Annotated in this window: 51 protein-coding genes, 4 tRNA genes and 1 riboswitch; of the genes, 40 read left to right on the forward strand and 15 right to left on the reverse strand. The window is 54.7% G+C overall.

The window, feature by feature from the left end:
* On the forward strand, positions 1 to 328 hold a 328-nt coding region (locus tag G565_RS24235; protein WP_037339376.1), incomplete at its 5' end, for a transposase.
* A 196-nt stretch (positions 329 to 524) separates the two neighbouring features.
* Positions 525 to 1019 carry a hypothetical protein gene (locus tag G565_RS0114020; protein ID WP_028671477.1) on the forward strand — a complete coding sequence of 165 codons (495 nt, stop codon included), beginning with the start codon at positions 525 to 527 and terminating at the stop codon, positions 1017 to 1019.
* Between the two features lie 32 nt (positions 1020 to 1051).
* Here the strand turns inward: G565_RS0114020 and aceK are convergent, their stop codons facing one another.
* Both aceK and G565_RS0114030 read right to left on the reverse strand, forming a co-directional pair.
* Positions 1052 to 2776 carry a bifunctional isocitrate dehydrogenase kinase/phosphatase gene (gene aceK / locus G565_RS0114025; RefSeq protein WP_028671478.1) on the reverse strand — a complete coding sequence of 575 codons (1725 nt, stop codon included), beginning with the start codon at positions 2774 to 2776 and terminating at the stop codon, positions 1052 to 1054.
* Positions 2763 to 3548 carry a hypothetical protein gene (locus G565_RS0114030; RefSeq protein WP_028671479.1) on the reverse strand — a complete coding sequence of 262 codons (786 nt, stop codon included), beginning with the start codon at positions 3546 to 3548 and terminating at the stop codon, positions 2763 to 2765. The genes aceK and G565_RS0114030 overlap by 14 nt, the downstream gene beginning before the upstream one ends.
* Positions 3549 to 3706: 158 nt before the next feature.
* Between G565_RS0114030 and G565_RS0114035 the strand changes: the two genes are divergently transcribed.
* The 7 genes from G565_RS0114035 to fbp all read left to right on the forward strand — a co-directional run bounded on the left by G565_RS0114035 (position 3707) and on the right by fbp (position 10317).
* Positions 3707 to 3782 (forward strand) — tRNA-Glu (locus G565_RS0114035).
* 284 nt (positions 3783 to 4066) lie between these two features.
* Positions 4067 to 4990, forward strand: coding sequence for a carbohydrate kinase family protein (locus G565_RS0114040; RefSeq protein ID WP_028671480.1), 924 nt, complete (start codon positions 4067 to 4069; stop codon positions 4988 to 4990).
* Between the two features lie 175 nt (positions 4991 to 5165).
* Positions 5166 to 5876 (forward strand): DUF3581 family protein, encoded by a 711-nt coding sequence (locus tag G565_RS0114050; protein WP_028671481.1) that lies wholly within the window; start codon positions 5166 to 5168, stop codon positions 5874 to 5876.
* A gap of 319 nt (positions 5877 to 6195) precedes the next feature.
* Positions 6196 to 7068, forward strand: a complete 873-nt coding sequence (locus G565_RS24240) for a hypothetical protein (RefSeq protein WP_051207937.1) — start codon at positions 6196 to 6198, stop codon at positions 7066 to 7068.
* A complete protein-coding gene (locus tag G565_RS0114060) occupies positions 7065 to 7859 on the forward strand; it encodes an HAD-IIB family hydrolase (protein ID WP_028671482.1) in 795 nt (264 codons plus the stop codon). The genes G565_RS24240 and G565_RS0114060 overlap by 4 nt, the downstream gene beginning before the upstream one ends.
* Positions 7852 to 9072 carry a glycosyltransferase family protein gene (locus G565_RS0114065; protein WP_028671483.1) on the forward strand — a complete coding sequence of 407 codons (1221 nt, stop codon included), beginning with the start codon at positions 7852 to 7854 and terminating at the stop codon, positions 9070 to 9072. Before G565_RS0114060 ends, G565_RS0114065 begins: the two co-directional genes overlap by 8 nt.
* 219 nt (positions 9073 to 9291) lie before the next feature.
* On the forward strand, positions 9292 to 10317 hold the full coding sequence (gene fbp / locus G565_RS0114070; protein ID WP_245584187.1) for a class 1 fructose-bisphosphatase: 1026 nt from the start codon (positions 9292 to 9294) through the stop codon (positions 10315 to 10317).
* A 167-nt stretch (positions 10318 to 10484) separates the two neighbouring features.
* On the opposite strand, the gene G565_RS0114075 is transcribed toward fbp, so the two are convergent.
* The 5 genes from G565_RS0114075 to G565_RS0114095 form a co-directional block, all read right to left on the reverse strand.
* Positions 10485 to 11519, reverse strand: a complete 1035-nt coding sequence (locus tag G565_RS0114075) for a polysaccharide deacetylase family protein (RefSeq protein WP_028671485.1) — start codon at positions 11517 to 11519, stop codon at positions 10485 to 10487.
* Positions 11516 to 12382 (reverse strand): sulfurtransferase, encoded by an 867-nt coding sequence (locus tag G565_RS0114080; RefSeq protein ID WP_028671486.1) that lies wholly within the window; start codon positions 12380 to 12382, stop codon positions 11516 to 11518. Before G565_RS0114080 ends, G565_RS0114075 begins: the two co-directional genes overlap by 4 nt.
* 114 nt (positions 12383 to 12496) lie before the next feature.
* Positions 12497 to 12571: transfer RNA gene (locus G565_RS0114085), tRNA-Gln, on the reverse strand.
* A 61-nt stretch (positions 12572 to 12632) separates the two neighbouring features.
* Positions 12633 to 12707 (reverse strand) — tRNA-Gln (locus G565_RS0114090).
* Between the two features lie 9 nt (positions 12708 to 12716).
* Positions 12717 to 12793: transfer RNA gene (locus G565_RS0114095), tRNA-Met, on the reverse strand.
* 410 nt (positions 12794 to 13203) lie between these two features.
* Between G565_RS0114095 and G565_RS0114105 the strand changes: the two genes are divergently transcribed.
* The 23 genes from G565_RS0114105 (at position 13204) to moaE (ending at position 38161) form a co-directional block, all read left to right on the forward strand.
* Positions 13204 to 13800, forward strand: coding sequence for a LemA family protein (locus G565_RS0114105; protein WP_211227183.1), 597 nt, complete (start codon positions 13204 to 13206; stop codon positions 13798 to 13800).
* A 14-nt stretch (positions 13801 to 13814) separates the two neighbouring features.
* Positions 13815 to 15731, forward strand: coding sequence for a M48 family metallopeptidase (locus tag G565_RS0114110; RefSeq protein ID WP_028671488.1), 1917 nt, complete (start codon positions 13815 to 13817; stop codon positions 15729 to 15731).
* A 208-nt stretch (positions 15732 to 15939) separates the two neighbouring features.
* Positions 15940 to 16362, forward strand: a complete 423-nt coding sequence (rpsF, locus tag G565_RS0114115) for a 30S ribosomal protein S6 (protein ID WP_028671489.1) — start codon at positions 15940 to 15942, stop codon at positions 16360 to 16362.
* Positions 16363 to 16379: 17 nt separating this feature from the next.
* On the forward strand, positions 16380 to 16607 hold the full coding sequence (gene rpsR, locus G565_RS0114120; protein ID WP_028671490.1) for a 30S ribosomal protein S18: 228 nt from the start codon (positions 16380 to 16382) through the stop codon (positions 16605 to 16607).
* Between the two features lie 25 nt (positions 16608 to 16632).
* The gene (locus G565_RS0114125; protein ID WP_028671491.1) at positions 16633 to 17487 is read left to right on the forward strand and encodes a hypothetical protein; all 855 of its coding nucleotides are present in this window, start codon (positions 16633 to 16635) and stop codon (positions 17485 to 17487) included.
* 10 nt (positions 17488 to 17497) lie between these two features.
* On the forward strand, positions 17498 to 17947 hold the full coding sequence (gene rplI / locus G565_RS0114130; RefSeq protein WP_028671492.1) for a 50S ribosomal protein L9: 450 nt from the start codon (positions 17498 to 17500) through the stop codon (positions 17945 to 17947).
* Positions 17948 to 18338: 391 nt separating this feature from the next.
* Complete coding sequence (gene dnaB / locus G565_RS0114135) at positions 18339 to 19742, forward strand: replicative DNA helicase (RefSeq protein WP_037339387.1); 1404 nt, start codon at positions 18339 to 18341, stop codon at positions 19740 to 19742.
* A complete protein-coding gene (gene alr / locus G565_RS0114140) occupies positions 19739 to 20824 on the forward strand; it encodes an alanine racemase (protein ID WP_028671494.1) in 1086 nt (361 codons plus the stop codon). Before dnaB ends, alr begins: the two co-directional genes overlap by 4 nt.
* 535 nt (positions 20825 to 21359) lie before the next feature.
* Positions 21360 to 23441, forward strand: coding sequence for a cyanophycinase (locus G565_RS0114150; RefSeq protein ID WP_157600091.1), 2082 nt, complete (start codon positions 21360 to 21362; stop codon positions 23439 to 23441).
* Between the two features lie 378 nt (positions 23442 to 23819).
* Positions 23820 to 25304, forward strand: a complete 1485-nt coding sequence (mqo, locus tag G565_RS0114155) for a malate dehydrogenase (quinone) (RefSeq protein WP_028671497.1) — start codon at positions 23820 to 23822, stop codon at positions 25302 to 25304.
* A gap of 280 nt (positions 25305 to 25584) precedes the next feature.
* Positions 25585 to 26874 carry an NCS2 family permease gene (locus G565_RS0114165; RefSeq protein WP_028671498.1) on the forward strand — a complete coding sequence of 430 codons (1290 nt, stop codon included), beginning with the start codon at positions 25585 to 25587 and terminating at the stop codon, positions 26872 to 26874.
* Between the two features lie 86 nt (positions 26875 to 26960).
* Complete coding sequence (locus G565_RS0114170; protein ID WP_157600092.1) at positions 26961 to 27524, forward strand: adenine phosphoribosyltransferase; 564 nt, start codon at positions 26961 to 26963, stop codon at positions 27522 to 27524.
* A 185-nt stretch (positions 27525 to 27709) separates the two neighbouring features.
* Positions 27710 to 28705 (forward strand): acrylyl-CoA reductase family protein, encoded by a 996-nt coding sequence (locus G565_RS0114175; RefSeq protein ID WP_028671500.1) that lies wholly within the window; start codon positions 27710 to 27712, stop codon positions 28703 to 28705.
* A gap of 7 nt (positions 28706 to 28712) precedes the next feature.
* Complete coding sequence (gene ung, locus G565_RS0114180) at positions 28713 to 29426, forward strand: uracil-DNA glycosylase (protein ID WP_084649400.1); 714 nt, start codon at positions 28713 to 28715, stop codon at positions 29424 to 29426.
* A gap of 359 nt (positions 29427 to 29785) precedes the next feature.
* On the forward strand, positions 29786 to 31708 hold the full coding sequence (locus G565_RS0114185) for a PrkA family serine protein kinase (protein ID WP_028671502.1): 1923 nt from the start codon (positions 29786 to 29788) through the stop codon (positions 31706 to 31708).
* An 85-nt stretch (positions 31709 to 31793) separates the two neighbouring features.
* Entirely contained in the window at positions 31794 to 33080 is a 1287-nt protein-coding gene (locus G565_RS0114190; RefSeq protein ID WP_028671503.1) for a YeaH/YhbH family protein, read from the forward strand.
* On the forward strand, positions 33077 to 34615 hold the full coding sequence (locus tag G565_RS0114195; protein ID WP_028671504.1) for a SpoVR family protein: 1539 nt from the start codon (positions 33077 to 33079) through the stop codon (positions 34613 to 34615). Before G565_RS0114190 ends, G565_RS0114195 begins: the two co-directional genes overlap by 4 nt.
* A 94-nt stretch (positions 34616 to 34709) precedes the next feature.
* Positions 34710 to 34856: riboswitch (molybdenum cofactor riboswitch) on the forward strand.
* Positions 34845 to 35813: a GTP 3',8-cyclase MoaA gene (gene moaA, locus G565_RS0114200; protein ID WP_028671505.1), complete on the forward strand. Its 969-nt coding sequence runs from the start codon at positions 34845 to 34847 to the stop codon at positions 35811 to 35813. It overlaps the preceding riboswitch by 12 nt.
* Positions 35814 to 35828: 15 nt before the next feature.
* Positions 35829 to 36425, forward strand: coding sequence for a molybdenum cofactor guanylyltransferase (mobA, locus tag G565_RS0114205; protein ID WP_028671506.1), 597 nt, complete (start codon positions 35829 to 35831; stop codon positions 36423 to 36425).
* Entirely contained in the window at positions 36418 to 36954 is a 537-nt protein-coding gene (gene moaB, locus G565_RS0114210) for a molybdenum cofactor biosynthesis protein B (protein ID WP_037339393.1), read from the forward strand. The genes mobA and moaB overlap by 8 nt, the downstream gene beginning before the upstream one ends.
* A complete protein-coding gene (gene moaC, locus G565_RS0114215) occupies positions 36951 to 37439 on the forward strand; it encodes a cyclic pyranopterin monophosphate synthase MoaC (protein WP_028671508.1) in 489 nt (162 codons plus the stop codon). The genes moaB and moaC overlap by 4 nt, the downstream gene beginning before the upstream one ends.
* Entirely contained in the window at positions 37436 to 37690 is a 255-nt protein-coding gene (locus G565_RS0114220; RefSeq protein ID WP_028671509.1) for a MoaD/ThiS family protein, read from the forward strand. Before moaC ends, G565_RS0114220 begins: the two co-directional genes overlap by 4 nt.
* 3 nt (positions 37691 to 37693) lie before the next feature.
* Positions 37694 to 38161 (forward strand): molybdopterin synthase catalytic subunit MoaE, encoded by a 468-nt coding sequence (gene moaE / locus G565_RS0114225; protein WP_211227184.1) that lies wholly within the window; start codon positions 37694 to 37696, stop codon positions 38159 to 38161.
* Between the two features lie 14 nt (positions 38162 to 38175).
* Here moaE and G565_RS0114230 read toward each other — a convergent pair whose 3' ends face one another.
* The 5 genes from G565_RS0114230 to G565_RS0114250 all read right to left on the reverse strand — a co-directional run bounded on the left by G565_RS0114230 (position 38176) and on the right by G565_RS0114250 (position 43014).
* Positions 38176 to 39081, reverse strand: a complete 906-nt coding sequence (locus G565_RS0114230; RefSeq protein ID WP_028671511.1) for an acyltransferase — start codon at positions 39079 to 39081, stop codon at positions 38176 to 38178.
* An 80-nt stretch (positions 39082 to 39161) separates the two neighbouring features.
* Positions 39162 to 39908 (reverse strand): response regulator transcription factor, encoded by a 747-nt coding sequence (locus tag G565_RS0114235; protein ID WP_084649401.1) that lies wholly within the window; start codon positions 39906 to 39908, stop codon positions 39162 to 39164.
* Between the two features lie 10 nt (positions 39909 to 39918).
* Entirely contained in the window at positions 39919 to 41025 is a 1107-nt protein-coding gene (locus tag G565_RS0114240) for a tetratricopeptide repeat protein (protein ID WP_169579658.1), read from the reverse strand.
* The gene (locus tag G565_RS27235) at positions 40979 to 41476 is read right to left on the reverse strand and encodes a hypothetical protein (protein WP_211227185.1); all 498 of its coding nucleotides are present in this window, start codon (positions 41474 to 41476) and stop codon (positions 40979 to 40981) included. Before G565_RS27235 ends, G565_RS0114240 begins: the two co-directional genes overlap by 47 nt.
* Positions 41473 to 43014, reverse strand: a complete 1542-nt coding sequence (locus tag G565_RS0114250) for an ATP-binding protein (protein WP_028671514.1) — start codon at positions 43012 to 43014, stop codon at positions 41473 to 41475. Before G565_RS0114250 ends, G565_RS27235 begins: the two co-directional genes overlap by 4 nt.
* A gap of 182 nt (positions 43015 to 43196) precedes the next feature.
* On the opposite strand from G565_RS0114250, the gene G565_RS26815 reads away from it, so the two are divergent.
* Entirely contained in the window at positions 43197 to 44213 is a 1017-nt protein-coding gene (locus G565_RS26815) for a hypothetical protein (RefSeq protein WP_051207941.1), read from the forward strand.
* A gap of 67 nt (positions 44214 to 44280) precedes the next feature.
* Here the strand turns inward: G565_RS26815 and G565_RS0114260 are convergent, their stop codons facing one another.
* Complete coding sequence (locus G565_RS0114260; RefSeq protein ID WP_028671515.1) at positions 44281 to 45600, reverse strand: peptidoglycan-binding protein; 1320 nt, start codon at positions 45598 to 45600, stop codon at positions 44281 to 44283.
* Positions 45601 to 45614: 14 nt separating this feature from the next.
* Positions 45615 to 46448 (reverse strand): hypothetical protein, encoded by an 834-nt coding sequence (locus G565_RS0114265; RefSeq protein ID WP_028671516.1) that lies wholly within the window; start codon positions 46446 to 46448, stop codon positions 45615 to 45617.
* A gap of 406 nt (positions 46449 to 46854) precedes the next feature.
* Here G565_RS0114265 and glpK point away from each other — a divergent pair, with 406 nt between their 5' ends.
* Positions 46855 to 48339: a glycerol kinase GlpK gene (gene glpK / locus G565_RS0114270; protein WP_028671517.1), complete on the forward strand. Its 1485-nt coding sequence runs from the start codon at positions 46855 to 46857 to the stop codon at positions 48337 to 48339.
* Between the two features lie 27 nt (positions 48340 to 48366).
* On the opposite strand, the gene G565_RS24255 is transcribed toward glpK, so the two are convergent.
* Positions 48367 to 50418: a sigma-54-dependent Fis family transcriptional regulator gene (locus G565_RS24255; protein WP_051207942.1), complete on the reverse strand. Its 2052-nt coding sequence runs from the start codon at positions 50416 to 50418 to the stop codon at positions 48367 to 48369.
* A 572-nt stretch (positions 50419 to 50990) separates the two neighbouring features.
* Between G565_RS24255 and G565_RS0114285 the strand changes: the two genes are divergently transcribed.
* The 6 genes from G565_RS0114285 to G565_RS0114310 all read left to right on the forward strand — a co-directional run bounded on the left by G565_RS0114285 (position 50991) and on the right by G565_RS0114310 (position 57047).
* Positions 50991 to 52079, forward strand: a complete 1089-nt coding sequence (locus G565_RS0114285) for an ABC transporter ATP-binding protein (protein ID WP_028671518.1) — start codon at positions 50991 to 50993, stop codon at positions 52077 to 52079.
* 2 nt (positions 52080 to 52081) lie between these two features.
* Positions 52082 to 53182, forward strand: a complete 1101-nt coding sequence (locus G565_RS0114290) for an ABC transporter ATP-binding protein (protein WP_028671519.1) — start codon at positions 52082 to 52084, stop codon at positions 53180 to 53182.
* Positions 53175 to 54062, forward strand: coding sequence for a carbohydrate ABC transporter permease (locus G565_RS0114295; RefSeq protein WP_028671520.1), 888 nt, complete (start codon positions 53175 to 53177; stop codon positions 54060 to 54062). The genes G565_RS0114290 and G565_RS0114295 overlap by 8 nt, the downstream gene beginning before the upstream one ends.
* Before the next feature lie 5 nt (positions 54063 to 54067).
* A complete protein-coding gene (locus G565_RS0114300) occupies positions 54068 to 54955 on the forward strand; it encodes a carbohydrate ABC transporter permease (RefSeq protein WP_084649402.1) in 888 nt (295 codons plus the stop codon).
* A 14-nt stretch (positions 54956 to 54969) separates the two neighbouring features.
* The gene (locus G565_RS0114305) at positions 54970 to 55242 is read left to right on the forward strand and encodes a DUF2160 domain-containing protein (RefSeq protein WP_028671522.1); all 273 of its coding nucleotides are present in this window, start codon (positions 54970 to 54972) and stop codon (positions 55240 to 55242) included.
* Between the two features lie 71 nt (positions 55243 to 55313).
* Entirely contained in the window at positions 55314 to 57047 is a 1734-nt protein-coding gene (locus tag G565_RS0114310; protein ID WP_028671523.1) for an ABC transporter substrate-binding protein, read from the forward strand.
* The last annotated feature ends 90 nt before the right edge of the window (positions 57048 to 57137 follow it).

Below are 57137 nucleotides of genomic sequence, written 5' to 3' on the forward strand. Positions count from 1 at the left end.
CAAAGTGGCACGCTCATGGGCTATCAAAGAACATTTCCGACCCTTTTGGGACTACCACAGTAAAGGTTGGGCGAAACGCTATTTTGAGAAGTGGTACAGCTGGGCTATTCGTTGCCGTTTGGAGCCCATCAAGAAAGTGGCCAGAATGCTAAAAGCGCATAAAAATGGCTTGTTGAATTACTTCGATCACCGGATCAGCAATGCCGTCGCCGAGGGATTAAACTCAAAGATTCAGACGGTAAAGTCCAACGCTCGAGGTTATCGTTCTTTCGAAGGCTTTAGAACGAGCATACTGTTTCACTGTGGGAAGCTGGATATGCTGCCATAGGGTTCCACAGAGTTTTACGAAGAGCCATCAATAGAAAGAGCATCAGTTTTTTGTACATTAGGCTGTGCCATGCTGGAAAGGTGCGTTTCATTGTGTACTGAATCTTTTCGCGTTGGCAAGGCATGTGGTCTGCCCGCTGCCTCTGATTCTGGTAAACTGGCCGGGTTTTTATCGGTTTACTGACTTGAGGATGAGCATGAAAACTCCTTTTGGAATATCACTCGGGTGTTCTGTGGCTGTGTTGATGTCGCTAATGGCAGGCTCGGCGATCGCGGAAATGGACGAGTCTGCAAGTGCGACGATCTCCCTCTCTGAAGCAGCAACGCTGCAACTGGTACCCTTGATGGATCAGACGCTGACTGAATCGGGTACAGTAACGGTTCAGCCCGGTGACGCCGGCAGCCCCCAAGGGGCTCTGAGTGAGGCGTTGCCAGGGCACTGTCTGATGTCTGTCCAGGTGACGCTCGGTGGTGAACAGATTGGGCTTGAGGCAGGCAAAATGGTGTGTGTAACGGACGACCGTCGCATTCTTGAGCTGATACCAGAGGCGACGATAGCCGGGTTGGGTGAGTGCCAGCCCTCGGGTGGAGCAGCTTGCGGTCGCTTTGTGATCAGTGTTGATCAACCGGGGACTCTGTCAATGCAGAGTGCGGGTCGACTCGCGCCCCAGCCGCGGAACGATCAAAACTGACGACTCGGGGCGCTGCCCTGTGCTGTCGGCAGTCAGGGGCGGATCAGGCGAATGTGCTCCGGATAGGGAAAAATATCAGCGACCACGCCAGCGTTCAGTTCATCCTGCACGCCACGCCAGTAATCTGCATCAAGCAGGGCGGCGTGGTAGGCAACAAAGTAGCGTTCTAGCCGGGCTTCATTGAACAGAAAGGTTGCAAACTCTTCCGGAAAAATGTCGTTCGGCGCGACGCTGTACCAGGGTTCACTGGCCAACTCGTCTTCTGGGTAGCGTGGTGGCGGAATCCGCCGGAAATGGCAATTGGTGACCCAGTCAATCTCATCGTAGTCGTAGAAAATGACCCGTCCGTGGCGTGTCACCCCGAAGTTTTTCAATAACATGTCGCCGGGGAATATATTGGCGGCGGCCAATTCTCGAATGGCTTGTCCATACTCTTTTAACACGGCTTCCTGCTGCCCTTCACGGGCCGGGTCCTCCAGATAGAGGTTCAGCGGGATCATCCGGCGCTCGATGTAACAGTGGCTAATAACCAGTTGGTTGTTTTCTATACGGATGCTGGATTCGGCTACCCGGGTCAGCTCTTGCTGAAGTTCTTCCGATACACGTTCTATCGGCAGGGCAACCTTTGAGAACTCCCAGGTATCAGCCATGCGACCAACGCGGTCGTGTTGTTTTACCCGATGATACTGGTTTTTGACATGCTGACGGGTCATGTCTTTCTGTGGGGCAAACTTGTCTTTTATGATTTTGAACACGTAGGGGTAGGAGGGCAGGGTAAACACCGTCATAACCATGCCCTTGATACCCGGTGCAATTTCGAACTGATCGTCGCTAACGGCCATGTGCTGCAGCAATTCGCGGTAAAATTGGGTTTTGCCCTGTTTGTGCAGACCTATGGACGAATAGAGCTCTGCCCGGGTTTTAGTCGGCATGAGCTTGCGCAGAAAATTAACTATGGCCATGGGGCAGCCGGTATCTACAAAGAAATAGGCCCGGGCGAAGCCGAAGACGATGGCCATGGCGTTGCTATCGAGCAATAAGGTATCGGCGTACAGAAAGCCGTCTTCATTGTTCAGAACCGGCACAATAAAGGGCAGCGTGCGGTTAGCCAGATTCAACCGGCCAATCAGGTAGCAGGCTTTGTTGCGAAAAAATGGGGTGGTGATCAGATCAATGCTGTATTTGGAGGCTGTTTTTGCCAGCTCCGGTTCCTGATCCCGAAACCGTTGAATCAGGTGGCGAACATCCCGGTGTGCGTTTTCGAACGGCAGGCCAATGTCCATGTCTCTGAGCAGCTGCAATATGGTGGCTTCCAGATTGCCATCAACGGTATAGCGGCGCACCAGGTCTTCGTCGGTTTCGTAGTGGCGCCATAGGGCGTCAGATTCGACGAATATGTATTCATTGTTGTAATAGCGTCTGTCAAACAGCCGACAAAATACCGAGTTAAAGAAGGTTTCCGCCAGGTCGGGCTGTGGGTGCTGTTTCAGTTGTTCGCTGAGTAAGTGTTTGACCCCCTGCCAGTTCTTCGGGTCCAGTCCTCCATCAAAGTCCCGCAGCGACTGAACGCACAAGTCGACCTGGGCGTCATAGAGATCAACCCGGTCTCGGTGAATGGCCTGCAGTTCCTGCCATTGGGCATTGAGATATCCCTGATGGGCTCGCTCGCAGTAGGACCGGAAAATCTGATAGTGCTGATCGAAGCCCGCGAGAATGCGCTCAGCCAGGCGAATGGATGGTGCGTCAGTCGTAGACATTCTTTTTCTTCCAGCTTTCCTGGTCATCTATCAGACCTTCCATATCGGCCGCCAGCCGCTCGGCCTGACCGCTGGATTGTACTTTGCGGTCGTCGCGCCAGGCTTCGACGATTTGTTGTAGCCGGTTCCGAAGCTCAATCTCCTCCTGTTTGAACAATTGAGCCTGGCGAGACGTCGCGATGGTATCAATGGCTTTCTGGTAGGCAACCCGTGCTTCCCGGAAGTGCTTGGTCGTCATTGCCTGATCAGCCCGGCTTTTGAAATAATCCAGCGCCGTTTCAACCAGCTTGTACTCCACCTGGCTCATTAGCTTGTCGGCGTCGGGCTTGGTCAGTCGGCCACTGTCATAGTTGCGTTTTATGAACAGAAACAGCGATTTCAGAGTCTGGCGGTGAAGGTTGGTTTCTTCGGAATTGAGGCGAGGCGCCGCCACTGAGGGCGGGTTTTTGCGCAAGCGGGCGCGTTCTTTCGCCAGCTCCTGAAAGTCCTCTTCCAGTAATTTGGCTTTGTCCGCCGACAGCGGGATTTGTGCCTTAATGTTTTGCAGCAGTGCCTGATAGATAAAGTCGCGCAATTCGGGTGACAGAAAAGAGGAGGGCAACCCTCGCAACACATTGTTCAGCTTGCGTTGCTGATTGAGCAGGTTCTGCAACAGTTCTTTATTGGCAGCACGGGCTTTGTGCCGACCCTGGGCGATGAGCATGCCGATGACCATCAGGCTGATGATGGTGACTGCGATAACACCAAGCAATGTCGTAGTAGACGCGCCCATGTGGCCTCTCATGTTCATTCAGCAGACGGCTCAACCCGGATGGTCGGCGGCTGAATGTGGGTTTATAGTCAGCAGTGTAATCTAAAAAAACGTATAAAAACAAAGATTTGCTTGACAGTATTCAGACTCGACCTTAGAGTTCCCACCGCTTTTGACGTGTCCCGTTCGTCTAGTGGCCTAGGACACCGCCCTTTCACGGCGGTAACAGGGGTTCGAGTCCCCTACGGGATACCAATTAAGCGCCACCATCTCGTTAGCCTCGGCTGCTTTGTCTGAGTATTCCCCGTCGATAGCCTTCAACAGTGTTTCCACACTGGATTATAGACTTTTTCATGCAATCCGGTTTTATCAGCCATTATACGGCCGGGCTCCTATTGTTCAGGCTCCTTATCTGCAACAGGCTTGCTGACCAATTGTGTAGCAGACCCGGGGCCAGGGTGGCTTTCCAACCGTGACAGCCCTCTGCGGAAGTGACACACTTCGAGTATTACGCAACAGCCCAAGTGAGTGAATAGTTCATGAAGCCGGTTTATGCCTTTGGTGAAGTGCTGGTCGATGCACTGCAAAACGGGACCGTGACTGAACAAGGCCTGGCCATGCCCCAGGCGGTGTTCTATCCGGGTGGTGCCCCGGCGAATGCCGCCGTTGCTGCGGCGCGCCTTGGAGCGCGCTCCTTGTTTATTGGTCAGGTTGGCCGGGACGGTTTTGGGCAGTACCTGAAAACCGCGCTGAATCATTATGGTGTCGATACCCGCTATCTGCGTTCAACCGATGCCCCTACGCCCATGGCGATGGTCACGCTCGACGATCGCGGTGAGCGCAGCTTCCAGTTCTATCGCCAGGGTACGGCGGACGTGATGCTGGCCGCTCACAAATTGCCGAACCCGGCTGAATTCGTGACCGGTGTCGTACACGCTTGTTCCAACACCCTGACTGAGCCTGGTATACGGCGGGTCCACATTGGGTTTATCGATCGATGCCGGGCCGCGGGAAATCTGATCAGCTTCGACGTCAACCTGCGCAAGAATCTGTGGCCCGATCAGACCAACTATCGCGAGCCAATACAATCGATGCTCAAGCGTGCCGATGTGATCAAAGTCAGTCGCGAAGAGTTGGTCGACCTGTGGGATGGCGATGCCGAAACCGAACTGGTTAACTGGGTGTTTGCCCATGAAGGTAAAGCTGTGTTCATTACTGATGGCGCCAACCCGGTTACCCTGATAACGCCAACGGCGCGACATCAAATGCCGGTTCCTGCGGTTAATGTGGTTGATACCACCGGAGCAGGGGACGCCTTTTCAGGTGCCATTCTGTTCAGTCTTTGCCAGAGCGAGGATCCAGATTGGGAATCAGTACTGGCATTGGCCGTCAAGTGTGGTGCCTGGGCCGTTGGTCGGGCGGGAGCCTTTCCCTCATTTCCAGCGTTCGCCGATGTTCAGTGATCCTTATTCACAGATCTTTTTGTTGAAGGCCGCTGAATCATCAGTGGCTTTGGTTGACAATGGATGATTGCGTGTCAGTGATGGTGTCTGCCAGTTCCGCCATGGTTACTGACCGGATAATCAGATCCATAACAGCACTACTGTAATCTACCGCTGCAATAAATAGGGGAGCCCTGTGTTTCTAGACGCCTTTCACACTCAGCACACCGACAATACCATCAGCATCAGTGCTGAGCAGGGCAGTGCCTTTGCCAAGGAAATCGCTGGCGATTTCAACCCCATTCACAATGTCGGGGCCAAGCGTTTTGTTGTACCAGGTGATCTGCTCTTCGCGCTGGTGTTGAATCGGTACGGTTTGAGTAAGTCCATGTCGGTCCGCTTTTCGGGTATGGTCGGGCCCGATCGCAGGCTGATACTGCCGGAAGTGGACAAGGGCACCATAGATATTGTCGATGCCGAAGGAAAAGCGTATCTGCATCTGGAGCACAGTGGCGAAACCAGCCACGACGCATCGCTCATCGAAGACCTGACGCGCAGCTATGTGGCTTTTTCCGGGCAGAATTTTCCGTTCATCATGGTGCCTTTGCTGGAAAAGCATCAGGTTATGTTCAACCCGCGCCGGCCACTGGTGATTTACGAGAGTATGGCGTTTGAACTGTCCAGCCTCGACATCAGCAAACCATCGCTCGAGCTGGCGAATACCTCACTGAATGTGAACGGTAAGCGTGGCGATGCTCTGTTTGAGTTCAACATCATGGCCGGTGGCGTGCGTGTAGGCACTGGCATCAAAAAACTCATCGTCAGTGGGTTGCAACCTTTTGATGCTGAGTTGATGGACGGTGTCATTGCTGAATTTGATCAACTGCGGGCGAGCTACGGCCGCTGAGGGCTTGCTGGCAGCGAGGCTGACTAAGGTTGGTTGGGCCACGCTGCGGTCCTCAAATAAACCCATTCTCATGAAGCTGCTGGTGTTTTGACGCCGGTTACAGCGCGTCGTTTGGCAACGGCGAGCGCCCACGCCCTTGAATGGTGCTCCATCCCGGTAAAAATGGGGCGATGCCCTCGGATTGCACTATTTTTGTGCAATCAGTGCCTCCTATCCGCCGCCAGTCCTGGCCGGTATCTTGCTGTGTCCTATCCTGAAGTGTCTCTTACGTTATTCATGTTAGGGCTTAACGCCCTAACGGCAGGACAGGATACAAATAATGGACCCGTCATTCGCAGATTTCATTCGCACAGCCGGTTTACCTCAGGCCTTGCTGTCTCACCAAAGCACTTTATATCAGCCGCTGGCCGATTGGGTGGTTGCCAACCGGTTTAGGTTGGTGGGTATTCAGGGGACTCAGGGGTCTGGTAAATCCACGCTGGCTGAGGTCTTGAAATGGCATTTGGAATTGGCCGGATTCAGAGTTGAGGTGTTGTCGATCGATGATCTGTACCTGAGTCGGGCCAATCGACAGGCGCTGGCCCAAGGCACTCATCCTTTGCTGGCTACTCGGGGTGTCCCCGGTACGCACGATGTCTCAATGGGGCGGGATATTTTTTCCTGGGTTCAGTCCGGCTCCGGTTCTCACTCGCTGCCCCGATTCGACAAAGCGCAGGATGACCGTGCGCCTCGCGTTGACTGGCACCATTGTGAGGCACCGCCTGATGTCCTCTTGTTCGAGGGATGGTGTGTTGGTCTGGCGGGGCAAGCGGAGCCCGAGCTGGAAACACCGGTGAATCAGTTGGAAGCCCGGGAAGATACCGCGGGTGACTGGCGCCGGTACGTGAATGATCAGTTGAAACAGTTTTACGAGCCCTGGTTTGCGCAGCTGGATGCCCTTGTCGTGCTTCAGGCACCGGGGTTCGAGCAAGTATTTGCCTGGCGCAAGAAGCAGGAAGAGGCTTTGCGAGCTCGCAAGCAAGGGCAGGGGGTGATGGATGAGGTGGCGTTGCGCCGGTTCATCTCTCATTACGAACGACTGACGCGCCATGCGCTGGCGACTCTGCCGGGCAAGGCGGATGTGGTGATACCGCTGGACGCCGACCAGCAACCCGGTGCGGTGCAGTGGCTTAGCCAGGGGCCAGCCCAATGACGGCCTGGATGGTGTTAACGGATCTGGACGGCACCCTGCTGGATCATGACAGTTACGACTGGCATCCGGCCGAGCCGGCTCTTCAGGCGTTGCAGACGCGGGGCATTCCCGTGATCGCTGTAACCAGCAAAACTCCTGCGGAACTGGCCTCGCTGCGACTCGAGATCCCTTACCTGGCGCCTTTGATGGCCTGTGAAAACGGGGCGGTTGTCATTGACGACCGCGCCGGGTTGCAGACCCGTGAAGTCCTCGGTGAGGCGACCGACACGTTGATTGACTGGTTTGAACACGCCTGTCGGGAAACCGGTGCCCGCTGCATCGGCTTTCATCAGGCCAGCGACCAACAAGTGGCTGAGTGGACCGGGTTGACGCTGGCAGACGCTGGCCTGGCCCGTGACCGGGAGGCTTCGTTACCCGTCTATTACCCGGCGCAGTGGCCCAATCGAACCGCTTTTATCGAGGCGGTCGAAGCTCAGGGCGGGCGAGTGCTCGAGGGCGGGCGGTTTCTGCATTTGGCAGGGCATGCCGATAAAGGCACCGCGCTGAAGTGGATGATCGACCGTCTGCACATTGAGCGTACCGTGGCGCTTGGGGATGGCGGAAATGACGATGCCATGCTCGCCCTTGCCACCATAGCGATACGAATTCCCACCGCCGGCACTGACCGGCCTGAATCCCTGACCTCCATTCAACGTGCGAGCCAACCGGGACCTGCCGGCTGGAATGAGGCGATGCTGTCGTTGATGGGTCAGGGGCTGTTCGATGGAACCCGAGGAGAACGAAATGAGTGATTTTTTCCAGAATGGCGTGATCGCCAACCTGCATAATCTGGTGGATCGTCCACTGGCGTCCATGGAAAAGGAACTGGTCGGTTTTTCCCATCAGAATCCGATGGCACTGGTATTGCCGTCTTTGTATTCCGAACTGGAACAGCCCGCGCTTGAGAACATCGTTCAGGAGCTGATACCGGTGCCGTATCTGAACGATATTGTGGTGGGGCTGGATCGGGCCAATCGCGATGAGTTCAAACACGCTCAGACCTATTTCAGCCGGCTACCCCAGCAGGTCCGAATTCTCTGGAATGACGGTCCGCGCTTACAGGCTATTGACCGCTTGCTGGCCAGCAAAGGCCTGGCCCCGGCCGAGATGGGTAAGGGGCGCAACGTCTGGTATTGCTATGGGTACATCCTGGCAGCCAACCGGGCCAAGGCAGTTGCCATGCACGACTGCGACATCAAAACCTACGATCGCAGCATGCTGGCCCGGCTGATCTACCCGGTGGCCAACCCCGGATACCGCTACCAGTTCTGCAAGGGTTACTACGCTCGCATTGCCGATAACAAGATGAACGGACGCGTCTGCAGGCTGCTGGTGTCACCTTTGATTCGAGCGCTGAAGATGGTTAAGGGTGAAAACGAGTTTCTCGAGTACATGAGTTCCTTCCGCTACGCCTTGTCCGGTGAGTTCAGCTTGCGAACCGATGTGCTGCGAAACATCCGAATCCCGAGTGACTGGGGCCTTGAGGTAGGCGTGCTGGCTGAGTTGCACCGCAACTACAGCCCGCGAAGCATCTGCCAGGTGAACGTGGCCGATGTTTATGATCACAAACACCAGCCGCTAAGCCCCGAAGACGCGCGCCAGGGTCTGTCAAAAATGTCCCGGGATATCAGTAAGGCGTTTTTTCGCAAGCTGGCGACTCAGGGGCAGGTGTTTACCGAAGAGCACTTTCGTACCATCAAGGCCACTTACTACCGGGTCGCTCTCGACTACATTGAGACTTACTACAACGATGCGGTCTTCAATGGCTTGACACTCGATCGCCACGCCGAAGAGGAAGCCGTGGAGCTGTTTGCACGCAATGTGATGTCAGCAGGTCAGGAGTTTCTGGAGAACCCGATGGCAACGCCCTTTATGCCCAGTTGGAGCCGGGTACAGTCGGCCATTCCCGACATTCTCGAGCAAATTTTCGATGCGGTGGAACTCGATAATCAGGAAATGGGCTAAGACAGGGCTCGCCACCGGGCGCTGTACGATCAATAATACCCACCTGAGCGACGTCATGTTGCTCAACCCGAGCCTGCCAGGCCGCTGAGATTTACCCGGTTTCTTCGGCCTGTCCGCTCACCTAATAATGAGGTCGCCCCAGAGGCGACCCGATAAGCAATAAACCATCAACCTGATAATCAACCCGACTATTAACCCAAATAACACCAGGGAAGCACCATGAAACCGCACTTTATGCAAACGCTGGGCGAGTTTATCGTCGCCAATCAGAAAGACTACCCCAACGCCTCGGGCGAGTTCTCCGCCTTGTTTTCCGCCATTCGACTGGCCGCAAAAGTCATACACCGCGAAATCAACAAGGCGGGCCTGGCTGATCTTGCCGGTTTGGCCGGGGGCGACAATATTCAGGGCGAAGCACAACGCAAGCTGGATGTGCTGGCCAACGACACCTTCAAGGCGGCGCTGGCGGCACGCGGCGTGGTATGTGGCATTGCCTCTGAAGAGGAAGATCACTACATCCTGCTCGATGATGGCCTTAACACTGACAGCAAGTACATTGTGTTGATGGACCCTTTGGATGGATCGTCCAATATCGATGTGAACGTATCGGTCGGTACGATTTTTTCGGTTTACAAACGTCGATCGCCGGTAGGAACCAAGGTCACCGACGCAGACTTCTACCAGCGCGGGAATGAGCAGGTAGCCGCCGGCTATGTGATTTACGGCTCGTCCACGATGATGGTTTACACCACCGGCCAGGGGGTAAACGGGTTTACCTTTGATCCGACCCTGGGTGTGTTCTCTTTGTCGCATCCGGATATGAAGACCCCGGAGCTGGGTCAGATTTATTCGGTCAACGAAGGCAACTACGTACATTTCCCGGATGGGGTAAAGCGTTACATCAAGTACTGTCAGGTGGAAGACGCGGCGACATCGCGCCCCTATACCAGCCGCTATATTGGTTCACTGGTGTCTGATATTCACCGCAACCTGATCTATGGGGGGATTTTCCTGTACCCGTCTTCATCGCCTTACCCGGAGGGCAAGTTGCGCTTGTTGTATGAGTGCAACCCCATCGCTTTTCTCGTTGAGCAGGCAGGTGGTCGTGCGATCAGTGGCTCAGGCCAGCGGATTATGGATATTCAGCCTGAATCGCTTCATGAACGAGTACCTTTCTTTGCCGGTTCCCGACGCATGATAGAAGATCTGGAAGTGTGCCTGGATGAGTTTGGTGGAAAAGGCTGATTGGGCAGCAACCGGACGCGCAATGCGTCCGGTTGCTGCTATGCGGTGATAAAAACCCGGGGACCAGACCCCCTGTTGCCTGGTATTTTAGTCACAGGCCTGCTCGGCAACCTACGGGCAGGCGATGGATGAATGCCCGTGTGTGTCGCGACTGCGACAATCGGTCACTACCGGTCAGTCTGCACCAGCCAGGGTTGCGAGAACCAGTAGAAAAAAGCCCCGCTGCGTGCCTGTGACGTGCAATTGAACCGGTGACGTCCGTCACTCAGTGCCTCCGGTGCGGTAACCTTGAACCGGGCCTCACCCAGCCATTCAGCATCAACCCAGCTGCTGTCGACAAAACAGTTGAGTGCCTGACCCATGTCGGACGGGTCGGTCAGCTCGACGGTCACACTGGGGCGGGTTTCAGGCGTCAGCATATCGGGCAGAGCGGTCTGGTTCACAGGCATTGGGCGGCTGTTGAGCTTGGTGATCAGTGTTTCGGGGTTGGCATAGACACCGGCGGCTGCAAAGCGCGGTAGCGCCCCCCAGTCGCTGTCGGCGCGTATGCCGCCTGAATGTTGTGCAAAGGCAACATAGCCTTCATCCCGCAGGGCTTGTTTGAGCGTCTCGTTGTATTCACCGTAAGGATAGGCGAACCAGCGCGGAACGTCGGCGCCCAGTTCGTCAGTCAGTCGTTGCTGGGCATGATTGACGTTGTCGACCATAGCTTGCAGCCAGGCGTCATCGAGCGGCGAATGCCGGACCATGTAGTCGTGGTCGCGACTGTGGTTGGTCACGGTGGCGCCCCAGTCCTGTAAGTCTCTGAGCTGATCCCAACTCATCATGTTCTGAAAGTTCTGGTCGATCGGATCGGTGGCCGCAAAGACGGTAAAGGGCGCCTCAAATTCCCTGAGCAACGGGAAGGCGTTGGTATGGATGTTTTCATAAGCATCATCAAAGGTGATGGCCACGGCCTTCTCGGGCAGTTCAATGCTTGTATCGCCGCGCAGTGCTGCCACTGCGTCGGTCAGGGATACAACCGTAAAGTCGTTGTCACGCAATAGCTGCAGGTGTTCCCGAAAGCCCGCAGGGCTGATGGTGGTGCTGGCCGGAGTGTCGTTGGCGACATGGTGATAGACCAGAATATTGACGCTATCGGCAGCGTGTACGGTGATGCTGAGCAGCAGCGCACCCAGACTCAGAATCAGGCGCTTGGTCATAAAATAGGCTCCTTGGGTGGAATGGTTTCGATGGGGCGTAGTGGGTCAGTGATCCACTCGCTCCAGGATCCGGCATAAAGACGGGGTTGCGGATAACCGGCCAACGTCAGGGCCAGAATGTTATGGCAGGCGGTCACGCCGGAACCGCAATAACTCACCAGGTGCGGGCTGTTGCCCACGCGATCAAACCGTTTGGCGAGGGCCTCGGGCGCCAGAAAATGACCGCTGGCATCAAGGTTGCCGCTAAAATCAGCGCAAAGGGCACCGGGAATGTGACCGGCTTTGGCGTCCATCGGTTCCTCTTCGCCCAGAAAGCGTGGCAGGGCCCTGGCATCCAGTAGCGTCAGGTCAGGCTGCGCTTGCGCCAATTGTTTTGCGGATATCACCCAGTCGGGTGGGCAGGTAACAGTGATGTTCCCGGCGCGATGCGGGTGATGGTCGGGCCCCGTCTGCATGGGGCCGTGCCAGGCGTTCATTCCGCCATTGAGCACCTGGACCCGGGAGGCGCCCGCCCAACGTAACAACCACCAAGCACGCGCTGCGAACATGGCATTATTCTGATCGTATACGACGATGGCCGTATCGTCATTGACGCCCCAGTCACGCAAGCAGACCTGCCAGTCTTCAGGGTGGGGCAGCGGGTGACGACCGGTTTGACCGGGAATCCGTGTACCGGAAAGATCCCGATCAAGATGGCCATAGACAGCCCCGGGCAAGTGCTCCTGCTGATAGTCTTGTTCCCCGGCAGTTGGGTCGGCCAGGTTGAAGCGGCAATCGAGCAGTAACGGAGGTGTGATGTCGGGGTTGGCCAGCCAGTCTGCTAGCTGGTCGACCTCGATCAGCGGGTGGTAAGCAATCGACATGCGCCGGGTTCCTTTCATTGAACGGACTGCTGGCCACAATAACGATAATCAATGCCATAGAGAAGCGCAGGAGCTGTCATGAAAGCGTAAGAGGAGGAGGGTAACGCTGTGAAATGGCTGGGCCGGCAGGACTCGAACCTGCGAATGACGGGATCAAAACCCGTTGCCTTACCACTTGGCGACGGCCCAACAAAACGTACGGAACTGTACCGTCTACAGAGAAGATAAGATACCACTGAAGGCGGGAAGATGGCTGGGCCGGCAGGACTCGAACCTGCGAATGACGGGATCAAAACCCGTTGCCTTACCACTTGGCGACGGCCCAATAAGAAGTTGGTGGCTATGGCTGGACTTGAACCAGCGACCCCAGCATTATGAATGCTGTGCTCTAACCAGCTGAGCTACATAGCCTCCGTAACGGCTGCGTATTATGCGAATTTTTTCCAGTGTGTCAATATGAACATCTTGTTTTTTTCAAAAAATTCAAGGGGTTAGAACCTCGAATCAGTTGATCAAACCCGGTTCAGCAGCCACCGCAGAATCATTGCACTTTACCACCGTCTGCTTGCAAGCAAACAGGGCGGCGATTTTCGCAGGATTGACCAAAAAAACAAGTCACCTGTGGATACTGGTGTCGAAATGACGGCTGATGACGCGCCGTTTTGGCGATCGTGAACGAAAACGTGAACACGGTTCTACAGTTTTATGCGAAGCCTCGCTAAACTGCCAGCTGCAGCGCAATGGCAGTTGACCGGAGTGGGTTGCAGGCCAATTATTACATTACAGGTACCCGGGTGGGTGCCGTACAAAAGGAGCTAATCATGGAATCCTGGATCGGAACGGTTGTTACCTGGGGCATCCCCCTATTCATCGTCATCTTTGGTGTGGTGATCTACAACCGACTGGTGGCTTTGCGCAACCGCTTCAAAAATGCCTTCTCTCAAATAGATGTTCAGCTACAACGCCGGCACGACCTTATTCCCAATCTGGTAGAGACCGCCAAGAAGTACATGGCGCATGAACGGGAAACGCTGGAAAACGTGATTGCTGCCCGCAATCAGGCGGTCGCGGCGCAGAAAACAGCGGCTGCGGACCCAACCAACGGCCCCATGGTAGACATGCTGAGCAAGGCTGAAGGCATGTTGTCCGGAGCGCTGGGGCGTTTGTTTGCCGTCTCCGAAGCCTACCCGGACCTCAAAGCCGATGGCACCATGCGGGATTTGATGGAGAGTCTGGAGTCGACTGAAAACAAGGTGGCCTTTTCCCGTCAGGCGTATAACGATGCGGTTATGAACTATCAGACTTATAAGGAATCTTTTCCCAATAACGTATTGGCCGGCGTCACCGGGTTCAAAGATGCCGCCTTGTTCGAGCTTGAAAACCCCGAGGCACGCGAGGCACCCCAGGTACAATTCTGAGCGGATACTGACGCATGGATTTTTTTGATCATCAGGATCAGGCCCGGCGCAAGACCGGTCAGCTAGTGTTTGCGTTTGTCTTGGGTGTACTGGTCACCGCGGTGCTGGTCAATTTGCTGGGCTTTGGTATCTGGCTGCTGCTTCAGGGTTACAGCGGTTCGGGCTGGTCCGGAAGCCTGTGGACAATGCTGCAAGACTGGCTGTTCAGTCCTTTTGCCTGGCAATTGGCTCTGGGCACCTTATTGGTCATCGGCGCTGGTTCGCTGGCTGCCTACTGGCAGCTGAGGCAGGGCGGCGGCGAGGTAGTGGCACGCTGGTCTGGTGCGCGACCGGTCGACTATGAGCAAAACGGGCCAGCGGTTCAGCAGTTTATTAATGTTAGCGAGGAAATGGCCATCGCGGCCGGTACACCGGTCCCCAGCCTGTATGTGATGGAGCATGAAGGCGCGATTAACGCTTTTGTTGCAGGCTACCTTGCTGATCAGGCCGTGCTGGTGGTCTCACGTGGCGCACTGGATACATTGAGCCGGGATGAGCTGCAGGGAGTGATTGGCCACGAATTCAGCCACATTCTCAATGGGGACATGCGCCTTAATATCCGCCTGATGGCGGTGCTGGCCGGCCTGGTCCAGATCGGCCAGGCAGGCCGCTGGATGTGGGGCTTTATGCGGGTCGGCTACCGGTCAAGTCGCCGGGGTCGATCCGATGCCGCATTAGCCATACTGGGTTTGGCGCTTATGGTGGTCGGCTATGTGGGGGTGCTGACGGCGCGGGTGATCAAGGCGGGGGTATCCCGCCAGCGTGAGTACCTGGCTGATGCGAGTTCCGTGCAGTTTACCCGCAACCCGGACGGCATTGCCGGGGCGCTCTACAAAATTCGCGAACACGCGCAAGGCAGCCAGTTACTGCATCGCCATGCTGAAGACATGTCGCATTTCTGTTTTGGTGAGAGTGTGGCGTTGTCCAGCATGATGGCAACGCATCCGCCTCTGGGTGATCGAATTCGTCGGGTCAACCCGAGCTTTATGGCGCGCGCCCGGCATCGTGGCCGGGCCAGTGAGCCGGCAGATAGTGCGGTAGCCCGAACTGCACCGGATGCGTTCGATCAGGTTATGGGTGTAGCAACACTGGGCGCTCTGGCGGGTACGGTGCGTCCTGATCATATCGAGTATGCCCGCCAGTTGTATAAGAACATTCCGGAGCAAGTGCGTCATTCAGTGCATCAGTCGGCCGGAGCCCGGGCTTTTTGTTACAGTCAGATTATGCTGGCGAGCCCCGGCCATGAACAGGCATTGCTTAACCTGATCAAACAGGAAGATGCCCCTGTTGTTGATGTTTTGCGTCGATTCTGGTCGTTCTATCAAAAGCTTGACGTTCAATTGCGCTTGCCGCTGCTCGATATGGCCATTCCTGTCCTCAAGCGTCTGAGCGAGCGGGAGCGACTGGTATTTCTGGACCGCTTGGATCGGATGGCCAATCTGGACGAGACGCTGGCTTTGCGTGAGTGGGTGTTGTTGGCACAGGTTCGCCATCATCTATCGGAGCGTGGGGCGCCCTGGTCGCAACACACCCGTCCGTTTAAGGAATGCACTCATGATCTGCAGGTTGTGTTGTCAGCCCTGGTGCATATAAACCGTCAGCCGTTGCTGGCCAGGGCCGCTTACGAGCAGGCAATGCAACCCTTTGACGTGGCTGACAAGTCTCTGCTGGAGCCCGAAAAGGCGGGCTTTGCAGCCGTAACGGGCGCTTTGGAGCACCTGGGTGAGATAGCCTACTTTTGGCGGAGGGCTGTGTTGCAGGCGTGTATCGATGTAGTCCGCGCCGATGGTGCCCTCGCACAGCAGGAGTACGAGTTGGTGCGTACGGTGGCTGACTGTCTGGGCTGTCCCATGCCCCCAATGGTCGAGCATGAGTGGCGTCCGGGCGGTTGAAGTACCGTGTTTTTCTTGATTCTGCCGCCAGCATTCTATACTATCCGCGCCCTTCCAGCCTGTCTCAGGCCGGGAGGTTTGTGCCTTTTGTATGGTCAGCGCCGGGCGGTAACACGTTTTGGAACGGGCCATAACCAGGGCTGAAGAGTCACTCCTTACCTTACTGCGGCCGCACCGCAGGAGGTTGCCAAAACCGCAAGGAGATTTTATGCGTCATTATGAAATCGTTCTGCTGGTCCATCCTGACCAGTCAGAGCAAGTACCGGCCATGATCGAGCGTTACACCTCTGTTGTAACCGAGAAAGGTGGCAAGGTACATCGCCATGAAGATTGGGGCCGTCGTCAACTGGCTTACCCGATCCTCAATGCTCACAAGGCTCACTATGTTCTGCTGAACATCGAGGCTGACAACGACACCGTCGAAGATCTGAAGAGCACTTTCCGGTTTAACGACGCCATCATCCGTAACATGATCATGCGTCGCAAAGATGCCGATACTGAAGCGTCCCCGATGATGAAGAGCGTCGAAGCCAAGAAGGCAAAAGATGAAGCTCAGGCAGCCGTTGCTCGCAACCGTGCTGAAGAAACTGAGTCTGAGCCTGAAAACGACGAAGAGTCTGAAGAAGCCTAATAACGAGGAGCATTCACATGGCACGTTTTTTCCGCCGCCGCAAATTCTGCCGGTTTACTGCAGAAGGCATCAAAGAAATCGATTACAAAGATGTAGATCTGTTGAAGGGCTACGTTACTGAAACCGGCAAGATCGTACCTAGCCGGATCACCGGTACCCGTGCACGTTACCAGCGCCAGTTGTCTTCGGCCATCAAGCGTGCTCGCTACCTTGCCTTGCTGCCCTACACCGACAGTCATCAATAAGTCGGTCTAGAGGGAGGACCCGGGCATGATGGGCTTGGCTCGCTTTGCGATGAAAAGCCAACTGAACGCTGGGGTTCTTGCTGCAGGTTTTGCTGCGCTGCCGTTGCTATATGCACTCGGCGCGGCCCTGGTGGCACTGGTTACGCTCCGGCGTGGCGCCACCGAAGGCACCAAGGTGCTGTTGTGGAGTTTGGCAGGGGGGCTTATTTCCTGGCAATGGACCGGAATGGTTCTGCCTCTGCTGGTATTGCCGGTCACCGCGCTGTTGGCGATGGTGATGCGATCGGTGCAGAACTGGCCGGTGCTTTTGTCGGTTGCAGCCCTGATGGGTATTGCGCTGGCATTAGCCGCCCAGGGCTTGCTTAACGATCGTTTTGAAGCGGTGATTACCCAGGTACAACTGGGGGTTGCCGGTACCGATACCACTCAGCCTTTATGGCAGATGCTGGAGTCGGTGAAGCCCAACGCGGCTTTTCTGGTGATGACCGTAGAACTCCTTGAAGCGCTGTTGTGTTTGGTGTTGGCGCGTTACTGGCAAGCCGGGTTGTATAACCCGGGTGGGTTTCGACAGGAATTCCACACGCTGAGAATCAGCGGCCGCTTGTTGATAGCGCTGGTGTTACTGGCTGGCCTGGCTTACGCAGTGAAGCCTGCAGCCATGCTGTTGTTGCTGTTGCCCTTGTTATTCGCCGGTGTGGCGTTGGTGCATGGGGTAATCGCGAAAACGAATATGGGTGGGCAGTGGTTGATCGCATTTTATGTCGGTGGCCTGCTGCTCAATCAGTTCATTTTACCATTACTGGTGCTGGGTGCTGTTGTAGACGGCGTGTTCGATATACGAACACGACTACGCAAAGCTCCGGACCGGAATGACGAATGAGGTAAGCGAGATGGAAGTTATCCTGCTTGAGAAAGTTGGCAAGATGGGTGTTCTGGGCGACACCGTTAACGTAAAAAACGGTTACGCACGTAACTACCTGGTCCCGCAAGGCAAGGCTGTTCCTGCCAGCAAGGACAACGTTAAAGTATTTGAAGAGCGTCGTGCCGAGCTCGAAAAGGCGGAAGCCGAAAAACTGGCCGCTGCTCACGAGCGTGCCGAGAAGTTGGCTGAAATCGAACTGACCGTTCAAGCGAACGCCGGTGACGAAGGCAAACTGTTCGGTTCGATCGGTCCGCGCGATGTGGCTGATCTGGTCGCAGCTGCTGGCGTTGAAATCAGCAAAGCTGAAGTCAAAATGCCTGCTGGTCCGATCCGTAACACCGGTGAGTTCAACATCACCATCCAGGTTCATCCGGATGTTGAAGCCTCGGTTCACATCATCGTGGTACCGGAAGCCTGATTTAGCCGTCATTCACGGCTGATACGGTTCTGACACAGAACGGGAGACAGGAGCGCACTTGGTGCGCCCCCTGCCTCCCGTTTTTTTGTGCCCGGAATTCGTGTCAGGCACTGGGTATGCTCTGTGCCAGGAGCCCGTGTCATGCACCGGGTAACCCTATCTGGGGTCGGGCGGGATGCCGCCCACTCAACCAATCCCTGGGGCCTAGACCGCAGCATCCATGCTGCGGACTTCCCCAGATAGGGTTACCCGGCACCTGACACTCGGTTGGGTGCCAATTCCGGAGCAAGACACCATCCCCTGGCACCTCCGGCTCTCCCAATTAGTGACTCAAACCGATACCATAGTCGGCCCTGTTCTCTGTGCTGAAGGTCCCGATGAGTTACGCGCTATGACCGATACCCTCGAAGACGATCTGTTTTCCCACAACGACGAGTTGGCCGGACTCAAGGTGCCGCCGCACTCGCTGGAGGCGGAGCAGTCGGTGCTGGGTGCGCTGATGATCGATAATAGCCAGTGGGATAACGTCGCTGAGATCCTGTTGCCCGACGATTTCTACCGCAATGAGCACCGGCAGGTGTATCGGATGATGATCCGGCTGGCAGAGCAGACTCAGCCGCTCGACGTTATTACCCTGGGTGAGGCACTCGATAACGAGAAGCAGCTCGATGCCGTTGGCGGTATGGAGTACCTGAACGATCTGGCTGAGAACACGCCCTCGATTGGTAACCTGGTTGCCTACGCCAAAATTGTTCAGGAGCGGTCGGTCCTGCGGCGGTTGATTGCCGTTGCCAATGACATCGCCAGCAAAGCCTATGACCCCCGGGGTATGGACGCAGAGTCCATACTGGACGACGCCGAGCGACAGGTTTTTCAGATTGCCGAGGAGAGGGCTGATCAGGATGGTGGCCTGGTTCACGTCAACCCATTGGTCGACAGGGCCATTCAGCGTATTGATGAACTGTTCCACTCCGACAGCGACATCACCGGTGTGTCTACAGGCTTTACCGACCTCGATAAGATGACCACCGGTATGCAAGCCGGGGATCTGATGATCCTTGCGGCGCGCCCCTCCATGGGTAAAACCACACTTGCCATGAACCTGGTTGAAGAGGCGACGCTGAACCAGGAGAAACCGGTGGTGGTGTTCAGTCTGGAAATGCCGGCAGATCAGATCATCACCCGGTCCATTGCGTCACTGGGGCGCATTGATATGGGTCGGGTGAAGACGGGCAAGCTGCATGAGGACGATTTCCCCAAGCTGACCAAGGCGGTTAACCTGCTTAAAGACCGCAAACTCTTTATTGATGATACCCCCGGTATCAGCCCGAATGAGATGCGCAGTCGGTTGCGGCGCCTGGTGCGAGAGCATGGCGACATAGGCCTGATCATGATCGATTACCTTCAGTTGATGAAGATTAAGGGCTTTACCGAAGGCCGTACTGGCGAGATTTCCGAGATTTCCCGGTCGCTGAAAGCTCTGGCTAAAGAATTTAACTGCCCCATGGTGGCACTGTCCCAGTTGAACCGAAGCCTTGAACAGCGACCCAATAAACGACCGGTGAATTCGGATCTTCGAGAATCCGGTGCGATCGAGCAGGATGCCGATATCATCATGTTCATCTACCGCGACGAGGTCTATAACGAAGACTCCAGTGACAAAGGCATCGCTGAGCTGATCATCGGTAAGCAACGAAACGGTCCTATTGGCACTTGTCGGGTCGCCTTCCTGGGGCAATACAGCCGATTCGAAAACCTGGCGCCGGAGCAATACGGCGACTGGCAAAACGAATGAGTCGCGGTACCTGTGCAACCATGGACCCCTCTGCTCTGCAATACAATTTGCAGCGGGTCAAAGCGCTGGCGCCCAAAGCCCGAATCTGGGCAGTGGTTAAAGCCGATGGCTACGGCCATGGTGCCGTTCAGGCAGCGCAAGCGCTGCATCAGGCTGATGGCTTCGCCGTCGCGTCGCTGGCAGAAGCGCAAACGCTTAGAGACGCCGGAATCGAGGCATCGATTCTATTACTGGAAGGGACGCTGGGCCCACTGCAAGCGCTGGATGCCGTGCGCCTGGGTTGCGATACGGCTGTGCACCAAACCGAACAACTGGCGGTTCTGGAGGCTATGGCCGACCGGATCGAACGTCAGGTTATCTGGTTGAAGGTCGATACCGGCATGCACCGTTTGGGCGTTAATCCGGAGCAAGTCCCTGACTTCGTTCGCCGGATTCAGGCGATTCAACCGGGTCAGGCTGTTAACCTGATGACGCATTTCGCCAGCGCAGACCAACCTGAAACCTCCTATACGGCACTGCAGATAGACCGCTTCAATCAATTGGCGCAGGCAGTGCCGGGCGTGCAGCTGTGCCTGGCGAACTCCGCCGGCGTCATGGCCTGGCCGGACAGCCATGCCGACTGGGTACGACCTGGGATCATGTTGTATGGGGCTTCACCGGGCTTTGCTAAAACCGGCCTGGAATTGGGCCTGAGGCCGGTCATGCAGCTAACCGCACCGGTGATCGCACTTCGGACTGTGCCAGCCGGAGACTGGGTCGGTTATGGTGCTCGCTGGCAAGCCAGCAGGCCAAGCCGGATAGCCACGCTCGCGATTGGCTACGGTGACGGATACCCGCGCCACGCACCGGACAACACGCCAGTCTGGTTAGGTGGGCAGCGGGTTCCTCTGGTGGGAAAGGTGTCGATGGATATGATAACGGTCGATGTGACCGACATCGCCAATGTTCAACTGGGTGACTCAGCTGAACTGTGGGGCGAACACCTCAGCGTCGATGAAGTCGCTTCACATATCGGCACGGTAGGCTATGAATTGTTAACCCGGGTGTCGCCCCGTGTAGACAAAAAATGGCCCGACGCCTGATTCAAACCCGGTTAGAATTACAGGAATGCGACCTGGTATTAATTTTTAGCGATTTCCCGGCAAAGATACTTGTCATCGACCCCCGAATAGTCCTACATTGGATGTGCTTTTTGCGCAGATAAAAAGTCATGTACAGGCAAAAAAAACGGGATGGATGTTGGTGACGCTGCAGTCCGTTCACGTTAAATGATAAAAACAAAAGCCATCAACACGAGGGTAAAGGCATACGGAAACGGTGCCGTAGTCCATTATGATGACCAATGTAAGAGGCCACTATCGGGCCTTCCCCTGCAAAGCTTTCTACCTCAGCGAGTGGTTTGACGAATAGCCACTGCCTGTCCTTTGAGTAATATCCGGCCTCCGTTTTATTCGACAGTCTGATCGTTCACGTTCCGTGAATTCGCGTGCCGTTTTCGCCTGGTTCGCGTGTGCATGACGATTGACTTAGTCGTTTGATTCACCCCGGCCTGATTCTGAATAATCCTCAATTTTTTTCGTGATGAACTCGCGCAGTTCGTCGTGGACAGGTGATTCTATGAAGTCGAAAAATACTCTTAACTCCCTGGTGCTTACGTTGGCTGCAGCCGCAGTGCTCACCGGCTGTAACGCCAGTTCGAACAATGATTCTTCCAACGATAACGATACTGATACCGAAACAGAGACGTCGATTTCCATGCGTTCACAGCTTGTCGGTGGTGCGGCCAGTGTTTGCTCGAGCGTACAGCCGGGTTACTGTGAAGACTGGGATGCCTACTGGGCAGAGCAGGGTGATCCGGATGCCACTGTTGCCGTCGCTTTGACCGAGCCGGTTGAACTGAGCCAGGTGAAAATTGATGCCCTTGTGGCCGACCCTTCCTGGGAAACGGATCCGGACTTTAAAACCGGTGTTGAGTTGATTCTGAACTATCTTCAGGATCAGCTGGGAGCGGATCTCGAATACGCAGACTGGCAAGACTTTAGAGCCGACTTCATCAACATTACAGACGTTGAAGTTCCCGGTTTACCCGAGGGTGTCGATGGCGACAGTATCTGGTTTGACAGTTCCTCAGCGCAGTACGCCACGTTTGAAGGATTGAAAAAAGCGGATCAACGCCTGAATTACACGGTTACCGCTGCCAAGTCCGCTGCGGTGAATGCCATGGTGGATGCGCTGGCAGCTGAAGTATTGTCAGACGACCAGGTTGTGATTAAGACAGTTGTTGGTGAACTGATCAGTGTCGAGACGCGCAAGCAGGATCAATTGCTTTTGGCTTTAAAAGAAACCAGCGTTGATGGTTATGAAAATGGCCTTGATCTCTGGAACGACTTGCCCGGCGTTGTTCGTTACAAGATTCTTGAGCTATTGATTGATGAGCTGGTCGATTTTGAGCGTGCCGTTGAATATGTGGGTCTGTCGGATTCTACGGATGCCGATGCAGTAGGCATCTATGAAGCCTTTGTTGAACAGGCGCGCGAAGCCAGTGGCAATGAAACCCCAACGGTGCTGGTAATGACGTCTTCGTCGGCGAACAGTTATGCTGCGGCCGATTATTACGTTGGGTTGTTTGAACAGGCCGGTGCCGATGCACAATGGTTACCATTGGATCGCGCTTATCGTCGCGCACATGATGAAGGGCGTTGCGATTGGCTCTCGGCCTACCACAGCGATTATGCATCTGCAGCGCATCTGGACATGCTCTATCCCGATTACTTCGACGCCCATATGGCCGCCTGTGATCAGGGTCTTCAGGGCGTCATTGATTCAGCAGATGGCCTGTTTATCAACGGCGGTGACCAGGTACGTACCTTTGATGCACTGGTTGCGTTTGAGGGCGACGTCCGTCACGACAGTGCTGAGCTTGAGCGCATAGTAGAGCGTCAGCAAAGCGGTCAACTGGTGATTGGCGGAACCTCAGCCGGTGCTGCAGTACAAAGTGGTGGTCAGTTGACCGTTGCCGCACCCACAAACCCCATGATTACTGCAGGCTCCGCTCACGATGCACTGGTGAATGGTTACGATGCCAGTAATCATGAAATCACCGGGGGTATGGGCTCCTTTCCCTGGGGCGTAACGGACACGCACTTCTCAGAGCGTGCCCGCGAAACCCGTTTGATTAGACTGGTTGAACAAGCCGGAGTGCGTTTTGGGTTTGGCGTGGATGAGACCACAGCATTGTCCGTTGCCGAGCATGAAGAAGACGGCAAGGTGCAGGTCGTTATGGCGGTTTCCGGGGCTGGTGGTGTCTACATTGTCGATACGGCTGATCTGGTTGCTACAGCCGACACGCCCTTTGAAGCCAGTGGCGTTATTACTCACTACCTGACGGAGGGTGATCGATTCATCTGGTATCCGGTGACAGAAACGGTCGGGATTGAGTTTGCCGACGGTGGTACGGCCCTGACGCTGGATCAGGCCCCGGCAGTCAGCCCGACAGAAGACGATGTTCTGTATGAAGATCATTACCGTGCCTGGGTTCGCAATACCCTGGTGGCGGGCGAAACCGGCGCAACAGGTACCTCTTATGAGGACGATCCTGAATACTCGCTGACGCTGACGGCCGATTCGAGGACCCGTGCCCTGCAGAAAGGTGATCAGGTTTCGTACAAGTACCTGATGTTGGACATCACACACGACTGAACGGGTTGCATACTCATTGAAAAGCCGGGATATCCCGGCTTTTTTTATGGTTCATGAAAAACAAATCCATACCCGGGTAAACTGGAAAACGACCCGGGTCGTAACGTCTATACGCCAAATGGATGATCGCTGTTCTGCGCTTTGTTCAAGACATTTGTTACAGAATCCGTATAATTCGCTGCGATTGGCTTTACTGTTGGCGATGCGGGTTAGCAAACACTCGCTTTAATCCGCCGCCATGGTGGGCTTTCAAGATTTCAGGAACCGGTCTGACCTCGACTGATGCTTGTATAAACCGATGCCGACGACGCTTTCGCGCATCGAAAAAGTGTCCAGTACCCGTTCCCAATGCTTACTTTTCTGCGGGCGAAGATCCTAATGACTGCAATCACTACAGATGTTGTGTTAGTTGGTGCCGGTGCCATGAGCGCCACCCTGGGGATGATGTTGAAACAGCTGGATCCCACTTTCGAGATCCTGATGCTGGAGAAGCAAAGCAGCGTTGCCCAGGAAAGCAGTGACGGCTGGAACAATGCCGGTACTGGCCATGCCGCCTATTGTGAACTCAATTACACGCCGGTGAAGGACGATGGCAGCATCGATACCACCAAAGCTTTTGCCATCAATTCAGCTTTTGAAGTGAGTCTTCAGTTCTGGTCCTATCTGGTCGAGCAGGGTGCATTGCCTGAGCCAGGCCGGTTCATCAACACGGCCCCGCACAAGAGTTTCGTCTGGGGCGACGACAATGTGGCTTTCCTGAAGAAGCGTTTTGAAACCCTGAAAGCCCACCATTTGTTCAAAGACATGGAGTTCACTGACGATCCTGAGGTGTTGCGCCAGTGGATGCCGTTGATCATGAAAGATCGCGATCCGCACCAAAAAGTGGCGGGAACCCGGGTTCGCTATGGTTCTGATGTCGATTTTGGGGCACTGACGCGTCATTTGGTCACCCATCTTGAGCAGCAAGAAGGCTTTGAACTGAAGCTATCGCATGAGGTTGTTGACCTGAACCAGAAAGACAACGGTCGCTGGGCTATCACTCTGAAAGATACCCAAACCGGTCAGATACAAGCGGTAGATGCTCGCTTTGTCTTTCTGGGCGCCGGTGGCGGTGCTCTGCCTTTGTTGCAGAAATCAGGTGCAGCCGAAGGGGATGGCTATGGTGGCTTCCCGGTCAGTGGCCAGTGGCTGGTGTGCCGCACGCCTGAGATTGTTGAACAGCATCATGCGAAGGTTTATGGCAAAGCGCCTCTGGGTGCCCCGCCGATGTCGGTCCCCCATCTGGATACGCGCATTATCGACGGCAAGAAAGCGCTGCTGTTTGGTCCTTTTGCCGGTTTTACCACCAAGTTCCTGAAGCAGGGCTCCTTCTTTGACCTGGTCAAATCGGTTCGGCCCAATAACCTCAAACCCATGCTGATCGCGGGGCTGGGCAACATGGACCTGACCCGGTATCTGATCAGTGAAGTCATGCAATCGCACAAATCCCGCGTCGATGCTCTGCGCAAGTTCTACCCCAATGCCCGAGACGAAGACTGGGAACTGGCGATCGCCGGGCAACGGGTGCAGATCATCAAGAAAGACCCGGACGTCGGTGGCAAGCTGGAGTTCGGAACTGAGGTTATTTCTACGGCCGATGGCAGCCTGGCTGCGCTGTTGGGGGCCTCGCCCGGCGCGTCGACGGCGGCACAGACCATGATCAACATCATAGAAACCTGCTTTGCCGAGCGCATGAACAATGCAGCCTGGCAGCAAAAGATGAAGACCATGGTGCCCTCGTACGGTCAGTCTCTGGTCAAGGATGCCGATTTGCTGGACCAGGTACGCCAACGAACCCTGGCGACACTGAAACTGCATCCTTAGTAATCTCTGCTAGCCGGCTTGCGCATCGCAAGCCGGTTCCTGTCGCTTCATTTTGATGATTTCCTCCCTTCTGGCACAACACCTGCTAACGTAAAAGCTGACCAAGCGGTCCAGAGGTGCTTGCGGGTGTAAAGTCTGCGAAAATCGCCGCTGTTACAAAAAACCACAGCTGTAACACAACATCACAGCTGTAACGAAAAAAACCACAAAAAAAAGGTGGCTGACAATCAGGCCGTGTTCGATAGAACGCCCTGTTGGGTTGCCTACAATAGGAATCATCATGCTGGAACAATTCTTCAAGCTGAAAGAACTCGGAACCGATGTTCGCACCGAAGTGCTTGCGGGTATTTCTACCTTCCTGACCATGGCGTACATCATCGCCGTGAATCCGGGCATTCTGTCCGCGACAGGCATGCCTTTTGATGCTGTATTTGTGGCTACCTGTATTGCTGCCGCCCTGGGGACCGGCATCATGGGTCTGCTGGCCAATTATCCGGTAGCGCTGGCACCGGGTATGGGTCTCAATGCATTCTTCACCTTTGGTGTCGTGATGGGCATGGGCGTCAGTTGGGAAGTTGCCCTGGGCTGTGTGTTCTGGTCGGGTATTTTGTTTGTACTGCTCAGCGCGTTCAAAGTGCGTGAGTGGATTATTAACGCCATTCCGGCGTCGATGAAAACCGGTATCGCCGTCGGCATCGGTTTGTTTCTGGCCATTATCGGGCTGCAAGGCGCGGGCATTGTTGTGAACAATGACGCGACTCTGGTCGGCCCGGGTGACATGAGCTCTCCGCAGGTGGTTTTGGCCTTTCTGGGCTTCGCACTGATCACCGCTTTGCACCACCGTGGCGTTACCGGCAGCGTCATTATCGGCATTCTTGCCACGACAGTGGCGGGTTTCTTCTTTGGCCTGGTTGAATACAACGGCGTTGTGTCCATGCCGTCTGGCCTGAGCGCTACCTTCTTCAAGCTGGACATTTTCGGTGCACTGGAACTGGGTTTGATTGCGGTTATCCTGGCGTTTCTGTTCGTTGACGTCTTCGATACTTCGGGCACCCTGGTTGCGGTCGCCAAAGAAGGTAACCTGCTCGATAAAGACGGCAAGCTGCCGCGCCTGGGCAAGGCGCTGATGGCCGACAGTACAGCCTCTGTTGCCGGTTCAATACTGGGTACTTCCACCACGACCAGCTACATCGAAAGTGGTGCTGGTATCGCGGCGGGTGGTCGCTCGGGGCTGACCGCACTGACTGTGTCGGTTTTGTTCCTGTTGGCGCTGTTCTTTTCGCCACTGGCGCAAATGATACCGCCTTACGCTACCGCATCGGCGTTGCTGTTCGTGGCTGTGCTGATGATCTCGTCGATTTCCAGTGTTGACTGGAAAGACCTGACTGAATCGGCGCCTGTGGTTGTAACGGCCGTCATGATGCCGCTGACTTACTCAATTGCAGAAGGCATTGCGGCCGGTTTCATTACCTATGCGGTAGTCAAGGTATTGGCTGGCAAGGCGAAAGACGTCAACATCAGCGTGTACATCATCGCTGCTGCGGCGCTGCTGCATTACATTTTCTTGTAATAGCGGGCTGGCCGTTGCAACGGTCGTCATCGCGAAATCGAAACGGGGCCGCTACAATGGCCCCGTTTTTTATTCAGAGTGAACTCATGTCAGTGCAAAAAAACGACCCTCTTATGGGTGTCTTCGACCCAAAGGCTCATATCCGCACCGTACCGGACTGGCCCAAGCCCGGTGTTCAGTTTCGCGACATCACCACGCTGTTGTCCGACGCGCGGGTGTTTCGCCAGTTGATTGATGCCTTCGTACATCGTTACTTTGATTATCATATCGATGCCGTTGTCGGTATTGATGCCCGTGGTTTTATATTGGGTGCTCCGCTGGCGTACCAGTTGAACACAGCGTTCGTGCCCGTGCGCAAGCAAGGAAAGTTGCCGTTCGACACCCTGGAAGAAGCCTACGAACTTGAATACGGCCAGGCGGTGTTGCAGATCCACGCCGATGCGCTCAAATCGGGTCAGCGAGTGCTGGTGATTGACGACCTGATCGCCACCGGAGGCACTCTGGTAGCGGCTTGTTCCCTGGTGCAGCGTCTCGGTGCGGAGGTGGTTGAGTGCACGGCCATTGTTGATCTGCCTGATCTGGGGGGTAGCCAGACTCTGGCTCATGCGGGTTATACCGTTCGCGCCCTGTGTGAGTTTGAAGGCGACTAAAGCGGTATAACCGCTTTGGTTAACATTGGATAGACTGATAGCACCCGTTCAGTGGGGGTGGGCTCAGGCCCCGCTGAACGGTTGGTGCGATTCGACTTCAAACCCGTATTTCAATGGCAGCAATTCATTCGCAACAATTCAGCGACATCAGTCGAGTAACCACAGTCGAGTGACAAGGGGCGATCATGACCACCTATCGAGCGTTACGTATACACCTGACCGATCAGGGGGTGACTCGCACCCTTGAAGACCGGGCTATCACCGAATTGCCCGATCATGATGTGCTGATTCGGGTGCACTGGTCATCGTTGAACTATAAGGATGCGCTCTCTGCCAATGGCCACAAGGGTGTTAGCCGATACTACCCTCACACACCAGGCATTGATGCCGCCGGTGTCGTTGAGCGAGACCATTCCGGCCGATTTCAACCCGGAACGCAGGTCGCGGTGATCGGGTTCGACCTGGGTATGAACACTCAGGGTGGCTTTGCCGATTACGTCTGTGTGCCGGCAGATTGGGTGGTGACACTGCCCACAGGCCTGACGATGGCCGATAGCATGCGCCTGGGCACCGCCGGGGTAACGGCAGCCTATTGCCTGGAAAAACTGATCGAAACGGGTGTGCGCGCTGATGAAGGGCCGGTGCTGGTAACCGGTGCCACCGGAGGGGTAGGCAGCCTGGCCGTCCATTTGCTGGCAACATTGGGCTATAAGGTCACCGCCGTCACGGGTAAGGTCGATGCCCATGACTGGCTAAGACAGTTGGGGGCAACAGATATTCTGCCCCGTGAGGCCTTGAGCGAGCCGGAGCCGAAAGCGCTGCGACCGGCCCTGTTTGCCGGAGCCATCGATACCATTGGCGATCATACACTGGTCAATATTCTCAAAAGTCTGCGCTATGGCGGCTCAGTGGCTGCCTGCGGCATCGTTGGTGGCACGGCGATTCCAGCCGACATTTTCCCGTTCATTCTGCGCGGGGTAAACCTGCTCGGTATTGCCAGTGCCGATGCACCTGTGGACGCCAGAACCCGGGTTCTGGCCAAGTATGCCGGTCTCTGGAAACTACCGATGCTCAGTGCCCTGAGCGATACGCTGACACTGGACCAGCTGGGACCACGGATTGATGCCATGCTGGCCGGCAATGTTCAGCGGCGTGCGCTGATTCAGGTATGTGAGGATTGAGCCTGTGATGCACCCAACGCCAACTGACACACGCTGGTCACTGGATCCGGATCTCGCCCTGACCGGCCCGGGTTGGCGAATGGCACTGTCATCGGTACTGGCAAGGCCACAACAATGCGCGCTGATTCAATGGCTTAATCAGCGTGCGGGCGAGGGTGTGCAGATCTATCCGCCTGCGGAGTTGGTGTTCAGGGCGTTAAATGCAACGCCGGTCGGGAAGGTCAAGGTCGTTATATTGGGGCAGGATCCCTATCATGGGCCGGGCCAGGCCCAGGGTCTGAGTTTCTCGGTCCCTGCGGGGCTTACATTCCCGCCCAGTTTGCGCAACATCTTCAAGGAATTAAGCAACGATGTAGCGTTCAATCCACCCGAAAGCGGTGATCTCACGCCCTGGACCAATCAGGGTGTACTGCTGTTGAACGCAGTGCTGACGGTTGAGCAGGCCCAGGCTAATGCGCACCGTGGAAAAGGTTGGGAGACGGTAACCGATGCGGTGATCGAACACATCAATCAGAGCCGGGATAACGTTGTCTTTATGCTGTGGGGCAGCTACGCCCAAAAGAAAGGTCAAATGATTGACCGTCAGCGTCATTGCGTTCTGACGGCCCCGCACCCATCGCCGTTGTCGGCGCATCGTGGCTGGTTTGGGTCGGGTCATTTTTCTGCAGCAAATGCCTACTTGCGCAGTACGGGTCAAACGCCGGTTGACTGGCAGCTCTAGAGTCGGCACCTATCATCAGCCGGAACGACTGCCGAGTCAGTTCGGTGCTTGTTATCCAACTGTAAATTGTCAAAAAAATCCCCTATTTGCCTGCCATTGCACGGCGTCTGGACTAACCTTAAGGCTGTAAGAGAACTGGAAATTCCAGGTTGAAGTGCTTTCAGCCAGGGTTCATCTTTCAACGCCTATACTTTGAAAAAAGGAGTTCGCCGGGTGGCCGGCACCTCACCTTACCTGACTGGTTTTATACGCTGGCGCGCTCTTTGCAAAAAATAAAGCCAGTGAATTGATAGACACTGAAGCATGATAGACATCGCTCATGGAAGGAGCCTGCTTGATAGCTTTTTAGGGGGTCGTTCATGGATATTTTCAAGCATTTTCAGTCACGTTACGAAGCCAGACTGCTCGAGGAGTATTCCCTGGAGGAATACCTCAGCCTGTGCAAAGAGGATCCGATGGCCTATTCCTCGGCCCCCGAGCGCATGCTCGCGGCAATTGGTGAACCTCAGGTTATCGATACTGCCAAAGACTCCAGGTTGAGCCGTATTTTTTCCAATAAAATCATCCGGCGCTACCCGGCTTTTGAAGAATTTTATGGCATGGAAGAGCCGATCGAACAGATCGTTTCCTATTTTCGCCACGCTGCCCAGGGGTTGGAAGAGAAGAAGCAGATCCTGTATTTGCTGGGCCCGGTCGGGGGTGGTAAATCATCCCTGGCTGAGCGGTTGAAGCAATTGATTGAAACGGTGCCTTTTTATGCGATTAAGGGATCGCCCGTTTATGAAAGTCCGCTGAGCCTGTTTGATCCGGATGAAGACAGCGCCATTCTTGAAGAGCGGTATGGAATCCCGGCCCGTTACTTGCGTTCAATCATGTCGCCCTGGGCGGTTAAGCGATTGCACGAGTATGGTGGCGACATCAGTCAGTTCCGTGTAGTGAAACTCTTTCCCTCCATCACCGATCAGGTTGCGGTCGCAAAAACCGAACCTGGCGATGAGAACAATCAGGACATATCAGCGCTGGTGGGCAAGGTCGATATCCGCATGCTTGAGGACTTCCCCCAGAACGATCCGGATGCTTACAGCTTCTCTGGCGCTTTGTGTAAAGCGAACCAGGGTCTGATGGAATTTGTCGAAATGTTCAAGGCACCGATCAAGGTGCTGCACCCTCTGCTGACCGCTACTCAGGAAGGGAACTACAACGCGACAGAAGGCATGAGTGCGATTCCGTTCTCCGGCACGGTTTTGGCGCACAGTAACGAATCCGAGTGGAAGGCGTTTCGCAATAACAAAAACAACGAAGCGTTTCTGGATCGGGTGTTTATCGTCAAGGTGCCTTATTGCAGTCGGGTAACTGAAGAGATCAACATCTACCGAAAACTGATCGAAAACAGTTCTCTGGCCGAATCTCCCTGTGCACCGGACACCCTGAAGATGCTGGCGCAGTTTTCGGTACTCTCAAGGCTCAAAGAACCGGAAAATTCGAACGTCTATTCGAAGATGCGTGTCTACGATGGCGAAAATCTGAAAGACACTGACCCCAAAGCCAAAACCATTCAGGAATACAAGGATTCCGCCGGTGTCGACGAGGGGATGGATGGGTTATCAACTCGCTTCGCGTTCAAGATACTGTCAAAGGTATTCAATTTCGATGCGACGGAAGTCGCCGCCAATCCGGTGCATCTGCTCTACGTGCTTGAAGATCAGATCGAGCAACAGCAGTTTCCCCAGGAGGTCCATGATCGGTACCTGGCGCACCTCAAAGAGTACCTCGCGCCCCGTTATGTAGACTTTATCGGCAAGGAAATTCAGACCGCTTACCTCGAAAGCTATTCCGAGTACGGCCAGAATATTTTTGACCGCTATGTTACCTATGCCGACTTCTGGATACAGGATCAGGAATTCAGGGACCCGGAAACCGGTGAGATACTGGATCGGGCGGCACTGAACGAGGAGCTGGAAAAGATCGAGAAGCCTGCGGGTATCTCCAACCCCAAAGATTTCCGCAACGAGATCGTCAACTTTGTACTGCGCGCCCGGGCAAACAATGAAGGTCGCAACCCGAGCTGGCAGAGCTATGAAAAACTGCGTGCCGTCATTGAGAAAAAAATGTTCTCGAACACAGAGGACCTGTTGCCGGTTATTTCCTATTCCGCCAAGTCGTCTAACGATGATGAAAAGAAACATCAGGACTTTGTGCGGCGCATGGTTAACCGGGGTTACACAGAGAAGCAGGTGCGCCTGCTGAGTGAATGGTATCTGAGAGTGCGCAAGTCGTCCTGATCAGTCGTGAAGTACCGGGCTATCTGGTTATTCAAATACCCGATAGCCCCGGTTGCTGATCAGCCCGACACATTGAGGTCACAGTATGATGAATTCCTACGTGATTGACCGTCGGTTAAATGGAAAGAACAAGAGTGCGGTTAATCGTCGGCGATTCCTGGAGCGGTATCGCAAGCACATCAAAAAGGCGGTGAACGAGGCGGTGAACAAACGCTCGATTACCGATATGGAACACGGCGAATCCATCTCCATTCCGTCTGAAGACATCTCTGAACCGGTTTTCGGTCATGGCCGGGGCGGTCAGCGTAATATCATCAACCCGGGTAATAAGGAATTTCGTTCCGGCGACCGCATTCGCAAACCGCAAGGGGGCGGCGGTGGCAAGGGGCAGGGCAGTGGTGATGCGTCTGACAGCGGTGAGGGTCTGGATGATTTTACCTTCAACATTACCCAGGACGAGTTTCTGGAGTTTCTGTTCGAGGATCTGGAATTGCCCAACCTGGTGCGCAAAGAACTCAAGGAGATGAGCGATCATGTCTACCGTCACGCCGGTTTTAGCAGCCAGGGTGTGCCAAACCGAATCAACATCGTTCGTTCATTGCGCAATGCCCATGCCCGGCGAATTGCCCTCAGTGGTAAGTCACGGCGCCGGTTGAAACAATTAAAAGTCCTGGTAGAACAGGAGCATGAAAAAGATGAAGCATTACGCGATGCCCACTCCCTGTTGGCCTGGCGGGAAGAAATTGAGCGGCTTGATCAAAAGATCCGGCGGATGCCCTTCATCGACGATTTCGACCTGCGTTTCAATCGCAATGAACGCGTACCTGTGCCCAGCAATGCCGCGGTTATGTTTTGCCTGATGGACGTTTCCGGGTCCATGACTCAGAACACCAAGGATATGGCCAAGCGGTTTTTTCTGCTGCTGTATCTGTTTTTGCGGCGCAATTACGAAAAGATTGAAGTGGTTTTCATCCGCCACCACACCAGTGCCAAAGAGGTTGACGAAGAGGAGTTCTTTTACTCCCGGGAAACCGGTGGCACCATCGTTTCCAGTGCCTTGAAAATGATGGGTGACGTCATAAGCGAGCGCTACCCGGCCAATGCCTGGAACATCTATGCGGCCCAGGCATCGGATGGCGACAACTGGAACGACGATTCGCCCCAGTGCCGGGAATTACTGGCCAAGGCGATCATGCCACTGGTGCAATACTATTCCTATATCGAAATCACGCCGCGTGATCACCAGGCACTCTGGCACGCTTATGAAGATGTTCAGTCTGCGTTTCCGGAGCAGTTTGCGATGGAACAGATCATTGACCCGTCTGATATTTATCCGGTCTTCCGTCAATTGTTTCAGAGGAAAACCACATGACACAAAAGCCCATCTCGACCGGCAGTGAATGGACATTCCCGCTGATTCAGGAGTACGACCGGGTTATCAGTCAGATTGCCCAGGAGTACCGGCTGGATACCTACCCCAACCAGATCGAGATAATCAGCTCCGAGCAGATGATGGACGCCTATTCATCCATTGGTATGCCGCTGGGGTACCATCACTGGTCCTATGGCAAGCAATTTCTGCAAACCCAGCAGAACTATCAGCGAGGGTTTATGGGCCTTGCCTATGAGATTGTCATCAACTCAAGCCCGTGTATCGCCTATCTGATGGAAGAGAACACCATGCCCATGCAGGCGCTGGTAATCGCTCATGCCTGCTATGGACACAATTCATTTTTCAAAAACAACTACCTGTTCAAAACCTGGACTGACGCCACGGCTATCATTGATTACCTGGTGTTTGCCAAGCAATACGTCACCCAATGCGAAGAACGCTATGGCGTGCGTGAGGTGGAGCGGATACTGGACTCCTGCCATGCATTGCAAAACTATGGCGTTGACCGCTACAAGCGGCCTTCGCCCATTTCGGCCGCGGAAGAACTCTCCCGGCAAGAAGAGCGTGAGGCCTATCAACAACAGCAGGTGAACTTGCTGTGGCGCACAATCCCTGTGGCCGAGGGCAAGGAAACCCAGCAGGAACGCCGAACTTTCCCTTCCGAGCCTCAGGAGAATATTCTCTATTTTATCGAAAAAAACGCCCCGTTGCTGGAGCCCTGGCAGCGTGAACTGGTCCGTATTGTGCGCAAGCTGGCGCAGTATTTTTACCCACAGCGCCAGACCCAGGTGATGAACGAAGGCTGGGCCAGCTTCTGGCATTACACCCTGATGAACGAGATGTACAACCGTGGCTATATTACGGAAGGTTTTATGATGGAGTTCCTGGCCAGCCATTCCGCCGTGGTGTACCAGCCGCCGTACGACTCGAAGTTCTATTCCGGGCTTAACCCTTATGCTCTGGGCTTTAACATCTACCGGGACGTAAAGCGTATCTGTGAGCACCCGACGGACGAAGACCGCGAGTGGTTTCCGGATCTGGCGGGTAAAGACTGGCTCGATACCCTCCATTTCGCGATGGAGAATTTCAAGGACGAAAGCTTTATTCAGCAATTCCTGTCACCCAAGGTCATGCGTGACATGCACCTGTTTGCGGTGTACGACGACGAAGACGAAAGTGAGTATGAGATCAGCGCCATTCATGATGAACAGGGCTATCGCAAGCTGCGGGCAATGCTCGCCGAGCAGTATAATCTGAGTATGAGGGAGCCCAATATTCAGGTGGTCGATGTCAATTTGCGCGGTGATCGTTCCCTGACCCTGCGCCACACCCGGCATAACAATGTGCCGCTCGATAAAGACGCGGAAAAGGTACTCAAGCACGTACACCGCTTGTGGGGCTTTGATGTGCATCTGGAGTCGTGCCAGGGTGATGAGGTCCGCCAGCGGTTGCATATGCCGCCGCAGGATATGACCCCGGAACAGGCGCTGGAGGAGGGGCTGAGGTATGTATAGTTGTGAACCGGTAAACGTCTGAGTATGATTCCAGTAACCGCATGGAAAAGCTCACCCGGTGAGCGGAGGCAACCAACAGCCTGACTTAACGACCTGAAATTCAAACCACCGAGCCCTGGTGGTCTACGTCAATTGTGATATGACGCCAGGGCCTTGTTCGACACCAATGGTAACGAACAACAGGGTTGTCGCGGAAACGCGCCAGCCTCCCGACTTGGAAAGGTGATGCATGTTACAAGACGCGATGGGCCGCCGGTTCTACTACCTGCGGCTATCGGTGACCGATGTATGCAATTTTCGGTGCACCTACTGCCTGCCCGATGGCTATCAGGGAAAGCCTGATCAGTCTTTCCTGACCTTGCCCGAAATCCGACAGACGCTGACCGCTTTTGCGGCTCTGGGCACTGAAAAGGTCCGTATCACCGGCGGCGAGCCAGGGTTGCGCCGTGATCTGCCTGAGATCATCAATGCCGCTGCTCAGACGCCCGGGATACGCACGGTGGCGCTTACCACCAATGGCTATAAGTTGGCTGAACGGATCGCTGGCTGGCGCCAGGCCGGTTTAAGTCAGTTGAACGTATCAATAGACAGTCTGAATGCTGCGGAGTTTCACTCCATCACCGGTCATGACCGCTTGCCCGATATATTGCGCGGGTTGGACGCGGCTATGGCAGAGGGGCTGTCAGTCAAAGTCAATGCGGTGCTGATGCGTGGGTTGCCGGATCAATTGACGACTTTTCTCGACTGGCTCAAGGTCACCCCGGTTACCCTGCGTTTTATCGAAGTGATGGAGACCGGTGACCACCCGGCTTTCTTTCGCGAACACCACATCAGTGGCCAGTCGGTGAAGCAGCAATTGCTGGCCGGTGGATGGCAGGCCGTGCAGCGGCGACGGGATGCCGGGCCCGCCGAGGAGTTCTGGCACCCGGACTACCAGGGGCGCATTGGCCTGATCATGCCCTACAGTCAGGATTTCTGCTCCAGTTGCAATCGCCTGCGCATTTCATCGACCGGTAAACTGCATCTGTGTTTGTTTTCGGACAGCGGCCTGGATGTTCGTCCGTGGATGCAGCCGGATGTGGCTCCAGCAGAGCTACAGGCTCAGCTCACCGCACTGCTGAAGCATAAGGCACCGAGCCATTTGCTGCACGAGGGGCAGACGGGCGGTACCCAGAATCTGAGCATTATAGGGGGCTGATAGCGGTGAACCGTCATGAATGACCCGGGTGCTGTATTGATACTGGCCGGTGGTCGTAGTCGCAGAATGGGGACAGACAAGGCACGTTTGCCAATGGCGGATACCACATTGCTGGGCTGGCAATACCAGCGGTTGGCTGCGCTCGACTTGCCGGTCTGGCACAGCGGGCCAGAGGGCATTGTTGATGCCTGGCCCGATTTCCGTGGCCCGCTGGCCGGATTGTACAGCGCTCTGGTACAGCATCCCGAGCCCTCATTCTGGCTAGTGGTGCCGGTCGATATGCCCGTGGTGCCTCTGGATCGTTTACACAGGTTGATCCGCCACACGCAGGATGAATCGCTGCCTGTTGCCTATAGCAACGCACCCTTGCCACTGTCAGTTACTGTGACCAGTGGGCTTGTGGACACGCTTGCAACCTGGCTTGACCGGCCTGATGGCCCGCGATCCTTGCGTGCCTTGATGTCACACTTTAATGGGCGGTGGCTGGCCGAACCTCTGGCTGATCAGGACCGCTGCAATCTTAATACGCCTGAGGACTGGGCCGAATTTCAGAAAGTGACTGATCTTCAGCCCGGCAGCTCAGGCAAGCCGACAGGAGATACCGGTGAGTAAACCGACACCCACTGAGACTGCGCGCACCTCGCAGGCTCTCAATGTTGTGGTATTAACCGTGTCCGATACGCGTGGAAGTCACAATGATACATCGGGGCACTATCTGGCCGGGGCGGCCGAAGCCGCAGGGCACCGGGTCATTGAAACGATGATTGAGAAAGATGAGGTCTACCTGCTACGAGCTCACCTGTCGCGTTGGATTGCCTCGGCAGATGCCCAGGTGGTGCTGATGACCGGTGGTACCGGGTTCACCGGTCGCGACTCCACGCCTGAGGCGGTAGCACCCCTGCTGGATAAATACGTTGAGGGTTTTGGTGAGTTGTTCCGGCAATTGTCCTTTCAGGAAATTGGTACTTCGACTGTGCAAAGTCGGGCACTGGCCGGTCTCGCCAATGGCACCCTGGTGTTTTGCTTGCCGGGCTCGACCGGCGCCTGTCGCACCGGCTGGGAAGGCATTATCTGCGAGCAACTGGATTCCACGCACAAACCGTGCAATTTTGTGGGCCAGTTAAAGTCGATTGCCTCATGAGTGGGTTCAGTCATCTGAATGACCGCGGCGAAGCCAACATGGTGGATGTGTCCGGTAAAACAGTTACCCAGCGCGAAGCTCGGGCTGAGGCCTATGTGCACATGAATGAGGCGGCATTGACACTGATAGAGCAGGGCGGCCATCACAAGGGCGATATTTTTGGCGTGGCCCGGGTGGCCGGTATACAGGGTGCCAAGTTGACGTCGCAGCTGATCCCGCTCTGCCACCCGCTGATGCTCAGTAAGATCGGTGTCGATCTTGAGCTACAACGAGACGAGGGGCGTGTGCGTATCGCAACCTGGTGCAAGCTTGATGGCAAAACCGGCGTTGAGATGGAAGCGCTAACGGCTGCCTCAGTCACAGCGCTGACGCTTTTCGACATGGTGAAGGCTGTGGATCCGGGCATGCGTATTGAAGGGCTCCGGGTACTGGAGAAGCAGGGTGGCAAAACCGGGCACTGGTCTGCGGGCGGGCAAGACGTATGACAAATGTTGTCCATGTGAAATTCTTTGCACGGCTGCGCGAAGAGCTGGGCGTATCCTCCATGGACATTCCAGCAGAGGAAGTGCCCGACCTGGATGCACTCATTGACTGGCTTGGACGCGCACATCCGACTTGGCAGCCAATACTGCAACGGCCTTTGATGACGGCGGTTAACCAGTCGATGACTCACCTCAATCATCCCCTCAAAGCAGGCGACGAAGTAGCCCTGTTTCCACCGGTGACGGGAGGTTGAATCGTGACTGAAACCGCCATTGAGGTACGCGTTAGCCCCGAGGATTTCACCGTTCAAACCGAATACGATGCGCTCTGTGCTGCTAATGCCCGGGATGGTGCCGTGGTGTTCTTTGTCGGCAGGGTCAGAGATCTCAATGAAGGCGAAGCCGTGCATGGGCTGCACCTGGAACATTACCCTGGAATGACGGAAACGGTTCTTGTGCGCCTGGCAGGCCGGGCTGCCGAACGATGGCCACTGAGCCGGATTCGCATCGTTCATCGGGTGGGAGATTTGCACCCGGCAGACCAGATTGTTTTTGTCGGTGTTAGCAGCTCTCACCGACAGGCAGCTTTTGACGGTGCGTCTTTTCTGATGGATTTTTTGAAAACCGAGGCGCCATTCTGGAAAAAAGAAACCAGCCCCGATGGGGCAACGCGCTGGCTAGACGCCCGCCAGAGTGACAGCACTCTGGCCGATCGCTGGCGCTGACCGGCTCTGCCGGCTTAGTGAGGCTTGTGTTCGGCCAGGCAGTCGTCAATGAGCTGGTCTTTGCGAGCCCAGATACCCTGAACCCAATCCTGCACTTCCTGGCGAAATGCCTCATCGTTCTGATAGTCGCCCTGGCTGAAATGCTCGGGAATGGGCAACTCTTCAACCCGCATAGTCACCTGCTTCATGCGTCCGCACAGCAGGTCCCAGAAGGTTGGAACGCCTTGCGGATAAACGATGGTGACGTTGGTGAGGGCGCTGAATTTACTGCCCAGCACCTTGATGGTAAAGGCAATACCGCCAGCTTTGGGTTTGAGCAAATACCAAAAGGGTGACCCCTGCTCCCGGTGTTTGAGGGCTGAAAAGCGGGTGCCTTCCAGAAAGTTCATCACACTGGTGGGCATTGCGGAAAATTTTTCGCAGGCGCGTTGCGTTGCTAGCAAGTCCTGTCCGGCTTTCTCCGGATGTTTCTTCAGGTAAGCCCTGGAGTGACGTTCCATAAAAGGAAAGTCGAGCGCCCACCAAGCCTGTCCGACGACCGGAATTCTGGCCATCTGTTTTTTGATGAAGAATTTAAGCAACGGAATCTTGCGGTGAAAAGCCTGAAACAAGACGAAAATGTCAGCCCAGGACTGATGGTTGGCGGTGACCAGATACCAGCCTCTGGGGTTAAGCTGGCCCAGGCCCTGGATGTCCCAGCGTGTCGTTTGCATACGCTGTAACCACCATAGAATACCGCCCATCCAAAGCTCGGCGATTTCCGTGATGCAGGGGTTCACCCAACGCTGGCCGGCCGGAAACCGCAGCACTGATCGCAATACAATAAAAAAGTAGAGAAAGACCCCGAGAAACATGGTATGGACCAGTAAGGCGAGAGCGGCAACAACGCCCATCAAGTGTGAAGCAATGGCGTGAACCATGGATCGACCCGGTTGTGCAGATGGTCGCCCAGTTTATGAAAATGACGCGGCGCTGACAAATTAGACCGGCCAATACCGGTTTAGAAGGGCGATTCCACCAGCAAGTAACCTTTACCCCGGACCGTTCGTATCGCGTTTTCCAAGCCAAGCTTCTGGCGAATGCCGGATACCAGGATATCCACGGTACGCGAGACACCGTCGTATTCAATGCCACGCAGGGACTGCATGATGTCGTCCCGACTGTGAATCACTCCGGGCTGATCATACAGCAGACAAAGCAGATTGAATTCCGGTTGAGTCAGTTCAACATCCCGGCCCTGGCAGGTGACCTTGAGGTTGCGTTTATCAACGTTCAGCCAGTCGAGCAGGGCGCCATCGCCAGCTCCCGGCCGGTCATTTATCCGACGGCTGCGGCGCAAGTGTGCCTTGATTCGCGCCAGCAAGACCCGGGGTTCCACCGGCTTGGTCAGGTAATCATCGGCACCCAGCTCAAGCCCGAGTATTTCGTCGAGCGATTCTCCGCGTGCCGTCAGAAACAATATGGGCCCTTGATAAAAGCGCTGGATCTGCCGACAGACTTCCAGGCCGTCTTGCCCTGGTAGCATGATGTCCAGAATCACCAAATCCGGATTCCAGGCCTGAATGCGCTCGGGTGCTTGCAAGCCATCAGCAACGGTCAGCACTTCAAATCCTTCCCGGGTCAGGTATTGCCGGGTCAGGTCGCTCAACGCGACATCGTCCTCAACCAGCGCCAGGCGTCCGTAACTCACCGGAGTGGAGTGTTGTTCGTCTTGAGGCGGATTATCGCGGGTGTGTGTGTGGGTCATGGTCGGCTTCCTATGGGGTCCATCGCAGGCTGATTGATGCAGCATAGCCCAACGGGTCGCGGGTGGTCAGGTCATTCAGGTCAAAACGCAGGCGTAACCGCCAGTCCGGTGCGGCTTGCCAAATCACCCGGTTTTCCAATCCAAGTTCTTCACGGGACAGCGACTGAACCAGATTGAACTCAGTTTCCCAGTCGTTAAAGTCGCTGGTCAGGCCAACACCCACGTCGTGGGCGGTTGACGAGTTGGTATCGACGTTCAGGTGTTCGCCTTCCCAGAATACACTCAACCGACTGCGAGATCCCAGGGTTGTTGACACCAGGGCAAGGCTGTCAGTCTCGAAGCCCTGGTCGTGCCAGAATTGATCGTGGGCAAGGCGTAAACGAAAAGCTCCCATGCTTTGTGCATAGGCGGCCCGGCCCAGCCATCCGTCCAGGGAGTCGTCGTGTTGCCAGCCCAGTGTCAGCTGTACGATGGCTTTGGGACTTCTCACTGAAAAGCCGCCTTCGAGACGTCCGAGCCAGGGGGTGTCGTTTCTCTGCGGGTAATATCGGGACAATGCTGTCGCCCGAATCAGGGGCCGCACCGTATACGATTGCCGGTTTGAGTAGTAGACCGTTTTGGGCAGCAACATCTGTCCCTGGCCGCCGACCTGGCTGTAGCCACTGTCGGTCAGATCCGACTGCCCCGCGCTGAGTTCCAGATAGCTGCTGAATTGATAGTCACTGACCGCCTGAGCGTCCTGCGCCTGAATCAGGAGTACCTGGGTATTGATGCGTACACGTACCGGCAAGTCAGGATCGGCGAGTACTTCAGTCAAATATCGCTCGGCCGTGTCAGGCTGGTTGAGCTGCAAATAGAGTACCGCCAGTTCAAGCTTGAGGCGAGTGGCCGTAGGGTTTTGGCTGTGCAGCGCTTCCAGGTCGATGATTGCCTGAACCATGTTGCCATCCGCTTGCAACTGTTGAATGGCATTCAGTTCTTCCGACCAGTCAGTTTCGGCCACAACGGCACCCGGTAACAGTACCAGCAGCCATAGGCAAAGTCGCAGGGGCTGATACCAGTAAAAACGCTCAGACATCTTCTGCTTCTTCATCTTCTGGTTCGTCATCCATGTCATCGTCATCATCCAGACCGGTATCATCACTCAGATCATCGTCGTCGTCATCAAGATCATCATCAATATCATCGTCTTCTATGTTGCTCGTACCGGACTCGTCGCCCAATGACTCGTACCAGGATTCAAACTGGTCGTCGGTCCAGTCTTCCGGGAGTGACAACAGTGTGTCGAGCGACAACGATTGCCGCTCGTCTGGCGCGAGTTGGCTAAGCCAACGTTCCAGCAGGCGTTCTTGAGTTGTGCCAGAGGCACCAGCCCGGTCAGCGATCAATTGATCCAGCTGTTGTGACAAGTCTTCAAGCGACCGGACGTCGTTTTGGGATTCAAGCAGGTTATCTGGCAGGTCGTCCCATTCTCCCCAGTCATCATCGGCCCAGACTGCGCTAATGGCGATCAACAGCGCAGTCGCCATCACAGCGCAGGGTCGAATGCAGGAGTGTAATCCTCTCACGGTGCCACCATGGTCCGGTCATTCAGTACGGGCAGTGAGACTGTTACTGCGGCGCCACCAAGTGGGCTGCGCCCAAGCGTCAGCTCACCCCGGTAGTGCCTGACCAGGGTGGCAACCAGCGTAAGCCCCATGCCGTGACCATTGTGGCTAAGGTTGCGTGCTTTATCGCCCCGGACAAATGGTTTGATGGCGTGATCAAGGCTCATGTCCCGAAACCCGGGGCCGTCGTCTTCTACGGTCAATACCAGGTGGGGAGGGCGGGCGCTCAGTGTAACTCGAGTCTGGCCCCGACCATACTGGAGGGCATTGCTGATCAGGTTACGGCACAGGCGACGCCAGTGATGAGCGTCGATACCCGCCCTGTTGATGTCTGCCAGCACCCGTTCGATGTGGCCATTACCGGGTTGCATGCGTTTGACCAGCTCGGATAATTCGTTGCTGACGAAGCAGTAAACCGCCTCTGTATGGGTGCCAGCCCCGGCATGTTTCTGGCTCAGTTGATGGTACAGCAACAGCTCATCGATGAGTTGATTCAGCTCGCGTACATCGCCCTGCAACTGTTTGGTCAGAGGGGCGTCCGGGTCGAGCATGGCCAGAGCGAATTGCATTCTGGCCAGTGGTGTCTTCAGGTCATGGGACACGGCCTGGTTGAGTTGCTGGCTTTGTTCGGCCAGCTGGATCAGGCGCTCGGCCATCGATTGAATGTGGTGCCACATCTCGGTCAGGGCATCGTTCTGTGGTTGCGACAGGTCGGGTGCTTCGCCGGTGTCTGCAATGGTGTCAATCGCCTGGTTCATAAGGGTCAACCGGTGTTGCAGCGGTTGCATCACCCGCCAGAGTGCCAAAGCCGTGACACATAAAAAACCAACCAGTATAAGCAGTGTCAAGTTGGGTGTCAGCCACACAAATTCCTGTAAAGGCCCTAGCCTCAGAGCTTGTTCCGAACCTGCAGGCACATACACAAAGAAGACCTTCAGGGCGTTGTTTCGATCGACCACTACCTGGCCATTGTCCAGATCGCGTTCCAGAACAAAGCCCAGGCCCTCGTTGCGCCAGCCCAGACGTTCTATGTCGATATCCAGGCTGGCGTTCAGTTCGGCGAGTCGTTGTTCCCGCTGTGCAGCAGGGACCAGAGACAGCTCGTTGGTGACCAGCAGTCCAAGGCCCGTTGCCAGGTGCTCCCAATCACTGATGCTGACATTTAATGCTTGCCGGTTATCGAGGGGGTGAGCATAAGCGACTGTCTCACCAACCCAGTCAACATCACTGAACTGCGCTCTCTGCAGTCGACCAACCGTACTGTGCCAATTAGTGCCGGTCAGCGTTGATACCAGTTCAAGCCAGGCCTGACGACGCTCGTCCGTATCCTGTCGCTGATACCCCTGTTGCACAAACTGAGCGGTGGCGCTGAGCAGCGGGTCGGAAAATCGTTTAAAACGAAAATCGTTGACCAGTGTTACCGCAATAAACAACGCCAGGCCGGCAATCATTAAGATACCAACCCAGGTGCTGTAAATTCTGGCGAATATTGAAAACATTAACTGCCCTCTTGGAGTCACCACTATAACGGTCCCGGGGCGCGCTGAGAACGCTTGCCAACAAACCCGGAACACTATTGAAACATGTCATACAAAGCTGACGAGTAGGCTTGATGGCGAGTCAAGGCAGCCAAAAGGGCGTCACATTGAGTGTGATTGATAGACAGGAAAAGGTGACATTGATGACTAAGCAAACTGAAACAACACAAACCAGCCAGATAGTTAAGCGCGCAGACAGTGCGACTGGACATCGGCCTCGCCCTCTGGCGCTGGCGATCCTGGCCGGCTCAGCAGCCTTGTTAACAGCCTGTAATCCCGGAGATGGATCAGGTTTTGGCCGCGCCTCTCTGGACATTCAGGCAACGGCACCCAGTTACAGCACCAACACCGTCCGCTCGTTGGCGGTAAGGAATGCGGACGAATCGGTAGTATTGCCAGTTATTGATACTCTTGGCGCCAAATCAGGTGATCTTACCTTGAATAAAGCCCTTATCGTCATACGCAGCATCGAGCTGGAGCAGGATGATGATCAGAACGACGATGATGATCAGGACGACGATGACGATGACATCAAGTTCGTTGGCCCTTTTGTTGTAAATCTGCTGACCAATGAAGTTACCCCCAGTCTCCCTGAGCTCAGTTTGCCACAGGGTCGTTACGATGAAGTGGAGATCGAATATGGTCCGCTGCGCAGTAGTGATCTTGGTGCGGATGGCGAACCGTTAGTGGACCAATTTCCGGACATTGGTGGTTACAGCCTCTATCTTGAGGGGCAGTACACGCCGGTTAATGGCGTTGCCAATGAAATCGACTTCCAGTTCACCTACGACGATGACGATGATTTCGAACTGTCCGGCTCTGACACCAGCCTGGGATTTGACGTCAATGGAGAGGTTGACCTGATTGTCGCTTTTCGAATGGCGCGTTGGTTCCGTTTTGATGATGACGAAACCAATGAAAATGGTGTGAATTTTGAAGATGCACATGAGGTAGGAACCAACACTATCTCCCTGGATGACGACGACAGCGCCAACGCCGCTGAAAAAGTGTTTGACGTGATCGAAGAAAACATCGAGGAGTCGGCCGACTACGGGGGCGATGACGACGATGACGGCGAACTGGATTCGGATGAAGACGACGACGATGATGACAGTGGCGACGACGACTGGGATGACTGGGACGATGATGACGACAGCTGATCCCGGAACCCCAACCTAACCCGTGTAAGACTTTGGCCAGACGCATGTCTGGCCTTTTTTTTACCGGCTAGCGGTTAGTAAGCTTGATCTCAATGCGCCGATTGTTCTGAAATGCCTCTTCAGTAAAGGCCGGATCAACGGGGTGGTGTTCACCAAAACCCGCCGCGGCCATTCTGTTTTGGTCGATTCCACGTTGCGCCAGATAGCGAACTACGGAAACCGCCCTGGCCGTTGACAGCTCCCAGTTGGAAGGGAAGCGTTCTGTGTTGATCGGGCGCTGGTCGGTATGTCCGTCAATACGCAGTATCCAGTTGATGTCGTCTGGAATCTCAGCAGCAATCTCCTCAAAGATATCCGCCAGTTTGTCCAATTCCCTCTGGCCTGCGATTCCCAGAGTGGCTGACGCCGACTCAAAAAACAGTTCGGAAGGCAACAGGAAGCGGTCACCCTCAACCCGAATGTTCGGGTTGTTGGCCAATGCCTGACGCAGACGGCCGAAGAAATCTGACCGATACTGTTCCAGTTCGTTGACGCGTTGAGCCAGAGCGGAATTTAACCGTTCGCCCAGATCAGCCAGCAATACTTCCTGGTCGGCTGTCAGTTCTTGCTCCAGAGCCAGTGCGGTACTGATTTGGTTAAGCTGGGCCTGCAAGGCATCTATCTGCTGACTCAGTCGGTCTATTTCAGCCTGAGCCCGTGCCGACAGTCGTTTCTCTTCAACCAGGGCTTCTTCGCCTTCTCCTACAATTGCGACCAGGTCCTCTATGCGCAGTTCCTGCTCGTCTATTTCTCTTTGGGCGAGCAGGGTGCGTTCTTCCTCAGTCGCCAGGCGAGCTTCCAGTGCCTGACTGCGATCCCTTAACGAGCCAACCAGCTCGTTTCGGGCGACCAGTTCGGTTTCCAACTGATCGACGGTCTCTTCGCTCTGGTTCAGGCGCGTCACCAGCCCGGCGATCTCCTGTTCCAGTTCAGCCCGTAATGCCCGCAAGGTAACGATATCCTGCTGCAGAGCGGCTTTTTCCCGCAACTGGACCTCGATGGTTTCGCGGTCGGTTTCGATGGTCTCCTCCAGTGCGGCCACCTGTTCTTCCAAGCCGGCCTGGCGCTGAAGGCTCTGGTTATATTGAGCGCGCAAAGAAACCAGTCGTTGATTCAGTGCTTCATTATTTTCTTCCTGCAGGCGCAGGGCATTGCTGATTTCAGCAAGGCGAGCGTTCAGCCGGTTGAGCTCAGCATCCCGGTCGGACACCGTTTCAGCCAGAAACACCTGTGCCAGCGTAAAAATCAGCAACATGAAAATGACCAGTAACAACAGGGCCGACAGTGCGTCGACATAGCCTGGCCAGACATTGACTGTGGATTGAGCGCGTCTGCGACTGCCTAACATCAGCGGGGCTCCGTTCAGTCGTCGTCAGAAAAACCCAGCTTTTCTTTCAGCTGGCGGTTTTCTTCTTCGAGGATCAGGAGTTCTTCGGCCAGTTCTTCACGGGCTTTTTGGGTCCGTGGCAGGCCGGGCTCATCGGTAAGATCGCGGGCGTCAATCAGGTTGGTCAGGCCTGTCAGCCATTCTTCGAGGCTGTCGTAAAACCGGTTTTGGGCATGGCCTGCCTGAATATCCAGAAACCCAAGTACCAATGACCCACCGAGACCAAGCAGTGAGGAGCTGAACGCCGTACCCATGCCTTCGAGCGGTCGTAGCAGGCCAGCTTGCAACTCACCAAACACTTGCTCGAAATCCTGATTGCCAATGTCCAGGTTAATAATGACCCGGCCAACCGCTTCAATGGTACCCAGCAGACCCCAGAACGTGCCCAACAGGCCCAGAAACACCAGCAGGCTAATCATATAGCGGGAAATTTCACGGGATTCATCAAGCCTCGACCGTATACCATCCAGTACGGTGCGCAGCGACATGGCCGAGAGTGTAAAGCGGTCACGCTTGAAGTCGTCACCCAACTGGCGAGCCAGCGGCTTTAACAGACGCGGCTCCTGCTTGACGGACAGGCCGCTGCGGCCGGTGCGGAACAGGGCGATCCATTGCAATTCAGGTCTTAAAATCAGTACCTGACGGTAGGTCAGGGCGATGCCGATCAGCAAAACCGCCAGAATCAGGGCGTTGAAGACCCAGTTGGCCATAAAGGCTGATTTGAGAGGTTCATAAATCAGAGCACAGACAGTTGCGACGATCAGCAGGTAGACCGTCATCCAGAAAAGGGTATGTTTGGGGTTGCTCATGAACACTCCTAGATACGACATCAGACGAACGCAAAGTACCTTAGCACACTGTTCTTAACGTTGTCCTACCGACTTTAATGAAGGGTGCAGGGTTTGAGTTTTAAGGTATCTATAGCCACACTGAGACAGTTAATGCAGGCAGTCACACTGCGATACTGTCGCAATATATGGGAGCGGGTACGGGCCGATACGATTTCCTGGCTGCGGAGTAAACCCGACCGCTAGTCTCGGATACAGCGGGATAATTAGGGGTCAGCTAGGGGTCAGCTAGGGGTCAGCTAGGGGTCAGCTAGGGGTCAGCGCAGTGCTATGGCGTCAAAAAACACTTTAAAGTTCGTTTCTGCGCGGATAAACTTGAATATCGAACAAAAAAGAAAATAGCGGCGTTACAAAATCCGGGGTTCCTATGACAGACTTACTTCTCGCCATTGATCAGGGCACGACCAGTACCCGTACCATACTCTTCAGTCGGCAGGGCGAGACCCTGGCCAGTGCACAGCAGGAATTCGAACAACACTTTCCAGACGATGGCTGGGTTGAGCACAACCCGGACGATATCTGGCGCTCTACGCTCGAGACGCTAACAGAGGTGTTGGCCGGGGCGGCTGATCATGACGGGACAATCCGCGCGCTGGGAATTACCAACCAGCGGGAAACCACGCTGGTGTGGAATCGCAAGACCGGTGAGGCGCTGTATAACGCCATTGTCTGGCAGGATCGGCGTACAGCACGTTCTTGTGAAGAACTCAGAGACCGTAAAACCGAAGGCTGGGTTCATGAGAAAACCGGTCTGTTGCTGGACCCTTACTTCTCGGCATCGAAAGTTGCCTGGATCCTCGACCACGTCAAGGGTGCCCGGGCTCAGGCTGAAGCCGGTGAACTGTTGTTTGGCACGGTCGATACTTACCTGATCTGGAAAATGACCGGTGGCAAACGACATGTCACCGATGCGACCAATGCGTCCCGTACCTTACTGTTCAATATACACACCCAGCAATGGGATTCCGCGTTGCTGGACCTGTTCCGCATTCCAGGATCGATGATGCCGACGGTGTTGGATTCCGCCGCCGATTTTGGCACGACCGACCCGGATATCGTAGGGGTCGAGCTACCGATTGCCGGTGTTGCTGGAGATCAGCAAGCCGCCTTGTTTGGCCAGTGTTGTTTCGATCAGGGTATGACCAAGAGCACCTATGGTACGGGCTGTTTCATGGTGATGAATACCGGATCCCAGCCAGTCAGTTCAAAGCACCGGTTACTGACCACAGTCGGGTATCGGCTGAACGGTCAGGTGACTTATGCGCTGGAAGGCTCCATTTTTATGGCCGGTGCTACCATGCAGTGGCTGCGGGACAAGATGGGCTTTATCAAACACGCGTCCGACAGCGAAGCTATGGCGAAGCAGGTAGGCCCTGACCAGCACGTTTATCTGGTCCCGGCTTTTACCGGGCTTGGCGCGCCCCACTGGGATCCGGATGCACGTGCCGCTTTGGTCGGCATGACGCGGGATACCGGGATTGAACACATTGTAACGGCGGGGTTGCAGTCTGTCGGCTATCAGACCGCTGATCTGCTCGGGGCCATGCTCGACGATGGAGCCATCGATGAAGTGGAGCTGCGCATTGATGGCGGAATGGCCGCGAATGATTGGGCAATGCAGTTTTTATCCAACGTGACCGATTCCAAAGTGACCCGCCCGGTCATCACGGAAACCACAGCGCTCGGCGCGGCTATGCTGGCCGGACTGCAGGTCGGTGTCTACAAGTCGACCCGCGAATTGTCTGAATTGTGGCAAGCAGACCGAACTTTCGACACGGACATGAAGTCGGATCAACGCAAACGGCTGGTTGCAGGCTGGCAGCGGGCGGTGAGATCGTCATTGCTGGACTGAACGAGTTGACCTGCCAGCGTCGGCGGGTCAGGTTCGGTATTTGTACACGGTATTGCGGCTGACTCCGGCTGCTTTTGCCGTTTTCGAGACGTTGCCGTGGTGCTCTTTCAGCAATCGGGGTATCAACCGTTCCAGAGGCTCAACCTCGGGCGTATTGCCCGGTTGATGGGGCCTGTCGAGTTCGTCAAAGAAATCGTCGGGCAGGTGCCAGTCTTCCAGCTCCTCTTCATCGGCCATGGCCATGCCTACCTTTAATACATGCACCAGTTGGCGCATATTGCCGGGCCAGGGGTGTTTGACCAGCATTTTGAGCAAGGCATCCGTTAAGGGCTGAGCCGGCTCTTCGAGGCGTAAGCGTTCGAACACGTAGCGGATCAGTTCAGCCTTGTCGGCCCGGTCGCGAAGCGATGGCAACTCAATGTTCAGTCCGGAAATCCGGTAATACAGATCCTCTCTGAAGCGCCCTGCGGTGACCTCGTCTTTAAGTATGCGGTTGGTGGCTGAAATCAGCTTGATGTCTACCGGAAACACCTCGGTTGAGCCCAATGGGGTGACCATTCGCTCCTGCAACACACGCAGCAGCCGGGACTGAACAGTCAGCGGCATTTCCCCGATTTCATCCAGAAAGAGGGTGCCCCGGTGCGCACGGCGTATCAGGCCGATGGAGCCTTTGTTTTGTGCCCCGGTAAAGGCGCCGCGTTCATAGCCAAAGAGTTCCGATTCGACCAGTTCAGAAGGAATGGCTGCGCAATTAACCGCGACCAGCATCTCATTCGCCCGGCTGCTGTGGTAGTGGAGACTGCGCACCAGAATTTCCTTCCCGGCACCGGTTTCACCATGAATCAGAATGGGAATGTCCTTTTCCATGATCTTGTGCGCCTGGCGAACGATACGCCTCACCCTGACGTCACCGTGTTCCAGTTCGGCCAATGGTATGACATTCGGCGGTAACGAACGTTCTATTCGCGTTTCCAGCCGCTCATGACCCGTCTCTGGTTCCTGCTGGGCAGGCACAGTGTCATTGGAGATCTCACTTTCCGTGTATGCACTCAAATCAAACGGAGCCTGAGTGTGGGCATTCACCGTAGCAGATGCTGTAACCGGCGGGGAATAATCGGCCCGGTTGCGAAAATCGGGCACTCGCATCACCGGAGCCAGTGGCGGTATCACCTTCACATAGATTTGAAACCGACCCATGGCGCGCAGCTTCATGGGTGCATTGGGCGGGTGGTGTTTGATCTCCCGCATCGAGCAATCAAACACCTGATTGATGTTCAGTAAGGCCAGATCCTGAGCCAGAACGACCTCGGCCCGGCGGTTGGCCGATACGATGACGCCATTGTCATCAAGCACCAGAATGCCAGACCAGTGACTGTCTAGGCTAACCACATTGGTGTTGAAGGTGAGAATGAAGTGGTCTTTCTGAAAAGCCGAATAGATCAGCCGGTTTTCCACGCTCAGCGACATCAGTTTGACCATGCCCAGTGTATGATCCTGAGGCAGGTAGGCATCGGATGAAATATCCAGGACGCCGACCAGGTCGTTCTTGGTGTCGTAGATTGGGGAGGCCGAGCCCACCATAAACCGGTTGGCACGCAAATAGTGCTCATCGCGACCCACTTGAATGGCGTGGCCAGTGATCAGTGCGGTGCCAATGGCGTTGGTGCCCACCCCGACTTCCGTCCACTGATTACCACCCACGAGCCCGTGTTCGGAAGCGGGCCCGAATCGCGATTGCCCCCAAGTATTGAGGACATGCCCTTGCCGGTCAGCCAGGACAATCATGCACGATGAATTGGTCAGGATGTTTTCGTAGTAGGGCAGAACCTCTTTCTCCGTCGTCTCCAGCAAACTGTGATGCTGTTCGACCCGGTCTTTGAGTTCTCCTTTTGGAAGCGTGGCAAAATCTGGCTGGCTGCCATGATCCAGACCGTATTGCTCACACCGGTACCACGACTCCTGAATCACATCTTTGTGATCTTTAGTGTTCGTATCGAGACTCTCATGTCCTGTGAAATCAGGATCTGGCTGTGCGTTTTGTTGTTGTATAGGTGGCTCTGAATGTTCGTTTCTGTCCATTTCAGCTCTCGTACCGCTGATTTTCTGGGTGGAGCGACAAGCCACGCTGAACATTCTGCATTGGTTTGCGATCAAGTCAACTGTCAAGCAGTGTTCAGTGGCATCTGTTTGATTGGCCGGGGCAAGAATCTACCGCTTGATTGCAGGCCTGCTCGAATCCGCTCTTGCCCGTTACCCATCGGGTGATGTTAATCCGAATGTTCACGAAAGTGTTCAAATTGACGGCTGGCTTGAACACTTTGAACAGTTTTGAACAGTTGCGGGTGTGTCGGCAGATTCATTGAAATTGGCGCTTTTTCCGATGCACCGGGCGGTGAGTCCCGCAGGAAGACGCTGTCGGGAAATATTCGGTAATTTTCGTTTTCGTTGGCACGAGTCTTGTAATACCCATGTCATAGAGCAAGAGAACCCGGTCTGGGCGCGGCAAGCCAACAGCGCAGTGACCGGTTTTCAGCAAGACACACGGTTGTTGACCGACATAAAAATAAAAAGCCGATCAGGCTATTCACCCCCGCTCAACCTTTGAGTGGGGGATTGCAAGATTAAACAATAACGACAAAAAGGTAAGTGCCATGTCATTGACGCTGCAAAATGTGTCACGGGTTGTCGATGGAGAGACCTGGATTTCCGATGTCAATCTGACACTGGAACCAGGCTCCTTCAACGTATTGCTGGGGCGGACACTCTCTGGCAAGACAACGCTGATGCGCCTGATGGCAGGGCTGGACCGCCCTTCCAAAGGTAAGATACTGATGAATGGGGTCGATGTTACGGGCGTACCGGTGCGTGAACGAAACATCTCTATGGTGTATCAACAGTTCATCAATTATCCCAATTTGTCCGTTTACGAGAACATTGCCTCGCCATTGAGGCTGGCGAAGCTCGATAAGGGGGCGCTTGATCGGCGTGTTCGTGAAACCGCCGAAATGCTGGGCATTGATTCCATGCTGGACCGGTTGCCGCTGGAATTGTCCGGGGGGCAGCAACAACGGACCGCCATGGCCCGAGCGCTGGTCAAAGATGCACAAATTGTGCTGTTTGACGAGCCGCTGGTCAATCTCGACTACAAATTACGCGAAGGGCTGAGAGAAGAGCTGCGCTCTTTGTTTAAGGCCCGTAATTGCATCGCGGTTTATGCGACTACAGAACCTAACGAAGCGCTGGCGCTGGGTGGGAACACAGCGGTTTTGCATGAGGGGCGTCTGTTGCAAATGGGGCCAACGGCTCAGGTTTACCACAAACCCCGCGACATCATCACCGCAGAGATGTTTTCAGAGCCGCCAATCAACGTGGTGCCTGGTGAAGTGACCGAGAATGAAGTTACGTTTGATCAGGACGTGCACTTTCAACTCAATAATGATCTGAAAATGCTCAAGCCAGGTCATTACCAGTTTGGTGTTCGGGCTTCGCACATCGGGCTGGTCCCCCATTCTGACGACGATCTTGAACTACCGGTCAGAGTCGATCTGGCAGAACTGTCGGGCTCGGAAACCTTTTTGCACGTACGTAACCCGCACTTTGAACTGGTGCTGCATCTGTCCGGCGTTCATGAGTACGACGTTGATCAGGAAATAAAAATCTACTTTCCAACACACAAACTCTACGCCTTCGACACCGAGGGACACCTGGTCCATTCACCTGCTCGATTGCTGGAGGCCTGACCATGGCGCAAATTACGCTGAATTCCCTGGCACATTCCTACAGTGCGAATCCGCAGGGCCCGGAAGATTATGCCATTCGTGAAATGCAGCATGTTTGGGAGCAGGGCGGTGCTTACGCGCTACTTGGTCCCTCAGGTTGTGGGAAGTCGACGCTCCTGAACATTATCTCAGGCCTGCTTCAACCGTCGAACGGAGAAATCCTGTTCGATGATATCCGTGTGAATGACCTGAAACCCGAGCAACGAAACATCGCGCAGGTTTTTCAGTTCCCGGTGGTGTACGACACCATGACCGTGTTCGACAACCTTGCCTTTCCATTGCGTAACATTGGTGTCCCTGAGCACAAGGTTAAATCGAAGGTCTACGAAGTAGCCGAAGTGCTTGAACTGACCGAGCAGCTGAAACGCAAGGCGAAAGGCCTCAGCGCCGACCAGAAGCAGAAGGTATCGATGGGGCGCGGACTGGTACGTGATGATGTGTCGGCCATTTTGTTTGATGAGCCACTGACGGTGATTGACCCTCAATTGAAGTGGAAACTGCGTCGCAAACTCAAGCAAATACACAAGCAGTTCAATACGACCATGGTGTACGTCACGCATGATCAGTTGGAAGCATCGACTTTCGCGGACAAGATCGCGTTGATGTATGAGGGGCAGATTGTTCAGTTTGGAACACCCCGCGAATTGTTTGAAAGTCCCAGGCACACCTTTGTTGGTTACTTTATTGGCAGTCCCGGTATGAATTTCATCAGGCCCGAACTCACGTCTCGTGGGCTTGAATTCGAAGGCCAGTTGATGCCGGTCAACGAAGAAATGATCGAGAAGATTCGCAAGCTGGGTACCTCCAATATCAAACTGGGCATTCGTCCCGAATTCGTTCACGTATGGACGGAAGCCAACGACGATGCGTTTGAAGTCACTATCGGTGACATTGAAGACCTGGGAACCTACCGGATTATGTCCTTCATGTTCGGTTCGATTCCCATGAAAGCCCGTCTGCATGAAGACCAGAAAGTCCCGGTTAAAAATGCCAGGGTAAGCTTTCCGGAGCAGTGGCTGAAAGTCTATGTCGACGAGTATTTGCTGGAGCTGACCCATGAATAAAATAGAAAGTAACAAGGGCTGGCTGTTCGTTTTGCCCGTTTTTATTGTCGTGGCCTTTTCGGCCGTCATTCCCCTGATGACCGTGGTCAATTACTCGGTACAGGATGTGTTTGATGCCAATACACGATTCTTTACCGGCACGGAATGGTATCGGGACATGCTGAACAATCCTCAGTTGCAGGGAGCATTGATTCGACAGTTCATCTTTTCCTTTACCATCCTGGCGATTGAAGTTCCTTTGGGCATTCTGGTCGCACTGATGATGCCCAAAAAAGGATGGCAAGCGTCTCTGGCCCTGGTGCTGGTGTCGCTTCCATTGCTGATCCCGCTGAACGTGGTGGGCACAATCTGGCAGGTATTCACCCGAACAGACATTGGTTTGATGGGGTGGGGCATTCGAGAGTTGGGGTACGCCTATAACATCTCCCGTAATTCGGGTGACGCCTGGGCAACGATAATTCTGATGGATGTCTGGCATTGGACACCGTTGATTGCGTTACTGTGCTACAGCGGTTTGAGAGCGATTCCCGAGGCGTATTATCAGGCTGCCAGAATTGATCAGGCGTCCCGCTGGGCTGTGTTTCGCTTCATCCAGCTCCCCAAGCTCATTAACGTGTTGGTTATCGGGGTTCTGATTCGCTTTATGGATTCGTTCATGATTTATGCCGAACCCTTTGTGTTAACCGGCGGTGGTCCGGGCAGCTCGACGACTTTTCTGAGTCAGGCGCTAACAGCCATGGCCATCGGACAATTTGATCTGGGCCCCGCTGCTGCTTTCTCCATTATCTACTTTCTGATTATTTTGGCGGTGAGTTTCGTGTTCTACACCACCATCATGCACATGCAGAAAGACAAAACGACCAGTAAGAGCGGGGAGTAACGCTAATGACACAATCTACCGCGACCGGGCAAACCGTATCGACGCCTAAATCCAGGCAGTCCGCATTGGCCAATGCCCGGTATAAGAAAGAGTCTGCATTGAAGTCAAATATTGGGCTGACGGTCTATCTGATCCTGCTGATTCTTCCAATCTACTGGCTGGTTAATATGTCCTTCAAGACCAACCAGGAAATATTGGGCGCTCTGACATTTTTCCCGGCAGATTTTACGCTGGCGAACTACAAGCAAATTCTGACCGATCCGAGCTGGTACAACGGTTATATCAATTCAATGACCTATGTCGCCATGAACATGACCATCAGTCTGCTGGTGGCATTGCCGGCAGCTTACGCTTTCAGTCGCTACAAGTTTGTGGGTGACAAGCATCTGTTCTTTTGGTTGCTCACCAACAAGATGGCACCGCCAGCCGTATTCGCTTTGCCATTCTTTCAGCTCTATTCGTCGATTGGCCTGTTTGATACTCACATCGCCGTTGCACTGGCGCATTGCCTGTTCAACGTGGCATTGGCGGTCTGGATTCTAGAGGGCTTTATGTCGGGTGTACCCATTGAAATTGATGAGACGGCTTATATCGACGGTTATAAGTTCTGGAACTTTTTTATCAAGATATACATCCCACTCATCCGTTCAGGCATAGGTGTAACTGCCTTCTTCCTGTTCATGTTTTCCTGGATTGAGTTGCTGTTGGCTCGGACTCTGACAGCAACAAATGCACAACCCATCCAAGCCATTATGACGCGAACGGCAGGGGCATCCGGTATTGACTGGGGTCTGCTGGCAGCGGCCGGTGTGTTGACCATCCTGCCCGGAATTCTGGTCATTTATTTTGTTCGTAACCACGTTGCCAAGGGCTTTGCCCTGGGCCGCACCTGATCAGGAGATTTACCATGAATTGGATGGTTTGGACAATGCCGACAGCCGGGTTTTTTTCTGGAATCGCCCTGCTTCTGGCTGGCATGACGGTTTGGCAATACTTCTCGCCGTCTGTCGAACGCAAAGGTTTCCTGCCGATTGTAACCACTCGGGGGGATCGGCTATTCATCGGTTTGCTCACCAGTGCCTATTTGCATCTGGGAATTATTGGGTTTACCGAGTTTCATGTTTTGGTAGCGACTGCCTTGTCAGTCATCTGGATAGCAATCCTGATGCGTTGGGGTTGATCCCAAAAGTAGCGAATGTAAGGACGAAGTAAGTAAAGGGATGTAAATCAAGAAACGTTAATGAGGTCATCATGAACAATAAAAAGATGAAGTACCTATCACTACTTATATCAGGATCCTTTCTGGTAGCAGCTCATACACAGGCTGAAGATCAATACCGTGAGGCAGCTGAGCGCTGGGTTGACAACAATTTTCAGCGCTCGACCCTAAGCCGGGAAGAGCAGATTGCGGAACTCGAGTGGTTTATCCAGGCTTCTGAGCCTTTCCGTGGTATGGAGATCAGTACGGTCGCAGAAGGTCTGACCACGCACGAGTATGAATCCAGTGTGTTGGCTGAGGCCTTTGCGGAGATTACCGGTATCCAGGTAACGCATAACATCATCGGTGAAGGTGATGTTGTGAATACCATGCAGACACAGATGCAATCCGATCGAAGTATTTATGACGCGTTCGTGAATGACTCCGATGTGATCGGTACACACCTGCGTTATGGCAAGACGGTTGCTATCTCGGATGCTATGGAAAACGAGTGGCGCGAGTTTACCAACCCGGGTCTGGATCTCGATGACTTTATTGGTATTCAGTACACGACCGGACCTGATAACAAGATCTATCAGTTGCCTACCCAGCAGTTTGCAAACCTATACTGGTTTCGGGCCGACTGGTTCGAGCGTGAAGATCTGAAAGCGGCCTTCCGTGATGAGTATGGCTACGAGTTGGGTGTTCCGTTGAACTGGTCCGCTTATGAGGACATTGCTGCGTTCTTCACCGGTCGCGAAATCGATGGTCAGACGGTCTATGGCCACATGGATTACGGTCGTCGGGATCCGTCACTCGGATGGCGTTTCCACGATTCCTGGTTCTCAATGGCAGGTATGGGCGACCCTGGCTTGCCATTTGGTAACCCGGTTGATGACTGGGGCATTCGTGTCAATGAATCGGGTAACCCGGTTGGTGCCAGCGTAACCCGCGGTGGCGCTACCAACTCGCCTGCTTCCGAGTATGCGTTGCGCAAGATGGTTGACTGGTTGCGTGACTATGCACCACCGGAAGCCCAGGGCATGACATTTGGCGAAGCCGGACCGGTTCCAGCCCAGGGTAATGTGGCACAGCAGGCGTTCTGGTACACCGCCTTTACGGCTGACATGATCGATCCGTCTTTGCCCGTTACAGAAGATGACGGTGCACCCAAGTGGCGGATGGCGCCTTCACCGGTAGGACCCTACTGGGAAGAGGGCATGAAAGTGGGCTATCAGGACGTGGGTGCCTGGACTTTCTTTGACTCCACTCCTGAAGATCGCCGCACAGCAGCCTGGTTGTTTGCCCAGTTCACTGTTTCAAAAACGGTATCACTGGAAAAAACCATCCGGGGTCTGACGCCTATTCGTCGCTCTGATATCAATTCTGACGAGATGACCGAACTGGCGCCGAAGCTGGGCGGACTGGTTGAATTCTATCGTAGCCCGAACGAAAGCATGTGGACCCCCTCTGGTACCAATGTTCCAGACTATCCGCGTCTTGCCCCGCTGTGGTGGCAGAATCTTGCTCCTGCAGTCAGTGGTGAAATTTCTGCCCAGGAAGCATTGGATAATCTGGCCGCTGCGATCGACAACACCATGAGTCGCCTGGCTCGTGCCAATGTCTTTGAACAGTACGCGCCGATTTTGAACGAAGAGCGTGATGCCCAGTACTGGTTTGACCAGCCTGGAGCGCCCAAAGCACGACTCGAAAACGAAAAGCCGCAAGGCCGCACTCAGCCATACGATGAAATGATGGCTGAATGGATGGCCGCCGGTACCCTCTAGTTAGTGCCCGTCCATAAACGGCTAAGCTTCTGAAAATAAAAGAAAAATCTCGATCAGAGGGTTAAAAAGGCCCTAATACTTTGTAGAATT

The sequence above is a fragment of the Saccharospirillum impatiens DSM 12546 genome (genome assembly GCF_000423605.1).
GTDB classification, from domain to species: Bacteria; Pseudomonadota; Gammaproteobacteria; order Pseudomonadales; family Natronospirillaceae; genus Saccharospirillum; species Saccharospirillum impatiens.

Coding starts and splice junctions, on each gene's coding strand:
- G565_RS0114020 (WP_028671477.1), top strand. CDS start 525: ATGAAAACTCCTTTTGGAATATCACTCGGGTGTTCTGTGGCTGTGTTG.
- aceK (WP_028671478.1), bottom strand. CDS start 2,776: ATGTCTACGACTGACGCACCATCCATTCGCCTGGCTGAGCGCATTCTC.
- G565_RS0114030 (WP_028671479.1), bottom strand. CDS start 3,548: ATGGGCGCGTCTACTACGACATTGCTTGGTGTTATCGCAGTCACCATC.
- G565_RS0114040 (WP_028671480.1), top strand. CDS start 4,067: ATGAAGCCGGTTTATGCCTTTGGTGAAGTGCTGGTCGATGCACTGCAA.
- G565_RS24240 (WP_051207937.1), top strand. CDS start 6,196: ATGGACCCGTCATTCGCAGATTTCATTCGCACAGCCGGTTTACCTCAG.
- G565_RS0114060 (WP_028671482.1), top strand. CDS start 7,065: ATGACGGCCTGGATGGTGTTAACGGATCTGGACGGCACCCTGCTGGAT.
- G565_RS0114065 (WP_028671483.1), top strand. CDS start 7,852: ATGAGTGATTTTTTCCAGAATGGCGTGATCGCCAACCTGCATAATCTG.
- fbp (WP_245584187.1), top strand. CDS start 9,292: ATGAAACCGCACTTTATGCAAACGCTGGGCGAGTTTATCGTCGCCAAT.
- G565_RS0114075 (WP_028671485.1), bottom strand. CDS start 11,519: ATGACCAAGCGCCTGATTCTGAGTCTGGGTGCGCTGCTGCTCAGCATC.
- G565_RS0114080 (WP_028671486.1), bottom strand. CDS start 12,382: ATGTCGATTGCTTACCACCCGCTGATCGAGGTCGACCAGCTAGCAGAC.
- G565_RS0114105 (WP_211227183.1), top strand. CDS start 13,204: ATGGAATCCTGGATCGGAACGGTTGTTACCTGGGGCATCCCCCTATTC.
- G565_RS0114110 (WP_028671488.1), top strand. CDS start 13,815: ATGGATTTTTTTGATCATCAGGATCAGGCCCGGCGCAAGACCGGTCAG.
- rpsF (WP_028671489.1), top strand. CDS start 15,940: ATGCGTCATTATGAAATCGTTCTGCTGGTCCATCCTGACCAGTCAGAG.
- rpsR (WP_028671490.1), top strand. CDS start 16,380: ATGGCACGTTTTTTCCGCCGCCGCAAATTCTGCCGGTTTACTGCAGAA.
- G565_RS0114125 (WP_028671491.1), top strand. CDS start 16,633: ATGATGGGCTTGGCTCGCTTTGCGATGAAAAGCCAACTGAACGCTGGG.
- rplI (WP_028671492.1), top strand. CDS start 17,498: ATGGAAGTTATCCTGCTTGAGAAAGTTGGCAAGATGGGTGTTCTGGGC.
- dnaB (WP_037339387.1), top strand. CDS start 18,339: ATGACCGATACCCTCGAAGACGATCTGTTTTCCCACAACGACGAGTTG.
- alr (WP_028671494.1), top strand. CDS start 19,739: ATGAGTCGCGGTACCTGTGCAACCATGGACCCCTCTGCTCTGCAATAC.
- G565_RS0114150 (WP_157600091.1), top strand. CDS start 21,360: ATGAAGTCGAAAAATACTCTTAACTCCCTGGTGCTTACGTTGGCTGCA.
- mqo (WP_028671497.1), top strand. CDS start 23,820: ATGACTGCAATCACTACAGATGTTGTGTTAGTTGGTGCCGGTGCCATG.
- G565_RS0114165 (WP_028671498.1), top strand. CDS start 25,585: ATGCTGGAACAATTCTTCAAGCTGAAAGAACTCGGAACCGATGTTCGC.
- G565_RS0114170 (WP_157600092.1), top strand. CDS start 26,961: ATGTCAGTGCAAAAAAACGACCCTCTTATGGGTGTCTTCGACCCAAAG.
- G565_RS0114175 (WP_028671500.1), top strand. CDS start 27,710: ATGACCACCTATCGAGCGTTACGTATACACCTGACCGATCAGGGGGTG.
- ung (WP_084649400.1), top strand. CDS start 28,713: ATGCACCCAACGCCAACTGACACACGCTGGTCACTGGATCCGGATCTC.
- G565_RS0114185 (WP_028671502.1), top strand. CDS start 29,786: ATGGATATTTTCAAGCATTTTCAGTCACGTTACGAAGCCAGACTGCTC.
- G565_RS0114190 (WP_028671503.1), top strand. CDS start 31,794: ATGATGAATTCCTACGTGATTGACCGTCGGTTAAATGGAAAGAACAAG.
- G565_RS0114195 (WP_028671504.1), top strand. CDS start 33,077: ATGACACAAAAGCCCATCTCGACCGGCAGTGAATGGACATTCCCGCTG.
- moaA (WP_028671505.1), top strand. CDS start 34,845: ATGTTACAAGACGCGATGGGCCGCCGGTTCTACTACCTGCGGCTATCG.
- mobA (WP_028671506.1), top strand. CDS start 35,829: ATGAATGACCCGGGTGCTGTATTGATACTGGCCGGTGGTCGTAGTCGC.
- moaC (WP_028671508.1), top strand. CDS start 36,951: ATGAGTGGGTTCAGTCATCTGAATGACCGCGGCGAAGCCAACATGGTG.
- G565_RS0114220 (WP_028671509.1), top strand. CDS start 37,436: ATGACAAATGTTGTCCATGTGAAATTCTTTGCACGGCTGCGCGAAGAG.
- G565_RS0114230 (WP_028671511.1), bottom strand. CDS start 39,081: ATGGTTCACGCCATTGCTTCACACTTGATGGGCGTTGTTGCCGCTCTC.
- G565_RS0114235 (WP_084649401.1), bottom strand. CDS start 39,908: ATGACCCACACACACACCCGCGATAATCCGCCTCAAGACGAACAACAC.
- G565_RS0114240 (WP_169579658.1), bottom strand. CDS start 41,025: ATGACATGGATGACGAACCAGAAGATGAAGAAGCAGAAGATGTCTGAG.
- G565_RS0114250 (WP_028671514.1), bottom strand. CDS start 43,014: ATGTTTTCAATATTCGCCAGAATTTACAGCACCTGGGTTGGTATCTTA.
- G565_RS26815 (WP_051207941.1), top strand. CDS start 43,197: ATGACTAAGCAAACTGAAACAACACAAACCAGCCAGATAGTTAAGCGC.
- G565_RS0114260 (WP_028671515.1), bottom strand. CDS start 45,600: ATGTTAGGCAGTCGCAGACGCGCTCAATCCACAGTCAATGTCTGGCCA.
- G565_RS0114265 (WP_028671516.1), bottom strand. CDS start 46,448: ATGAGCAACCCCAAACATACCCTTTTCTGGATGACGGTCTACCTGCTG.
- glpK (WP_028671517.1), top strand. CDS start 46,855: ATGACAGACTTACTTCTCGCCATTGATCAGGGCACGACCAGTACCCGT.
- G565_RS24255 (WP_051207942.1), bottom strand. CDS start 50,418: ATGGACAGAAACGAACATTCAGAGCCACCTATACAACAACAAAACGCA.
- G565_RS0114285 (WP_028671518.1), top strand. CDS start 50,991: ATGTCATTGACGCTGCAAAATGTGTCACGGGTTGTCGATGGAGAGACC.
- G565_RS0114290 (WP_028671519.1), top strand. CDS start 52,082: ATGGCGCAAATTACGCTGAATTCCCTGGCACATTCCTACAGTGCGAAT.
- G565_RS0114295 (WP_028671520.1), top strand. CDS start 53,175: ATGAATAAAATAGAAAGTAACAAGGGCTGGCTGTTCGTTTTGCCCGTT.
- G565_RS0114300 (WP_084649402.1), top strand. CDS start 54,068: ATGACACAATCTACCGCGACCGGGCAAACCGTATCGACGCCTAAATCC.
- G565_RS0114305 (WP_028671522.1), top strand. CDS start 54,970: ATGAATTGGATGGTTTGGACAATGCCGACAGCCGGGTTTTTTTCTGGA.
- G565_RS0114310 (WP_028671523.1), top strand. CDS start 55,314: ATGAACAATAAAAAGATGAAGTACCTATCACTACTTATATCAGGATCC.